Below are 55722 nucleotides of genomic sequence, written 5' to 3'. Positions count from 1 at the left end.
TTCAGCCGGTGCCGCGCGCGTACCGCGTCTTCGCCTATGCGCTGAGCGGCACGGGGCGTTACGGCGACGAGCAACGCGAGATCGGGGCGCAACGCATGGTGATGTTCGCCGACGACGGCGATGCGGTCACGCTGACGGCGGGCGCCGATCGGCTCGATGTGCTGCTCATCGGCGGCGCACCGCTCAACGAGCCGATCGTGCGGCACGGCCCGTTCGTGATGAATACCGAAGACGAAATTCGGCAAGCCATCGTCGACTATCAAGCAGGGCGAATGGGCGAGATTACGCACTGAAATCCGCAGCGGGACAGGGCCGCCCGCAAGCGTCACGCAGCCGCGACCGACGCGTGCCGATCCGAATTGCGTCACAATAGCCGCACGCGCCACACCTGTCCGCACCCCGCCGTTCGGCGTTCGCGGGCATACGGGCGCCCTAACTAGGAGGAAGGCATGAGCGAGCGCGTTGTCACGGCAACGATCGGTGCAACCAACTATCAAGTCACGTTCGACGACGGCGCCCATCATTTGTGGCATGCCGACGAACCGGAGTCGCTTGGCGGCGGGGACCGCGCCCCGACTCCGGTATCGCTTTTGCTCTCGGGTTTAGGCGCCTGCACGTCCATTACGTTGAAAATGTACGCGCAGCGAAAGGGATGGCCGCTGGAAGACGTGCATGTGGCGTTGTCGATGAAGACAAGCGACCAAGGCTCGACGATCGATCGCAAAATCGTCTTGCACGGCGAACTGACCGACGAGCAACGGGAACGCCTGCTGCAAGTCGCAAATGCCTGCCCGGTTCACAAGATCTTGACGCGTCCGATCGCGATCGAAACAGGGCTCGCCGCCACGTTGCCGGCCGCCCCCGACGAAGCGTGAACGGCGTCACCGTCGAAGCATTTGAAAGCTGAAGGAACGTACTCTTGAATTTCGAACACCTTGTACAGGTCAACGATCCGCTTAACCCGCTCGCGGAAACGCTGACACGCGATCAACTTTGGCAAGGCCTCGTCTTGCGGGCGGAACAGCCGCAACTGTTCGTGCTTGGCCTCGATAGCTGCACCATCCTCTCGCGCACGGCCGATACGCTCGAACGAGAATTGCATTACGGCCATGCGACGGTGCGGGACCGCGTGACGCTGACGACGAACGAAAGCGTGCGTTACGACATCTTGGCGACGGACGCGCATGTCGGCGGATCGCTGACGATGACGATCGAGCAGCCCGATGCATTGCAGCTGTTTCTGCGTTTCGAGTACGCCACGACACTGCCCGCGCCAGACACCGAAGACGACCGGCAAACGAGCGAGATCGTCAAATCGGCGTATCGCGAGGCCGATATCGACACGGTGCGGCTCATTCGGGAGTACGCGCGTCGGCCCGCACAGCGCGACGCGCTGCATTGACCCACGGTGCGGCGCGACATGGCGCCGCGCCTCTTCTCAGTCTCCCACACGATCGCTCGATTCGGCGTACGACGATGGTCGCGCCCTATCAGTGCCCTGTCTCAATGAATTTGTTTTTTACAATCGATAATGATTCTCATTTATACTTCACTTCATTGAATCGCACATCCGATGCCACGAGCATGAGTGAACCCACGCGCCAGCCTACGCTAACGTTGAGAACGTCCATGAGCAGTTCAAGCCGTGCTCGCCCGAGTGCCAAAGATGCACCCGCCGCCGCGCTCGTCACACCGCGCGGTGTTAAGCGGCTCGATGGGGCCCAGGGGGACACTTCGGCGGAGCGTACGCTGCAGAGCGATCACTTGTTACAAGGCCGCAGCCACGTCTTCATCGCTCATAACGGCGAACGGTATCAACTGCGTGCAACGCGCCTTGGAAAGCTCATTCTGACGAAGTAAGTACCGGGTATTGTGGGGACCACCTCCATGAGAGGTGTTAGGCAGTAGCCAGCGCAACGCTATGCACGTGAGTCTAGACCCCCTCGTGCCCCTTTTAGCGACGTTGCAGCCAGCCAAGCCGCTTTTTTCCGTCCCGCCGCCATAAGAAGTTGAATTCTGGGCCGATCCCGGCCAAGCGCTCGCCCAGTCAGGGCCCTACTTGGGCCAACCTAGGGCCAACTTCGGCCTAACTTTGATCCGGTTTCACCCACTCGCGCTATCGCGCAAAACCCCAGAACATCAACCACCATGCGCTGTCGGCCACGGCGAGCGCCGCGATGAAGAACACCATCGCTCCGAGGCGCACCGTCACGCTAGACGTGTATTTCGCTGTCACGCGCCAGGCCAGCCACGCACTCCACACATTCGCGATCGTCAGCACGCCCACCCGGACGGTGGACGCCCAATCCAACGGCACGTGCTCGGCGCGGAGCAACGACAGCGTCGTCGCCGACAACCCGAGAAACACACCCGTGCCGGCAACTGGAATGAGCGCTTGCGTCAGATGATGCAGCCGCGCGCGGTCGAACGGGCCCAGCACACGTGTGGCCGCCGCCACGAGGGCGAGTAGCGCGGTGCCATAGCAGAGCGCCGTCGCCAAGATGTAGCCGATCAGCAGCGTGCCGTCGAGCCAAGAAAACACGTCGTTTTGCTCGGGGTAATGCGTAAAGAGAAACCAAGGCGCGTTGGTGTCGAGCATCCACGTGAAATCATGATCGATCAGCCAGGTCGCGAGAAACTGCTTCAAATCGATGAACCACGGGCTGGCCGTCCAATGAAACGCACCGATCGCGATACCGAGCAAGCCGTACAGCACGAGTGCAGTGTCCCAGCCATTAGCCGCTTCGCGGCCCAACTCGACCACCTCGTGCGACGGCGAACGCCACGTCAGCTCAATCGCATCGCGATGGCCGCTGCAGCGCCCGCACATGTGGCACGACGACGCGCCCTTCATATTTCTCAACGGCACGAGCGGCGCGCAGTTGATTGGGATGACGCGATGACCGCGCTCGCCTCCGGTATAGGAGCGCCGCCAGGCGGCTTCGTCGACGCGATAGTGGAACGGCGCGAGGCGAGCCAACAGCGAAAACACGCCGTTGACGGGACACAAGTATCGGCACCAGACGCGTTTGTCGCGGCCGTAGAGGAAACCCACGACCATCGCGGCCAGCGTCGAGCCGCCCAATACGAGCAAAACGGCGAGCGGGTATTGATAAACGCTGACCATCTGGCCGTAGATCGTCGTCAGACCGAATGCGACGAAAGGCCAGCCACCCCAGCGCATCCATCGCGGGATCGCGCGCCCGCGGCCATGGCGACTGGCGAATTCGGCGAGCGCCCCTTCGGGACACAAGACCCCGCACCACACGCGGCCGAGCAACACCATCGAGAGCAGAACGAACGGCCACCAAATGCCCCAGAAGACGAACTGAGCGGCCAGCGTTAGATTGGTCCAGAGGTGGGCGGTCTGATCGGGCAGCGGCAGACAGGCCGGGACGATGATGAGAAAGGCGTAGACAGCGACGACGGCCCACTGGATGCCGCGAATCGCCCCGCCGTTGCGCTGCATCCATGCGCCGACGCGGGCGAGCCGCCCCGGACCGGTGAAGGCGAGCGCCGGCGAACTCATGCCGTACGCCCGGCTGCGGCGGCCGGCGCGCGGCTTGCGCGCCGAGCGAGCCAACCGACGACGAGCCAGTACAACGCGTAAGCGATGAGATTGGTCAACGCCGGATGGGCACGATAACCGGTGAGCGCGGCAACCAGCGAACCGACCGTGCTCGAATCGTCGAGGATGCGGGAGCTATCCCAGACCTGCGAGATGCCGAGCGGCAGCAGTTCCTTGTCGATGAGTTTATCGACGCCGGTTTGCATCAGACCCGCGCCGAGCAGTAGCAGCATGACCTCGGTCACGCGGAAAAAATGCCGCCAGGAGAACACGCGCCCGCCGAGTTGCAAGACATAAAAAGTCAGGAACGCGAGGCCGAGCCCAAGGACGATGGCGAGGACATCGTTATGACCCACGTGGCCCGACTGCCCGAACCCGAGGCCGTAGAGAAAAATGACCGTTTCGCTGCCTTCGCGAGCGATCGCGAGCGCGACCAGCACGGCCACGCCCCACCCGTTTCCGTCGCGCGTGCGCGCCTGCAGCGAACGCTCCATGTCGCGCTTGAGCGTGCGCCCGTGGCGCTTCATCCACAGGACCATCTGTACGATCAGCACGCAAGCGATCAGCACCATGCCGGTTTGGAAATAGTCGGCCGCGTCGCCCGACAGGAATTCGCTGAAGCCGACGAGCGCCGCGCCGAGCGCGATGGCCGCCAGCGCGCCGACACCCACGCCCGCCCATAGATACGGCAACCCGCGCCGCGCGTCGGCGTCGCCGTTCTTCAGCCATGCGTAAAGAATGCCCACGACGAGCAGAGCCTCGACGCTTTCCCGCCACACGACGAACAATACCTGGCCCATCTCAACCTCTCCCACGCGCACGACGTTCGATCGACCGACCTACGCAAAAACCGTTCGAACCGTTACTTCACCACGATGACGCCTTGCGCCGACTGATGGAAATCATCGAAGAACTTGTATTCCCCCGGCGACTGAGGCGCGATCACGACGACCGACTCGGTGCCCGGCGCGAGTACTTTCTCCTTGCGCAACTGAACGCTTTCGAATTCCGCCGCGCCCTTGCCGGTATTGCGCATTTCGATCCGAATACGCTTGCCCGCCGGCGCCTCGATGCGCGAAGGCGTGAGCTTGCCGTCGGCCATTTCCAGCTTGAACGTCACCGCATCGTCCGCGTGCGCGGCCATGCCGGCGAGGGCGAGTACACAAGCCAGCGCTGCTTTCGAACCGAATTTCATGCTTTTGCTTCCCAGTGCAGAGTCGAGTCGTGCGGCTTAGTAGCCGCCCTTCTTGCCGATGCCGGCGAACGTGAAGTCGTATTGCAGCGTGATGGGCTTGAACCACGGGCCCACGCCGGTTTCTTTGTCGACGTGGCGGCCGAAGGCCATATGGCCCGTTTGCATCGGCGGCTCGACGACGATGGTCAGGTGATACTTGCCCGGACCCGAAAGCTTGACGTTATCGCCGTAGTGCGGGCCATCGTCGGCCACCATCGGCATCAGGTCGCCTTTCTGCGATTGCGCGCCGCCCACCTTCTTCAGTTCGTAATGCACCTGCAGATACGGCATCCAGTCGCCTTCCGCGAAACCGGTCGGATTGTTCTTGACCGCGTGGATGTCGGCCTCGAGGTGGATGTCGGAGTCGGACGCCTTGCGCATCATGCCTTCGGGGTCCATCGTGACAGGCTGCAGATAAACCGCGCCGATTTCCATGCCGCCTTGCACCTGCGGCTTGCCGATCGGATACTCGGCCGCCGAAGCCGACACCGCGGTCAGAGCCGCCGCGGCTGCCAGGCCGCACAGGATTCGGGTGGAACGCTGCATCGAAAACTCCTCTTTTCTTTTACCGAGTCGAAAATTGAACGGCGCAGCGCAATGCACTTCGCCGAAAAACGCCCTAACCGGCCGCCATGGGTTGCTTCTCCAAGCGCCCCGACGGCGAGGCGACAACGCCAGCGCTCGTACCGCCAGGCCAAAGAGAACACGAACGCAAATGCGAACGATTATCAATCAGGCATAAGTGTACACGAACGGAACTTCGAAAACTAGGCGACCCCATGCCGCATAGGGTCGCCCTAGCGGCGGGCGAGTCGACGGCTCAGTTCGCCCCGGGCACCGAATCGCCCACGTTCGCCCCGAACACGCGCTCGCGCAGCACGGCCAGTTGATCGCGCGCGGCGGCCGCCTTCTCGAATTCGAGATTCTTGGCGTGCTCCATCATCTGCTTCTCGAGCCGCTTGAGTTCCTTGGCCAGATCCTTCTCGGACATGTCCTCGAACTTCGCGCGCTGCTGCAGTTCCTTGAGTTCGGCTCGCGCCTCGTCGGCGTTGTAGACGCCGTCGATGATGTCCTTGACGCGCTTGACCACGCCGCGCGGCGTAATGCCCATGCGTTCGTTGTAGGCGATCTGCTTGGCGCGCCTGCGCTCGGTTTCGTCGATCGCTCGACGCATCGAATCCGTGATGCGATCGGCGTAGAGGATCGCGGTGCCGTTTACGTTCCGCGCCGCCCGGCCGATCGTTTGGATCAGCGAGCGCTCGGCGCGCAAGAACCCTTCCTTGTCCGCGTCGAGGATCGCCACGAGCGACACCTCGGGAATATCGAGCCCCTCGCGCAGCAAGTTAATGCCGACGAGCACGTCGAACGCCCCAAGCCGCAGATCGCGGATGATTTCGACGCGCTCGACGGTGTCGATGTCGCTGTGCAGATAGCGGACCTTCACGCCGTGATCGGCGAGAAACTCCGTCAATTGCTCGGCCATGCGCTTGGTGAGCACCGTCACGAGCACGCGCTCGTTCACGGCCACGCGCGCGTTGATTTCGCTGAGCACGTCGTCGACCTGGCTCGTCGCGGGACGCACTTGCACGATCGGATCGACGAGGCCCGTCGGGCGCACCACCTGCTCGACGACTTGCCCCGTCTGCTTCTTTTCGTAGTCGGCCGGCGTGGCCGACACGAACACCGCCTGGCGCATTTTGCGTTCGAACTCGGGGAACTTGAGCGGCCGGTTATCGAGCGCGGACGGCAACCGAAAGCCGTACTGCACGAGGTTTTCCTTGCGCGAGCGGTCGCCGTTGTACATGGCGTTCAACTGCCCGATCAGCACGTGCGACTCGTCGAGCAGCATCACGGCGTCCGACGGCAGGTAATCGACGAGCGTGGGCGGCGGCTCGCCCGGGGCCGCGCCCGAGAAATGCCGAGAATAGTTTTCGATGCCTTTGCAGAAACCGAGCTCCTGCAGCATTTCGAGGTCGAAGCGCGTGCGCTGTTCGAGACGCTGCGCTTCGACGAGCTTCCCCTCCTGGTGGAAGAACTCGAGCCGTTCGCGCAACTCCGCCTTGATGGTCTCGACGGCGCGCATGACCGTCTCGCGCGGCGTGACGTAGTGCGAGGACGGATAGACCGTGAAGCGCGGGATCTTTTGACGCACGCGCCCGGTGAGCGGATCGAACAGCTGGAGCGATTCGACTTCGTCGTCGAAAAGCTCGATGCGCAACGCCATTTCCGCGTGTTCGGCCGGGAAGACGTCGATCGTGTCGCCTCGCACGCGGAAGGCGCCCCGCTGGAAATCGGCCTCGTTGCGGTTGTACTGCATGGCGATCAACCGAGCGATCACGTCGCGCTGCCCGATCTTGTCCCCCGTGCGCAGCGTGAGAATCATCTGGTGATACTCGCTCGGATTGCCGATACCGTAGATAGCAGACACCGTCGCCACGATCACCACGTCGCGCCGCTCCATCAAGCTCTTGGTGGCCGACAGCCGCATTTGCTCGATGTGCTCGTTGATCGACGAATCCTTCTCGATGAACAAATCGCGCTGCGGCACGTACGCTTCCGGCTGGTAGTAGTCGTAGTACGAAACGAAGTACTCGACGGCATTGCGCGGAAAGAACTCTCGAAACTCCGAGTAGAGCTGCGCCGCGAGGGTTTTGTTCGGCGCGAACACGATCGCCGGACGGCCGAGCCGCGCAATGACGTTCGCCATCGTGAAAGTCTTGCCCGAGCCCGTCACCCCGAGCAGCGTCTGATACGAAAGGCCGTCGTGGACGCCTTCGACGAGCTGGTCGATCGCGGTGGGCTGATCGCCGGCCGGCGGGTACGGCTGATAGAGATGGAACGGCGAGCCCTCGAACTCGACGAATTTCGATTCGTCGAGGGCTTCGGGGGCATGAGGCTGAGCTTCGGACATGGAAATGGCGCTTCCTTCGCCGACAAAAGGGGTATTTTAGCGTTTTGCGCCCGGTCAAGCAGCGCCGTGCCGCGCCCGTCCGCCCGGACCAACCCCCGCCGTCCATCAGCCCAGCGTCATCCCGTTCGCGCCGAAAACCAGCTTGGAAGTGCACGACCGTTCATGCGCATCGGCGCGTATTAAACGAACGCGCACCAAAACCGCGCGAACGCGCCCCCCGGATTCGTTACAATCACATATTCCGCGCCCGCCGAATCCCTATTGAGGGGCTTCGATCCGCCTTGTCTCATCGGCGAATCCGAGCGGCGCACGCACGAGATTGTCAGTTTTTTACTACCGCCGATAGACACCATGTCCCTGTTCTCCGCTGTCGAACTCGCCCCCCGCGATCCCATTCTCGGTCTCAACGAAGCCTTCAACGCCGATGCGCGCCCGACCAAGGTCAACCTTGGCGTCGGCGTCTACACGAACGAAGAAGGCAAGATTCCGCTGCTGCGCGCCGTTCGCGAAGCGGAACAAGCGCGTGTCGAGGCGGCGCTGCCGCGCGGCTATTTGCCTATCGAAGGCATCGCAGCCTATGACGCGGCCGTGCAGAAGCTGCTGCTCGGCGACGCTTCGCCGCTGATCGCAGCGGGCCGCGTCGTGACCGCTCAAGCACTAGGCGGCACGGGCGCGCTGAAGATCGGCGCCGACTTCTTGAAGCGCGTGAACCCGAACGCGAAGGTCGCCATCAGCGACCCGAGCTGGGAAAATCACCGCGCGCTGTTCGAGAGCGCCGGCTTCGAAGTGCTGACCTACCCGTACTACGACGCGCAAACGCACGGCGTCAATTTCGAAGCGATGCTGGCCGCCCTGAACAGCTACGCGGCCGGCACGGTCATCGTGCTGCACGCGTGCTGCCACAACCCGACGGGCGTCGACCTGAGCGACGCGCAATGGCAACAGATCGTCGAAGTGGTGAAGGCGCGCAACCTCGTGCCGTTCCTCGACATCGCCTACCAAGGCTTCGGCGACGGCATCGATGCCGACGCGGCAGCCGTGCGCCTGTTCGCGGCCGCCGAACTGAACGTGTTCGTGTCGTCGTCGTTCTCGAAGTCGTTCTCGCTCTACGGCGAGCGCGTGGGCGCCCTGTCGATCATCACGGACAGCAAGGACGAAGCAACGCGCGTGCTGTCGCAGCTCAAGCGCGTGATCCGCACGAACTACTCGAACCCGCCGACGCACGGCGGCGCGATCGTCGCAACGGTGCTCGGCACGCCGGCGCTGCGCGAAATGTGGGAACAAGAACTCGGCGAGATGCGCAACCGCATTCGCGCAATGCGCAACGGCCTCGTCGAACGCCTGAAGAGCGCCGGCGTGGCGCGCGATTTCAGCTTCGTCAACGCGCAGCGCGGCATGTTCTCGTACTCGGGCCTGACGGCGGCTCAAGTGGACCGCCTTCGCGACGAGTTCGGCATCTATGCGGTCAGCACGGGCCGCATCTGCGTGGCCGCGCTCAACATGCGCAACATCGACACGGTGGCCAACGCCGTCGCGCAAGTGCTGAAGTAATGCATTGAGCGGTGATTCGAGGCCGGCGCACCACATGCGCGGCCCGCCGGTCACGTCAATGGCGCCCCGCTCGTTGCGAGGGCGCCATTTTTTTGCCGAAGCTAACGCCGATCTCGATGGATATCGTGGGTGACGAATCCCGCATCGTTCTCGGGCATGTCGAGCCAGCCCGGCTGCGCCAGGCTGTCGCGTATATCGCGCAAGCCGCAATGCCAGTGCTCCTGCATGGCCGATGCGCCGAATTGATAGTCCTTGTAGTTGCCGTCGAATTCCTTGTCGCTATAAATCAACTGAAATACGTTGTAGCGATGCGAGGAGGCCATCTCTTCGGCAAGCTTGCACCAGGGATCGTTGCGATGCTCCGGCGCGACACGCTCCAAGACCTCGCGCAGCACGTGCCGAAAGCGCTGAGCGTGCTGCATCGTATCGGTCACGAGGCGGGTGCGGCTGGAATATTGAATGTCCTTCATGCGGCCTTGGACATCGGTGAGGTTCGTGGGTACAGGACCGCGGGCGCTCCATAGATCGACCTGGAACGCGAGCGTATCGCGGCGCGGCGATGCCTGGACCACTTCCGATAGCGGCGTGTTGGACATGAGCCCGCCGTCCCAGTAGTACTCGCCGTCGATTTCCGTGGCGGCGAAGCCCGGCGGCAGCGACCCCGACGCGATGAAATGCTCGGCCCGCAGCTTCGTGTGCTGCGTATCGAAGTAGGCGAAGTTGCCCGTGGCGACATTGACCGCCGCGACCGATACACGCGTTTCGCCCGAGTTGATCCGGTCGAAGTCGCATAGGTTTTCGAGCGTCGCCTTCAACGGTGCGGTGTCGTACCAACTAGCGGTGGCGGGCGTGCCGGGCACGAACGGCAGCGGCGGCGGCATGCGCGGCACGAAGAAGCCCTTTTGGCCGTCGACGAGCGCGCTCAGCGCCTGCATCGTCGTGAAGGCGGCGCGAACCGGTGCGGCCGATTCGAAAAACACGTTTTCCACGGCCGCGGGCAGCGGCAGACCATAAGCCGGCTGACACACCGTGTCCCAGAACGTCTTGAGTTTCGCGACGCGGTGCTCGGGCGCGTTGCCGGCGATGATCGCCGTGTTGATCGCCCCGATCGAAATGCCCGTGATCCAATTGGGCACGATGCCGGCTTCGTGCAGGCCTTCGTAGACGCCGGCTTGATAAGCGCCCAGCGCCCCCCCGCCCTGCAGCACGAGTGCGACCGTTTGGTAGGGAGGCAAGACGAGCGAGCGCGTCTTGCCCGGCGCGACACCCGGCTTCGACTGCCCGCCCAGATCCCCCGTTGACGCTTCGCTTGCGCGAACACGCATGGCCTTGCGCTCCCCCATGTCGACTCCTTAGATCATGCACCAGCCGTGCGAGACGAGGAACGATTGCCCCGTCAGGGCGGCGCTCGGGAACGTGCAAAGGAACAGCACGGTTTGCGCGACATCTTCCACGGTGGTGAACACGCCGTCGACCGTCTGGCCGAGCATGACGCGCTTCACGACTTCTTCCTCGGTGATGCCGAGTTCCTTCGCTTGCTCGGGAATCTGCTTGTCGACGAGCGGCGTGCGCACGAAGCCCGGACAAACGACGTGCGAGCGCACGTTGTGCGCGGCGCCTTCCTTCGCCAGAACGCGCGACAAGCCGAGCAACGCGTGCTTGGCCGCGACGTAGGCCGATTTGAGCGGCGACGCTTCGTGCGAATGCACCGAGCCCATGTAGATCACCACGCCGCCGCGGTCGCCCTTGTACATGTGCTTGAGCGCGGCCTTCGTGGTCAAGAACGCACCGTCGACGTGGATGGCCTGCATCTTCTTCCAATCGGCAAAGCTGTATTGCTCGATCGGGTTGACGATCTGTATGCCAGCGTTCGACACGAGGATATCGATCGAACCGAACTTGGCGGCGACGTCATCGATGCCCTGATTGACAGCCTCTTCGTTCGTCACGTCCATGGCCACGCCGAGCGCCTTGCCGCCCGTGCCGCGGATTTGCTCGGCCACCGCTTCGGCGCCGGCTAGGTTCAAATCGGCGATCGCCACGGCCGCGCCCTGCGCGGCCAGCGTCAGGGCGATTTCCTTGCCGATGCCGCTCGCGGCGCCCGTGACCACGGCGGTCTTCCCGTTCAGACTCGTATTCAACGACGACATTCCTCACCTCTCTCGCATACATGGACAATGACATCATGGCGCACGGCGCGGGACAAGCTAGCCGAACGGTATATGACTTTCGGCCGAATTGGCGCGCCGCGACCGACTCCGCTATTGTGCCCCAACGCCCGACGTCGACGCGACTCGACGCAAATCGGATTAAGCTTTGTCTGTTCACGACCTTCGCATCAGGAGAAACGCATGACCATGAATTACCGGCGACTCGGCCGCTCAGGCCTGCAAGTCAGCGAGCTCTCGCTGGGCTCGTGGGTGACTTACGGCAATCAAGTGGATCGTCGCGCCGCGCGCGAATCGCTCGCCGCGGCGCGCGACGCCGGCGTGAACTTCTTCGACAATGCCGAAGTCTACGCGGGCGGCAAATCCGAAGAGATCATGGGCCATGCGCTCAAGGAGCTTGCCTGGCCGCGCGTCAGCTACGTCGTCTCGACCAAGTTCTTCTGGGGCTTGCGCGAAGCGCCGAATCAGTATCACACGCTCAATCGAAAATATCTGCACAACGCCATCGACGGCTCGCTCGCACGCCTACAGCTCGATTACGTCGATCTCGTGTTTTGCCACCGGGCCGATCCGGCCACGCCCATCGAGGAAACGGTGTGGGCGATGAGCGACATGATCACCCGCGGCAAGGCACTGTATTGGGGCACATCGGAATGGAGCGCCGACGAGATTCGCGCCGCGTACGAGATCGCCGAGCGCCATCACCTTCACAAGCCCGTGATGGAGCAGCCGCAGTACAACCTGTTTTGCCGCAAGCGCGTCGAGCAGGAATACAAGCGGCTCTACGAAGATATCGGGCTTGGTTTGACGACGTGGAGCCCGCTTGCGTCGGGGCTGCTGACCGGCAAGTACCGGGCCGGCGTGCCGTCCGGCAGCCGCGCCGAACTCGAAGGCTACGATTGGCTTCGCGCGCGGCTCGTGGATGCCGACAAGAACGAACGCGTGGCCAAGCTCGAGCAAGTCGCCAACGAACTTTCCTGCAGCGTCGGCCAATTGGCGATCGCCTGGATCCTGAAGAATCCGCGCGTCAGCACGGTGATCACCGGTGCGTCGCGGGTCGAGCAGATCACCGAAAACATGAAAGCGACGGACATCGCCGCACGCATCACCCCCGAGATCCTGAGCAAGATCGAGGAAATCATGGCCGGCGTCGAGCCGTAAATCGACCTACGGGCGGCAGCGTACGGGAATCGGTCAAGCGCTGCCGTACAATACGCGCCCCGTTCTCGCATTTGCGCGCGGGCCGGGCCGCACCGAAGTCCATGTGCGAACCGGCATGTTCGCGGCCACCCGCGCTGCTTCGATGCGTAAGCGCGCCGGGCCGTCGTTGCGATCATTGCCGTCTTGGCCGTATTAGCCGCGAGGCTTCCAACCGTTTCATCCGTATGCTCAGCTACCGTCACGCCTTTCATGCAGGCAACCATGCCGATGTTCTCAAGCACGCCGTCCTCGTGCAGTTGCTGCGCTATCTGAATCAGAAGGACAAGGCGTATTGGTACATCGACACGCACGCGGGCGCGGGTGTGTACTCGCTCGTCGAAGGCTATGCCACCAAAACGGCCGAATTCGAAACGGGCATCGCCAAGCTGTGGCAGCGCACCGATCTGCCGGCCGCCTTGGAAGAGTACGTCGCGCAAGTGAGCGCCCTCAACCCCGATGGGCAATTGCGCTACTACCCGGGCTCGCCCTATCTCGCCTGGCGCTTGATGCGCCAGCAAGACCGAATGCGGCTGTTCGAGATGCACACCACGGAAATCGACGTGCTGCGTCACAACTTCCGTGACGCCGGGCGGAGGGCCATGCTGTATGCGGGCGACGGTTTCGACGGCATCAAGGCGCTGCTGCCGCCGCCACCGCGGCGCGCCTTGACGCTCATCGATCCCTCGTTCGAAGACAAGCGCGATTACGCCCGCACGATCGGCTGCCTCGAAGAATGTCTGAAGCGGTTTGCAACCGGCATGTATGCCGTGTGGTACCCGCAAGTCACGCGCGCCGAATCGCAGCGCTTTCCCGAACAATTGAAACGGCTGCAGCCGACGAACTGGGTGCATCTCACGCTGACCGTGAGCCGCCCGCCAGTCGATGGATACGGGCTGTACGGCAGTGGGATGTTCATTTTGAATCCGCCCTATACGCTCGCCGGCACCATGAAGGAGGCGCTGCCCTATCTGGTTGACGCACTCGGGCAGGACGAGACGGCGCAGTTCACGGTCGAAGCGCGCGTCGATTAGCGCGGTTCGGCGGTCGAGCGGTTCGACCGTTGAGCGGTTTGAACGTGTAGCGCCCTTGAACTAGGCGAGGGGCTGGGGCAGAACGTAAGCGTCTGCGCGGCGGCGCAGCACGGCGGCAACGCTATTGCCGGCCCGCCGGCGGCATCCGATTGCCGTATCGGGAAGCGGGCGAGGCGCCGTTCGCGCCGGGCAACGCGATATACGGTGCGACGACGATCGGCGGATCTGAATTCGTCGCGTTCAACTCGGTTGGCGTCGGCAGTTGCTGTGCCGGCACCATGGGCGCGCGAGAGAGCGGCGCGTTTTGCAGGACGATGCCGCTTTGACCATCGTGAATGCCGGTTTGCGTGTCGAGCACCACCGGCGGCCCATCGGCCATGGCGTACGGCGAGACAGCCGCGAGAACGCAGCATGCCGCCGCACCGATGACAACGCGAGAGCGCAGGTAAAGCGAAAAGCCCATGGGGACCGCCCGTGAAAATGCGCCTGAGCGCATGACGAATGGTCGTACCTTAGCGCGGCGACGCACGTCGCGCTAGTCGCATCGCTCCGATCGCGGTCGTAACAGCCGGCCGTGCGTCACGCGGCGCCCGGGCGCCGGACGGCTTTACAGCGAGTAGCCGTTCGTTTCGAGCGAGCGCAGACGGCGCTCGAGGTCGACCACATCCGACGACGAAGCGAGGTAGTCTTCACGGCGGCTACGCTCGGCGGATTCGAACCAGTTGCTCAGTTTTTCGAGGATATAGGCAAACATGATGTGCTCCAAGGTCGGTGACGTCCCCGGCGGATCGCGCCTCAGGGATTTCCCGTAAAAGGGTTAACCCTGATTATAGTGACCTTGGCCCGAAATGCGAGTGAAATGCTCGAATACTGGGCATTCCGTTTTGGAATGGTGCAGAAATGCGGATGGGGCATCCGGAAATGCACAGCGATGGTGCAGGTCGTGGTATATCGCGGTCAGGCTTGCCGGCAATGGCTTTGCGGGAGGTGAGTGTCATCGAGGCCGCTGGCCAGACCCTCTAAAATCGGGCAGTCGGGACGCGTATCGCCATGGCAATGCTCGGCCAGATGAGTCAGTGTGTCGCGCATTTCAGACAGTTCTGCTATGCGCTGCTCCAACTCGACGACATGCTGAAGCGCGATCGCCTTGACTTCAGCACTGGCGCGCGAGCGGTCCTGCCAAAGCGCTAGAAGCTTTCGGATATCCTCGATGGAGAAACCCAGATGGCGCGCCTGGCGAATGAACCGCAACGTATGCACTTCCGGCGCGCCGTACACGCGGTAGCCAGCGTCCGTGCGCGCCTTGGGCGCGATCAGCGCGACGCTTTCGTAGTATCGAATCATCTTGGCCGTTACGCCCGAGGCGCGGGCCGCTTCCCCAATATTCATGGCGATCCTCGTTATCGGCCAAAAGCGTATACCTTCCCACGACGGGAAGGTATACGCTTCATTGAAGTTTAAGCGAGCGCCCCTTGTTGAGCACGATCGGGCCGGTATAGGTATAGGGAAACCGATGCGCTCAACGGGATGTTCATCTCCGCGTCTTTTCTCGAGGAACGTTGCAATGATCGAATTTCAGGTCGAAGGCATGAGCTGTCAGCACTGCGTCGGTGCGGTAACGAAGGCGATTCGCGGGCTGGATGCGGCGGCTCAAGTCGAGGTGAATCTAGACGACGCTCGCGTGCGCGTGCACTCGAGCGCGAGTACCGAGCAGCTCGGCAGCGCGATCGCCGAAGCGGGCTACGCGGTAACCGGCAGCCGAACGATCGTCGACGCCTGACCCGCCGGCGTCGCCTAGTTCAGTGGAAGTTTCGGCTTTCCGATTGCAGGCCACCGAGAAGATGCGACAAATCCACGAGCCGCTTGGCCACGAGATGCCGCACTTCTCCTTGGCATTGCCACACGCCATATACCGCGAGCAGCGAGGCGCCGAGCACCTCCTTGCGCTGCTTTTCGAGCAAGCTCGGCCAGATGATGACGTTGACGTTGCCTGTTTCGTCCTCGATCGTCACGAAGATCACCCCCTTGGCCGTACCCGGCCGCTGGCGAACGGTCACGATGCCGCAGCCGCGCGCGGGCTGGCCGTTTCGATAGCCGCTTAGCGTCGAGGCCGGCATCAGCCGCATGTCGAGCAGGCGCGCGCGCAACAACGCAAGCGGATGTCGCCGCAGCGTCAATCCCGCCGAGCGGTAGTCGGCCACGATGTTTTGCCCTTCCGTCGGCGCGCCGAGCACGGGCGTATCGTCCGCGCCGAGCGCCGCGGCCAGCATATCCTTCTCCGGCACCGCGGCCACCGAGTGCCACAACGCTTCGCGCCGGTTGCCGACGATCGCCGACAAGGCATTCGCGTCGGCCAGCACATGTAAATCGTGCCGGTCGAGCTGCGCGCGGTGCGCGAGATCGTGCACGCTCTCGAACGCCCTGACGGCCCGCGCGTTTTCGATGCGCTCGGCCACCTCCTCCTTCATACCGCGCAAGAGCGACAGGCCGAGACGTACGGCCGGCCGCGCCGCCCCGTCGAGCGGCTCGAGCACGGCATCCCATCCGCTGACGGTCACGTCGGCCGGCAGCACTTTGACGCCATGACGCCGCGCATCCTGCACGAGCTGAGACGGCGAATAAAAACCCATCGGCTGGCTGTTCAGCATCGCGGCGAGAAACGCCTCGGGTTCATGGCACTTGAGCCAACTGCTCGTGTAGACGAGCAACGCGAAACTTGCCGCATGGCTTTCGGGAAAACCGTATTCGCCGAAGCCTTTGATCTGTTCGAAGATCGCATCGGCGAAGCTGCGCTCATACCCACGCTCGAGCATGCCGCTCACGATCCGATCGTAGTACCGCTGCAAATCGCCCTTGCGCTTCCATGCCGCCATCGCGCGCCGCAATTGATCGGCCTCGCCCGCGCTGAAGCCGGCCGCGAGAATCGCGACCTGCATCACCTGTTCTTGAAAGATCGGTACGCCGAGCGTGCGTCCCAGCGCGGCCTTCAAGGCGTCGCTGGGATACGTGACGGGCTCGAGCCCTTGGCGCCGGCGCAAATAAGGATGGACAGCCCCGCCTTGGATCGGCCCCGGACGCACGATCGCCACTTCGATCACGAGATCGTAGAACGCCTTCGGCCGCAGGCGCGGCAGCATGCTCATCTGCGCCCGCGATTCGATCTGGAAAACACCGACCGTATCGGCGCGTGAAATCATCGCGTAGGTCTTTTCGTCTTCGGGCGGCACATCCTGCATCTCGAAGCGCTCGCCGCGCCGCTCGGAAACGAGATCGAGCGCGCGCCGGATCGCCGACAGCATGCCGAGCGCCAACACGTCGACCTTCAGCAGTCCTAATGATTCGAGGTCGTCCTTGTCCCACTGAATGACGGAGCGGTCGGCCATCGCCGCGTTTTCCACCGGCACGAGCCGCGTCAGCTTGCCGCGGCTGATGACGAATCCGCCCGAATGCTGCGACAAATGACGTGGAAAATTGAGCAACTGAGCGGCCAGCCGCGCCCACGCCTGAATCAGCGGCTTATCGGGATCGAGCCCCGACTCGGCGAAGCGTGCGAGCAAATCGCGGCTCGTATCGAACCAGTGGTGCGACTTCGCGACGGCGTCGACGATCTGCGGATCGACGCCCAGCGCCTTGCCCGTTTCGCGCAGCGCCCCGCGCGGGCGGTAAGTGGACACAGCCGCCGCGATCGCCGCGCGATGCCGGCCATATTTGCTGTAGATGTACTGCACGACGATCTCGCGCCGTTGATGCTCGAAATCGACGTCGATATCGGGCGGCTCTCCCCGCTCCTTGCTGATGAAGCGTTCGAACAGCATGTTGCCGCGCGCCGGGTCGACTTCCGTGATGCCCAGGCAATAGCAGACGGCCGAATTGGCGGCCGATCCGCGCCCTTGACACAAGATGTTTTGGCTGCGCGCATAACGCACGATGTCGTAGACCGTCAGGAAGTACGGCTCGTAACGCAATTCGGCGATCAATCCGAGCTCGTGCTCGATCTGCTGCTGGACGGCATGGGGAATGCCGGCGGGAAACCGCCGCAACGCACCCGCATAAGTCTCCTTACGCAAATAGGCGGTAGGCGTGAACCCCTCCGGCACGAGTTCGTCGGGATACTCGTAGCGCAGCTCGTCGAGCGAGAACGTGCATCGGGACAAGATGTTGATCGTTTCGCGCAGGGTCTCGTCAGGGTAGAGGTTGACGAGACGCAAACGCGAGCGCATATGCTGCTCGGCGTTGGGCGCGAGCGCGTAGCCGCACTCGTGAACGCTCTTGCCGACGCGAATGGCCGTCATCGTGTCTTGCAGCGGTTTGCGCGAGCGCACATGCATGACGACATGGCCCAGCGCGACGACCGGTACACCCTGACGATGCGCCGTATATTCGACCGCGCCGCGATGGATGTCGTCCATGGCCCGCTGATGAAGCACCAGCCCCGCCCACGCGCGCCCCGGAAACGTCCCGTCGAGCCATTCGAGCTGGGCGGCGAGCGCCTCCTCCTTGGCCGGGAAATCGGGCACGAGAATCGCCAGGCAATCGGGCATGCCGCGTAGATGCGCGTATTCCGTTTCGGGCCGCGAAAGGTCGTGCGGCGTCAACCGGTACTCCCCCTTCGGCGAACGTGTGCGCGCAAGCGTGATGAGCTCCGAAAGATTGCCGTACCCCTCCCGGTTTTGCGCGAGCAGGATGAGCCCGAACGACGGCGTGCCGTCCGCCTGGCGCAAGCGAAAATACGAACCGATGACGAGCGGCAGCCCAACCTCTTTCGCGGCGTCGTGCGCGCGTACGACGCCCGCCAGCGAACATTCGTCGGTGATCGCGAGGCCCGCATAGCCGAGCTGCGCCGCGCGCTCGACAAGCTCTTGCGCGTGCGACGCCCCTTCTAGGAACGTGAAGTTGGAAAAGCAAAACAGCTCGGCGTACGCCGGCAGCCCAGTCAGACCCGGAACCATCGCATGTCATCCGAACAAGCCGTGGAGGAACCAGCGCGGGCCTTCCTCGGCATCGCGGCTGCTGACCCGTTCGCGGTAAATCCAGTAGTAGCTTTTGTCGTCGGCCTCGGCGACGAAGTAGTCGCGCGTGACGAGTTCGCCGTCGAACCAGCCCGACTCGATCCGCTCGGCCGGGGAAACGACACGCAGCGGCGACCCGTAAAAAGGACGATGGCGCCGGGTCAGCAAGCGGACCGGCGTGGCCAGCATCCATGTTGGCCGCGGCAACCCTTCCGGCAACGCGCTCTTCATATCGGACGCGCTAAGCGGCGCCCAGCGATTGGCCACCTCGGGCCGATAATCGGCCGTGGGCGCGGGACGCAGCACGTTGTCTTCACCGAGCCGCGCCACCAGTAGCTCGAGCAAGCGCGCATGACTTTGCGCCGAGCCGCCGGGCTCGGGAAAAAGCTGCTCGGCCGGCGGCACGGCCGCTTCCACTTTCGACGCGTCGAGCCGCACCGCGATCATGGGCGCCGCCAGTTCGATGCGATGCAGCCGCTCCTTGAGCAGACGCAGCAGATGCGCTTCCTGCCAGGCGGGCTCGCCAAGCGCGATCTCGATGACCGTGGGCGCCACCGCCTGTCGCCCGCGCTCGTGTTCGAGCGACAACGTGACGCCCGTCACGGCCAATTGCTTGGCGCAAAGCCAACCGCACAACTGCACGATCAAGCGATGCGCGGCGTGCAAGGCGCCATCCGCATGCTCGATGCGGTCGGGTAATTCGGTGCGGGCGGAAAACGTGGGCGGAAGCAGCAGCCAATCGAAGAGCTCGGGCGCCGTGCCGAAGGCGCGATCGAGCGAATCGAGCACGCGCTCGCCGCAACGGCGCTGCAATCCGGCACGCGGCAAGCGCCGGATATCGGCGATCGTCGCGCATCCTAGACCGGCGAACCAGTCGGCGAACGGCCGAGCTTCCGGCACGGCGACCATCGGCAACGTGGACAGAATGCGCTCGAGCGAGGCGAGCCGCGTCACGCGACGATTGCCGTATCGGGCCAGCAGCCAGGCGCCCTGGCCAGTGGGCGCCACGCCGATGCGCGCCGTGAAACCGAGCGTGTCGAGCACCGCGCGCGCCTGCCGGCACACAGCCCTCACCCCGCCGAACAGCTTGAGACTCGCGCCGATTTCGACGATGACCGTCGCTTCCTCGGCGAGCGCGACATCGGGCGAGAACCGCATCAGCGCCACGCCGACTTCGTGCTGCGCCGCGGCCTCGCGCGACGCATCGCGCTCGATCATGAGCACATCTGCCGACAACGTGAGCACGCCGCCGCGCTTCATGCCGAGACGGATACCCGCCGCACGCGCCGGCGCATCCGCGATGACGACCTTGTCTTTCTCGAGCGCGACGCTGCCGGCCTCGGGATCAGGCAGCCACTTCGGCCGGAAGACTTCGAGCGGCAGTTTCGGTAAATGGACGGCGAGAAAGACGCGCATGGCGAGACAACAAAACAGGGGTAGGTTGAAGAGGAATCGACAAAGGCTCCGTGCGCGCGGGCCCTCGTCGCTTCACGATATCGACCATCAACCCTCCAGCCGATGGCCTCAGCGCCAACCGCAACAGCGCCGGCGACGCGTCTTGCGCCACCGTGAGCGGCCGCACCATGACGAACAGCGTTTCCCCCGACTGCGCCGCCAGATGCAGACGCCGCAGCGACGAGGACTGCGCGTGCGACGCCCAGAAAATCAGCGCCCCGCAACTGCCGGAGCGCAGGATCTGCTCGGCCGACCACAGCGCATCGGCCGTCTTGGGCGCCTTGACGTGCAGCAGCCGATCGAGCGACAGCCCGAGATAGCCGAAGCCCAACCCATTGGGCACCTGAGGCGGCTGCAGCAGAGCGATGGGCCGCTCGCCCAACGCGCTGAGCGCGGGCTGCAACAGGCGCATTTCTCCGATCCCCGCCTGCTGAACGAGCAAATCGACCAAGGCGCCGAGCGGCCAGCCGCCGCCGGGCAACTCGCCCGATAGCACCGGATACCCCGTTTCCACGACGCGAGCACGACCGCGCGCAAGCTGCGAGGCCCGCCATAGCGACGGATGGATGTCTTCGGCACGAATGGGAGCGATGGGAGCGGCAAGCATTGACGGCTCAAAACCCTGTATATCCATACAGCATCTTACACGCAATCGTCAGCCGATGAACTGGAACTTTTTATGCCTTTTATAGGAGCGCCCTGAGCGCCGTCGGGCCACGATATTTCGTAAATTAGCCCTACTCTCGTGCACCCACGCCCCCCCTCACTACGAAAGGCCAACCGGCACGGACTAAACGGCCTCAATAAAATCGTCAGCAGATACGGCCGGTGCCACCCGCAGGTTCGTAAGGGTGCAACCCTACTCCGCCGCCGTCTCGATCGCGCCTCTCGCAAACCGTTTCGGCGCCGTGAATGTGTTCCAGAAAACAACGCCGGTTCGCCGGCCGATAGATAAACAGGAATCCCCATGTCCTACATCGACGTGGTCGACGAACGCGAAGATCTGCAGCGCGCATGGGCCCCGGTTTCCCCACCGGCGCCGCCTCTGAAGCCGCGCACGCACTGCGAGATTCGCTATATCGACGAAATGGACGTACCCCCGCTCGCGCGCGCCGAGGAGACCGGCGACGCGACCTTCATCGCCGCCGAGCTCGCCGCCGCGCGCTCCGCCGACGAGCGCATCCGCATGATCCGCGGCATCTTGAACATCATCGGCTTCAGCGGTCTCGGCTATGCCGCGCTCAAGCTCGACGAGTACAAACAGCCCGAGTACGCCTATCTGCTGCGCGATTACTTGTCGACGGATCTGCTGCCGCGCTCGCTGGAAGGCGGCTATCTGCTGCGCGATCCGCACATGCGCCGCGCCTTCGAGTCGAGCCGGCCGCACGTGTGGGACATGCGTTCGCTCGTCAACGCCTCGCGCAAGACCGGCATCGATCCGCCGCTGCGGCGCTTTTTCGACGGCATGCTCGAAAGCGGGCTGGCGAGCGGGCTGGCGTTCAGTCTGCCGATCGCTCGCACGCCGCTGCGCGCGCTCATTCTCTTTGCCGGCCCGCCCGAGCATTGCGAATGGATCACCGACAGCGTCATCGCGCAAGCGCTCGGGCTCGGGCTCTCGCTGCATCAGCGCTGCGCGGCGCATGTCCAGGCGATCTGTCGTCAAGACTGCGCGGGCGGCCTGTCGCAATTGCAGCAGCGCATCTTGGGCGCCGTCGTCGTCGGCATGTCGGATAAGGCGATCGCCGCGCGGCTCAATACGACCGTGCACAACGTGGACTATCACCTGCGTCAGTTGCGCGAGAAGTTCGGCGCGCGCAACCGTAGTCAGCTCGCCTATCTCGCAGGAAAGATGCAAGCGGTTTGACGATGCGGAGCATGAAGCGCCGCCTTCGATCACGGAAGGCGCTTCGCTTCGTGCCGTCTCGCCGTCTCGCCGTCTCGCCGTCTCGCCGCCTCGCCGCGACGTCGTCACGACGTCGTCTCTTCCCCCTCGGCCCATCGCAACACCGTCGCCACGCGGCCGTAGAGCGACTGATCGATGTACTGGTACTCGCGCGCGCTTTCGTAAAGCGTGTCGGTCAGCGGGCCGTTCGCCACGGTCGGTATGAGAAATTCTCCGGCCCATTCGACGATGCGCCGCGCCGTTTCGCCTTCGCCGCGCGCGGCAACCCACGGCACCTTGCCTTTGCCCGCGTAGCAAAGCGCGACCGCCGCGTTCGACGAATGAAGCACGGCCGAGGCCATCTTCACGCGATCCTGCAGCGAATTGAAGACCATCTCGTGCGCCATGCTGCGGCGACGCGAGTTCAAATGCGGATCGCCCTCCATCTCGCGATATTCGCGCCGCACTTCGTCGATCGACATGCGGTTCCGCTTCATGAATTCGTATTGCTGGTACGCGTAGTCGAGCGCCGCGAATGCGACGAAGATGAGCGCGGCCCACCCGGCGAGCGTCAGCAACAACTTGCCCGTGACGGCCAGAATCGCGTCGGGACGCAAGTAGCCGGCCTGCAGCGGCGCGTCGAGCGAGCCGCGCAGCAGCACCCATAGCGTCACGCACAGAATGACCGTCTTCACGCCCGTCTTGAGCAGGTTGACGACGCTTTTCATCGAAAACAGCCGCTTCATCCCCGCAGCCGGGTTGAGCCGCTCGAAGCTCGGCGCGATGCGCGAGAAAGCGACGAGTCCCCCTGCTTGCGCGAGCGACACCGCCGCGCCCGCCACGCCGGCAAGCGCCACGATGCCGATGCCGAGCGTCATCCATCCGTGTATGGCAAGCGAGAGCACGGTCGAAATCGACGCTTGCGGATCGCGCGAGGACAACGCCGCGAAGATTTCGTCGAACAACGCATGCAGCGTATCGAGCACACGCGGCGCCTGTGAGCCGAGCGCGGCGAGCACGACGAGAAAAACCAGCGCCGAGCTGACCTCGGTGCTGAACACGATCTCGCCTTTCTTGCGCGCGTCGCGCAGGCGTTTCTCGGTAGGGGCTTGGTCTTTTTCGCTCATCGCGTCGTGCGCCGCTACAGCATCGATTTCAGCAAATCGAGCAGCGTATTGTCAGGACCCATGTAGGCGTGAAGCGTCGAATAGACGAACGGCAGGAACAGCGCCATCATCAGCACGGCCACCGCGCTTTTGACCGCTTGCGACATCAAGAACACGTTCAATTGCGGCATCGCGCGGCTCACGAGGCCGAACCCGAGTTCGACGAGCACGAGCACCATCACCACGGGGGCCGCCAGCTTCACGGTCCACATCATGATGCTCGTCGCGCCGCGCGCGATGAACGGCAGCAGCGCGGGGCCGAAATGCGGCGCGAACGAGGCGACCGGCCACAGCCGATACGAAGCGAACAGCGCCGAGAGCATCAAGTTCAACCCGCCGCTCGTCACGAACAGCGTGATCGCCAGCAGATTCAAGAACCCCGCGCACGGCCCGGCTTGATACTGTGCGATCGGATCGAAGAACGACTGATTGCTCGCGCCCGTTTGAAAATCGATGAGCGATCCGGCCGTCGCGATGGCCCACATCACCGCGCCGAACGCGTAGGCGAGCAAGATGCCGATCAGCGCCTCCTTCGCGACGAGGCCGACCCACATCAGCGGCGCGATATCGTGCAGCGTGCTGATATCGAGCGCCGGACCGATGAACAAGATGATGACGGCCATGAACCCGTTGCGCACGAGCCCCGTCAACACCGTCGAGCTGAACGCCGGCACGATCATCATGATCGGCATGACGCGCGGCAGCACGATGATGGCCGGCCGCGCAGCGTTGTAGGCGGCGTCGAAGACGTCGGTCGAGAGCACCGCTACGTCTCCCGCTCGCCGAACGGCGCGATCGCGATACGCAGCGCCGCCTCTTCGGCGCGCGCTTCGTCGGCCGCTTCGGCGCGCTGCGCCGCGGCGCGCGTCAAGCGCTCGGCCGTGCGCTCCGCCTGGTCGCGCTTGGCGTCGGCTTGCCGCAGCAGCTCGCGCAGCGCTTCGAGACGCTCGCTTTCCTCGCGCACACGCGCTTGCGCGGGCAGCGTGCGCTCGCGTGCCGCTTCGATCCGATCGTCGAAGAGCTTCCAGTCGATGCCGGCCCCGACGAGCTCTCGCGCCGAACGCGGCCCGGCCATCATCTGCGCGCCGAGCGAACGCCCCGCGTCCAGCTTGGCCGCGATCAACTGCATCACTTCGCCCTCGGCGCGCCGCAATGCGTCGCGCGCCGTCTCGAGCACGGCCTCCTGACGCCGCACCTGCGCGAGCACGACATCGCGCCGCAGCTCACGTACGCGCGTAAGCTTCGCGATGATTTTGTCCATACTCTCCCTCGAGGGCGACGAGCCTCGCCATCGTATCGTCGAAACGCTCCAGCACCGCCGGCGATTGGCACGCGAACTCGCGCAGCGCGCCGCGCGCGGCGATCGCGGCGTCGGCCAGCGCATCGCTGCCCGCGCGATATTCGCCGATCTGCACGAGCAATTCGATCTCCTGATATTTAGCGAGCAGCTCTCGCGCCCATGACGCGCGGCGCACGTGCGCGTCGTCGACGACGCGCGTCATCACACGCGAGGCGCTCGCGAGCACGTCGATCGCGGGATGATGCCCCGCCTGCGCGAGCTTGCGCGAAAGAATGATGTGCCCGTCCAAGATCGAGCGGACTTCCTCGGCGATCGGATCGCTCTCGTCGTCGCCTTCGACGAGCACGGTATAAAACGCCGTAATGGATCCGCGCGCACCTTGTCCCGCCCGTTCGAGCAATTGCGGCAGCACCGAGAACGTCGACGGCGGAAAGCTGCGCCGCGTGGGCGGCTCGCCCGACGCCAAGCCGACCTCGCGCTGCGCACGTGCGAAACGCGTCAGCGAATCGACGAGCAACAAGACACGCAGTCCCTTGTCGCGAAAGTATTCGGCCACCGCCGTCGCCACATAGGCGGATTTCACGCGCTCCATCGCGGGACGATCGGAGGTCGACACGACGAGCACCGTGCGCGCGAGCGCTTCGGGCGACAAGTTGTGTTCGATGAACTCGCGCACTTCTCGTCCGCGCTCGCCGATCAGCCCCACGACTGCGACGTCGCAACCCGCGCCGCGCGCGATCATGCCGAGCAGCGTGCTCTTGCCGACGCCGGCCGGCGCAAAGATGCCCACGCGCTGACCGATGCCGGTCGTGAGAAATGCATCGATGGCGCGCACGCCCGTCGGCAGCGGCTCGTCGATGAGCGTGCGCTCGAGCGCACCCACCGGCTCGGCGAATGCGCTCACGCGCGTGCCGCCCTTGATGGGGCCGAGGTTGTCCAGCGGCTCGCCAAGACCATTCAGCACGCGCCCGAGCAGGGCGTCGCCCACTTCGAACGCATGCGCATGGCCGGTGGGCAAGACCTCCGTCGCGCTCGACAAGCCAGCCAGGCTGCCGAGCGGCGTGAGCACGGCCGTCTGCCGAGAGAACCCCACGACCTCCGCGAACATCGGCGCGAGCCCCGGCGTGTGCAGCTCGCATACTTCGCCTAGCTTCGCGTGAATACCCGATGCGTGGATCAGAAGCCCGGCCGTTTGCGTGACGCGACCGCGCATGCGCAGCGGATTGACCCCCTCCAACGCCTTGGCGAATCCGTCGTCGTCCGCATCGCCGTGAAGTTGCGCGAACAAGGCGTCGCGCCAGTCGATGTCCGATCCGCTCATGCGCCCCTCCGCGCTTCCATGGCCGTCCGTATTGCATCGATTTGCGTCGAAAGCCGTGCATCGATGCTGCCGGCCGGCGTTTCGACGACGCAATCGTCGTTGCCTAGCGATGCGTCGGCCACGACGCGAATCGCTTGCGCGCGCAGCGCCGCTGCATCGGCATGGGCATGGGACTCGTTCTCCATGGCCTGCCGGCGGTTGGCGACGGCCTGCTTCATCACGTCGACGGAATCCGGCGCGACGCGCACGACGAGAAACGCTTCGTCGCGCACGAATGCGTCGATGCGTTTGAGCGCCAGCTCGAAGATACGCTCGCGTTCGAACTCGCCCACGAGTTCTCGCAGCCCGCGCACGACCATGTCGGCCATCTTGCGCCGCGACAGCGCCAGCGCATGGGCGGTGTCGAGCGCCGCGGCGTACGCGCGCGCGGCGCCCTCCCGCTCGCCGCGCTCGAATCCTTCCGCGTACCCTTGGCGCAGCATCTCCTCTTTGCGGCGCTCGGCATCGGCGACGATGCGCTCCGCTTCTTTCTTGGCCGTCGTAACGATCGAATTTGCGTCGAGCAGCGCCGAGTATTCGTGCTCCTTCAGCACGCGGCGCTCGGACAGCATCTGCAAATTCTCGCCGGTGATCAGAAAAGCCAGTCCCATGCTCGCAACCTCTCGGGAATAAGGCAGAGAAACAGCAGCTCGGCCACTTCGGCGCGTTGCGCATCATTGAGCCGATAAGCGGGCTGCACGTCCGCGATGCGCGGCAGCTTCAGCCGCGTTCGGGCAAAGACCGGCATCCCGGCGGGCGCAATGAAATCGAGCAGCAGCCGTGCGCCGCGCGCGCCGATCTTTTGCACGACAAGCTTCGGGTAGCGGCGCATCGGCTCGAGCGTTTCGCTCACAGCGTCGAACGGCGGCGTCTCCTTGCGCACGAACGACAGGGTCTGCGGACCGAAACCGAGCTGCAGCGCTTTTTCGACGCCGCGCGTCACTTCGTCGCTCGAAAGCCACGATTTGTGCAGGCACAGTCCGCACAACTGAGCGAGATGCTCGAAGGCGTCGCGAGGCAGCAAGGCCAGACGCTTGTCGCGTTCGGCGAAATCGTAGTCGGCCGGCAGCGCCCCCGCCGCGTCCTCGCGCAATCCGACCTTGTCGAACAGCGCGCGTGCAAGCACACGCTTGCCGCGCTCGCCGAAGCGCGAGAGCTCGTTCCATGGCGCGGGCCAAATCCCCAACGGCCAGCTCGGATCGACGTATTGGTCGGGCCGTAGATTGAACTCGGCCACGAGCCGAGCGAAACGCCCGCGATTCGCGGGGGCCCGCCACAGCTCGTGCGCGCCCTCGTGCGCATCGAAGCCTTCGTTCTCGTCAGCCGGCATGCGTGTGCTCTTGCGTCATGCCGCCGGCCGAACCGCGGCCCATGAGCTTGAATTGCCCGCGCCGCAAGAAGAACACCGCCAGAGCGACGATGGTCGACAGCACGAGCATCAGCGCGATCAACGACAGGGCCCCGCCGAACGGTCCCACTTGAATACCCTGCGGACGATCGTTTTCCTTGGGCGGCGCGGCCTGCAAGAACAGCGAGACGTTGTCGTACGAGAGCCCTTCGATACTGTGCGCGACGAGATCCTTGACCATCGGCGCCATCATTTTCAAATCGATGCCCGGACGGTATTTGATGTAGACCGAGGCCGAGGACGGCTTGATCTTGTCCGACAGCGGATCGTTCTCGGGAATCACGACGTGCACGTGCGCGACGATCACGCCGTTCACGTCGAGCAGCGTCCGCTCGAGCTCCTGCTCCGCACCATAGATATAGCGGATGCGCTCCTCGGCCGGCGTGGAGACGAGCCCTTGCTTGCGGAAGATCTCGCCGAGGTTTTGCGTCGGCTGACGCGGCAAACCGACGGCCTTCAACGCGTTCAACGCGGCCGGCACGGACGACCCTTCGACGAGCAGTTGCCAACCGTGATCGGGCACCTCCGACTTCGAGGCGCTGATGCCGGCGTTCGCCAGCGCGGCGATCATTTCGTTGGCCGACGCTTCCGTCAGGTCCATGTAGAGTTCCTGCTGACAGCCAGCCAGCAGCAGGGCGCACGCGAGCACAACGCATGCGCGCAGCAGCGTTTTCATAGGCAGTTCCCGTTGCGCACCGCATGGCGACAAGCACAAGCGTTGCGCGTTTCACCCGCTATTCGGCGTTGTTCTTCAGCAGCGAATGCGTCACTCCATTGGAGGCGTCGGCCATGGTCATGCTGAACTGATACTGCTGCATGGTCACCGTGGTCGTCAGTGTGAAATCGGTTAGGCGCACCATCGACATCATCGGATCGCTCGGATCGAGCAGCGAACCCGGATGCTCCATCTGCTGCACCGCGGCCTGATAGCGCGTATCGAGCGCGGCCGTTTCCGATCGCACGTGCGCGACGAGTGCATCGAGGCTGCGCGTTTCGTGCGCGCGATGCATGTGAATCGTGCCGGCCGGCGCGGGTTCGGCCGATGCAACGCCCATCTGCTGATCGAACTCCTTCGCGTGTGCGCTCTCCGCCTCCTTGTTGGGCGCGGCGGGCATCGCCTCGTTCGCGGCCTGCGTCGCGCTCACGCCCTTCGATCCTTTCACGTCCGACAGCTCTACGCTCGGAACGGCTGGAACGGTCATGTGAACCTCACTGATGATCGAAAAAAGTCTGTCGCGCCGGCCGGGCGCCGCTCGCGCAGCGCCCGGACACCGCGTACTGCCCGGCGGTTACGGCATTACGACGTGCGCACGCCGCGTTGCATCGTCTGGCACGCCGTGTCGACGGCGCTGCTTTCGCCTTGACGTGCGGACATCACGGTCTTGCACTCGTCTTGCACGTTGCTGTTTTGCATCGACCACAGTTGGAAGTTCATTTCCATCTTCTGCATGTCGAGCATCTCTTTCTGCATGTCGCCAGCATTGATGCTGGTGGAACCTGAAACTGCCATCGCAGCTCTCCTTAACGGTGAAGTTATGTCATTGCCCCCCGGTTACCCGAGAGCCTGACGAAACGCGTTGCCGCGCTTGCTTGCTCAAACGAAGCGCTTCGCGCCTCGCATGAACCCTGCCATGCCGCGCGGCGCCCGTCCGGCGTCGCGCGGCAAACGCTAACCCGGCGGCGGCGTGACGTACTCGCGCACCGCCGCCGAGCCGACATCCATGAAGAACCGGTCCGCGCCGCGAGCGAAAATCACGCGGTTCGAGCTGATCTGCCGCACCTCCAACCCGCCGGGCAGGCGCGACCCTTCGAAATAGCGCGCGCCGTCGGAGGTTTCGACGAACCGCGTGCCCAGGCCGTCGTCGTACACGCCGACGATGTCCGGCACGTCTCCCGCGGTGGGCGGCGCGCTCTTCTTCGTCGCCGCCGACGGCGCACCGGCATACGCCACGTGATCGACGACTTGCAGCGCGGGCCGCGCGTCTTTCGCGTAATTGGCCACGCGCTGCTGCAGCGAGCGGCTGCCCGAGCCGCCCACGAGCAGCGTGCCGTGGCCGCCGTATGTCACTGTCAGCGGCGTATCGCTGAAATAGAGCCGCGCCGAGCCGAGCAATTCGTCGATCACGTAGACATCGCCCAACGTCGTCTGCGGAAACGTCTGCACGATCCGTTGCAGACGATCGCGATCGGACAGGGTGTTGACGTAGCCGCTCACGATGAAACCCGTGCTCGTCGGTTTGACGTTCAATTCCGGATAGTCGTGCAGCGCCGCTCCGACTTGCTGCATGCGCTCGGTCGCGCTCGCGTGAATCCAAAACGGATCGGTCGCGCCGATCGCGAAATACGCGCCGCCCGCCAGGACGAGCACGCCCCAGAGCACGCCGAGGCCGACGACGAAGCGCCGGCTCGCCATCCATGCCGCCCACGGCGCCGCCGCCCAGCGGGCCAGCCTGCTGGCGCTCGGTTGCGGCTGCGATGCGCCTGTCGATGCGCGCGGTTCGGCCGACGGCACGATGCCGAGCTTGAGCGCGCCGATCTCGACGACATCGCCATGCCGCAACGCGCGGCGCGTCGTGTCGAGCGCGACGCCGTTCAGCGTGACGTCACCTTCGCCGACGTTCTGCACCGACACCGCGATCTGGCCCACCGACAACCGCAGTTGCCGTGGCGCAATCTCTCGATCCGGCACGATCACGTCACACTGCGCGGCCGACCCCACCCAGTTCTCGCCGAGCTTGAGCGCCAGCGTGCGACCGTAGAGCGGTCCGCTCAAGAACGAAAGACTCCACGGCGCCTTCGCCGAAGATGCCGTCGTATGCTTGAGTGCGGACGTCGCTTCGTCGCTCATTCAATGCTCCCACGGGCCCGCCGGCGAAGCCGAGGACACGACTTGCGTGGCCGCGCCCGCTGGCGGCTTCGGCTTGTCCGCGACGGGCGCGCGATCTTGAGCCGGCGCGTTCGCGGGCGCTTTACCCGGCAGGGCCGAGATGCTGCCCTGCTGCGAGCCGCCCGCCGGCGCCGTGCCCGCCGGCGCCGCGCCCGAAGGCGCCGGCATCGGGTGCACAGACGCCGGCGGCGTACCCGGCACGGCACTTGGCGGAACGACGAGCGGCGCGCTCGGTCCGCCCGGCATCGGTGCGCCGGAATTGAGCGGCTGCCCGGGCAGCGGCGGCGCGTCGCCCAGCGGCGCACCGCCTGGTTCGAACGCGCTGGCGGTCTGCACGACGCGCGGCGTCAGCAGATAGAACCGGTCCGTGCGCGAGCCGTCCTTCTTCGTGTACTTGAACAAGTTGCCGATCCAGGGGATGTCGGAAATCCACGGGATGCCGGTCTTACTCGTCGTCAGCGCATCGTTGTTGAAGCCGGCGATCAACAGACTCTTGCCCTCGTCCACCATCGCCTTCGTGACGATGTTGCGCTCGATGACGGCCGGTACCTGCGACACCACCAACGTATTGCTGAGCTGGCCGTCGTCGATATCGATCGACATCATCACGCTGGGCTTGCCGGCGTCGTCGACGATGCGCGGCGTGACCTTCACGCTCGTGCCCGTCGTGATGCCGTAGAGCGACGAGTCCTGATAGCCGGCCACCTGAACGTAGAACTCGGTCAGGTTTTCGAGGATCGCTTCGTTGTTGTCGAGCGTGAGAATCAGCGGCTTGGACAGCGTTTGCGCACGCCCGGTCTGCTGCAGCAGGTTGATGCGCGAGAGCAGATAGTTGCGCATCGCACCGCCGATCGAGGCGGTCAGCGCCAAGCCGATCGGCGTCGTCGCGCCGGTTTGACCGGCCTCGGAGTTGCCCGCATCGAACGTGAGCGGCGGGTTGGCTCCGTTGCCGAATTGGAAATCGCCGTTCGGCGTATGCAGCCGCCAATCGACGCCGAACGAATCGAGCGCGCTCTCGTCGATGTCGATGATCGTCAGCCCCACCTCGATCAGGCGCGGACGGGCATCGAGCGCCGAAATCAGCTGCGAATACTGCGGCATGTGTTCCGGCACGTCGCGCACGATCACCGAATTCGTGCCCGCGTCCGCCACGATCTGCGGCAGCGAGATGGCTTGCCCGCCGCCCATCAGCGAATCGAGCCCGCCGCCCGCGCCGCCGGCGGCCGGTGCGTCGCCGCCGTTCGCCGCGCCGGCATTGAGCCTCGGCACGTTGATCGTATCGCCCGAGGACAGCTTCACTTGCCGCGTGGCTCCGCCGAGCCGCGCGCCGTAGCCCGGCGAGCCGCGGTTGTCTTCGTTCTTGCCGAACAGACGCCCCAGCGTGGAGGCGACGCCCGGAATCATGACTTCCTTGCCGGCGCGATTGACTTGGAAGTCCGTCGCATAGGCATAACGCAGCGGGAACGCGCGAATCTCGGCGCGATCGAGCCCGCGGCTCGGATCGGTGATCGTCGAAATCGCCTGATGCACGAGTTCGACGTAGCGCTGCGGGCCGGACACGTAGATCGTGTTTTCCCGATCGCTGATGATGAGCGGAAAGCGCTTGTCGGGAATCTGCATCGCCTCGAGCGTGCGCGACAATTCGCCGGCGCTGCCCTTCGGAATCGGGTAGACCTGCGTCTGCCCGTCCTCGGCGCGATCGATGTAAAGCAGCGACCCGTCGAAGTAATACGTGAGCCCGTAGGTCGCGCACACACTGCGCAGCGTGGCGAGCGGCGAGCCGGAGAAATGACCGCTGATCGTACCGTCGACTTTCGGATCGATCACGGCGGTAATACCCTGCGCGGACGCGAGCTCGCGAATGAAGTCGGAGACCTTCTTACCATCGGCAACGATCGTATAGGGACGATCGCGCCACTGCAGCTCGGCCGCATGCGCGAGGCGCGGCCCGCTAAGCAGGCCGCCCAGCGAGAGCGAAAGCGCCAGCGCGCCGAGCGCAAGCTGAGAAACGTACGACGCGCCGCGGCGCCGCGCGGCAAAGTCGCGACAGGCGCGACGAGAGAGCGAAGGCTTCCGGATGCTCAAAACAACCTCGCGAAGGACTGCTGGCCGAACAACAAAACCGAGCGGCCGATCCAGCCGCCCGTCACGATGATCGCCACCATCACCGCGATCATGCGCGCGGCGAGGCCGATCGTTTGGTCTTGCAATTGCGTCACGGCTTGCGCCAGCGCGACGAAAAGCGCCGTGCCCGCCGCGACGAGCACGATCGGCAGCGACAGCATCAGCACCAGCAGCAACGCCTGCCGCGTAATGTCCAATATCGTGTCCGTAGTCATTGAATGAGCCTTTGCTTCGGGATGGAGCGAATCTTCACTAAGCGATCGCCGGGTTCGTCACCCAGCCGATCGTGCGCAGCTCGACGTCCTCTTCGAGCTCTTGATACGAGAGCACCGGCAGGTCCGGCAGCGCGCCGGCCAGCGTCGTACGCACATAGCGCCGCGCGTTGAGCGAGACGACGACGGCCGTGCGCACCGACGTCGCGCGCTTCTTCGGCATGCTCGCGCCCGCCGAGGTTTGATGGCCGTCGAAGACCTTGCGAACCTGCTCGCAGACGTCGTCCTTGACCTCGCGCGCCAGGCCGAGAATGTTGCCCTGCTTGGTGCGCAGCACAGCTTGCTCGAAGCGCTCCTGCAGCGCGGGCTCGAACAGGATCACGTCGAGTTTGCGGGCGTTGCCCACATGACGATCGGTGATCATGCGGCGCAGATCGACGCGCACGAGTTCGACGAGCGCGATCGTGTCTTCCGGCTCCTTCGGCGCCCAAGTGATCATGCTTTCGAAGATGATCCGCAGGTTGCGAATGGGAATGTCTTCCATCAAGAGCCGCCGCAGCACCTCGGTGATGCGCTGAAGCGGAACGAGGCGCATCAGCTCCGCCACGAGTTCGGCGTAGTCGCGACGCACTAGCCGAATCAGATGCTGCGCTTCCTGAATCCCGATCAGCGCGGCCCCATGCTTGCGCACTTCGCTCTCCACATGGCGCGCGAGGACATCCTCGGGACGCAAGCCGACGGCGCGCACCGCCTTCGTTTCGAGGCCCCAGCCGTTCTTGACGGTGACGCTCGCCGCTTCCTTGTTCTCCGGCTCGGCGGCCCGCGCATCGAGCGGCAGCCAGACTGGCTGGAAGAACGGGCCGAACGGCTCGCCGGGCATACGCTCGACGCCTTCCTCGAGCGGCGTGACGCCGTCCCACAGCAGGCGATCGGGCCGCAACTGCCCTTCCGACGCGAGCACGTCCTGAACGAACACCTGGTAGCTGCCTTCGGGCAAGGTCGAATCGAAGGCGATGTGCACGCGCGGGAAGATCGGACCTACATCGGCATCGACATTCGATTTCGCGGCGCTCAACGCCTCCTGCAGTCGCACGAGATTCAGATGCGGCGAAAGCACGCGCGATAGCGTTACGGCCACGGGCGAGGTCACGCCCGACGTATGCGGGCCGACTTCCGTCTCGCGTTCGCCCGAAATGGGCTCGGCCAGCGTAATGAGCTTGAGCGGCGGCATCGTCTTGCGCCGCCGCAGCAGCAGCGCGCCGCCGCCGCCCGTCACGAGCGCGAGCAGCGCGAACGACCACGCCGGAAAACCGGGCACGAACGCGAAGGCGAGCAACACGACCGAGGCAATCAGCAACGCGCGCGGGTGCGCCGTGACTTGTTTGCCGATCTGTTCGCCGAGCTGGCTGTCGTTCGCGTCGCGCGTGGCCACGCGCGTGGTGACCACCCCCGCCGCGATCGACACGAGCAGCGACGGGATCTGCGCGGACATGCCATCGCCCACCGTCAGAATCGCGTAGCGATGCAGCGCGTCGGATACGCTCATGTCTTTCATGATCGTGCCGACAGCGATACCGGCCAAGATATTCACGAACGCGATGACCGTGCCGGCGATCGCATCGCCCTTGACGAATTTCATCGCGCCGTCCATGGCGCCGTGCAGCTGAGATTCCTGTTCGAGCCGCTCGCGCCGATGCTTCGCCTCCTCGGAGCTGATGATGCCGGCGCGCAGGTCGGCGTCGATGCTCATCTGCTTGCCGGGCATCGCATCGAGCGAAAACCGCGCGCCGACTTCGGCGACGCGCTCGGAGCCTTTGGCGATGACGATGAACTGCACGATCGCGATGACGAGAAACACCACGCCGCCGACAACGAAGTTGTTGCCCACGACGAGCCGCCCGAACGCGTCGATGATGTGCCCCGCGTTCGCGTTGAGCAAAATGAGCTTGCACGAGGCGATGTTCAGCGACAGACGCAGCAGCGTCGTGAACAGCAGCATGGCGGGGAACGACGAAAAGCTCAGCGCCGACGGCAGATAGGTGGAAACCGTGAGCAGCACGATGCTGATCGCGAGGTTCAGCGAGATGAGGCCGTCCATGACCGCGGTGGGCAAGGGCAGCACGAACAGCGAGACGACGATCGCCATGAAGCCGGCCAACGCAAGATCGTAGGGCGCGACCGGTCGGCGTGCGTCGTCGGCGCCGCTTCTGCCGCCCGGCCACCAGCCCTTCATCTGCTTTCTCAGCGCCGCCACAGACATGCAAGCCCTCGTCGAATAACACCATGCGTAAACGGGATTGTCGCGACGGAAAGTGTAAGAGCGAGGGGATAGGCGCCTCAATCGTGAGATTCGTAGTAATTCGCGAATCGGGCGCGACACAACGCCGAAACACTACTGAACAGTGCAGTTCCTCGGGCCATGGGCCCGCGGCTATAGTCGAAAACCATGAAACGGCGCACGAATACGCGTAGCGCCGCTCACGAGATGGAGGACTGCATGACGAACCCCGAGGCGCGCAAGCGCCTGCCGAAAGGAAGCAACGAGCGACATCCGCGCCACGCGATCGACTTCATCGAAGTGGCCGACTGTCAGCTCGTGGTGAGCAAGAGCGTCGGGCGATCCGGCGAATCGAACGGCAGCGACCGCGTCTCCGAAATCGCGACCGACCTCGCCGCCGCGCACTCCGCGCACGAACGCAAGCAACTGCTGCGGATCGCGCTGCGCACGATCGGATTCGATTGGTTTTGCTACTGCCGCCTGACCAGGCTCGGCGAGATGGTCAATCGCGCACGCTATTTCGATCTATGTTCGCCGCCCGGCTGGGCGCAGCGCTACGTGGATCAGCGCTACTTCGATGTCGATCCGCGCATGGCTTTTGCTTGCCGTCACGACTGGCCGCTCGTCTGGGATCACGACAGCCTAGCTGCGGACCGTGCGATCACAGCCGAATCAAACGAGCGTATGCGTCGCTTTCTGGAAGACGCGGATAGTTGCGGCACGCGCAGCGGCATTGCGTTTGGGCTCGTCGATCCGGGCAGCCTCGAGCATAGCGTCATGATCTTCAGTTCCGTGAACCCCACGAGCGAGTGGATCAACGACCGCGTGGTGGGTCAAGCCTACGCGCTCGGTCTCGGCGTCCATGCGTTCTTGGCCGAGCAGATGGCTTCGATGGCGCAAACGCCGATGCTCTCCGATCTACAGCGACGCATTCTGAACTTCACCGCGAGCGGCCTCAGCGATCGGGAAATCGCCGAACAATTGAACATGTCGCGTAGCAACGTCGACTACCACATGCGACAGATCCGCAAGAAGTACGGCGTGCTCAACCGCGTGCAGCTCGCGTATCTCGCGGGCCGGCTGTACGTCGTCTGACAGTCATGTCCGCCACTCTGGCGAGCGCGCCGCGCGAGGCGCATGCGCCCTCGCCCGCGTCGCAACCGGGCCAGCCGCTCGGCAACGCGCCGGCGCTGCCGCGCGTCAGCCCGCTCGCGGCGCACGCGCTCAATCGCGCCTACGCGTGGCCAACGCCGTTCTCGCTCGCCCTCGCGCGCGGCGCCTACGAATTGCGCTGGGACGCCGACGCCGAACTCGGCGCGCCCGGTCACGTCTATACGTTTCGCTTCGGCCCGGCCGAGGGCCGCTTCATGCTCGACCCTATCGGCGAACAGGAATTGATCGGCGATGCGGCCAGCGACACCGTGCCCGGGGAAATCCGCTGCGCGCTGATCGCGGACGCCCTCTCGCCGCTCATCGACGCGCTGGAAGCCAAAACGCGCCAGCGGATCGAACTCGGCGTCGTGCCGGGCGACACCCCCGCGCACAGGGATAACCTCACGCGCGAGCGCGACGCCCTGCGCTTTTGCGTGACGAAGCCCGGCAGCGAATGGCGCTGCCACGGCGCGCTGCGCTTCACCGACGAGCGATACCTCGGTCTCGCCTGCCCCGCGGAGCCGCCGCCCGCCAAGCTCGAGGCGACCGACTTCGACACGCTGCCCATCGTGCTGCGCTTCGTCGTCGGCTCGACCTTGCTAAACATCGCGGAGCTTCGCTCGATCGCGCCCGGAGACATCATCGGGATCGAACGCTGGCAGTCTTTCGGATCGGCATTGCGCTGCGTGGCGACGACGAGCGACGGGCACGTGGTCGTATCCGCCAAGGCCGTCGGAACGCGCATTGTCATCGACCAAATCGAGGAGATTTCCGTGACCTCACCCACGCGGCCCGACGCGCCGCCGTTCAGCGCATCGAGCGGGCCGGGCACGCCGGGCGCACGCGATGCGGCGGCCGGCAACGCGGCGCCCAGCGAGCCGAAACTCGCGCATCTCGACGCGCTCGAAGTCAGAGTCACGTTCGAACTAGACGAACGCTCGATGCCGCTCGCCGAATTGAAAGCGCTCAAAAGCGGCTACGTGATCGAACTCGATCAGCCGCTCAATCAAAGCACCGTGCTCATCCGCGCCAACGGCGCGCTCGTCGGCCAAGGCCACTTAATCGCCGTCGGCAACAAGCTCGGCGTACGCGTATCGCGGTTCTCGGAGAACGGCAATGAGTAGCATGCCGAGTCCGGTCACGATGATCTTCTTGATCGTCGCGCTCGGCACGATTCCTTTCGCCGCGCTGATGGTCACGAGTTACACGAAGCTGGTCGTCGTCCTCGGTCTATTGCGCACCGCGCTCGGCGTACAGCAAGTGCCGCCGAACATCGTCCTGAACGGCATCGCGCTCATCTTGACGATCTACATCATGGCGCCCGTCGGCGGCAGCATCGTCGACAAGATGCAGGAAGACCACATTTCGATCGGCGGCTCGCTGAGCGTCGACGACGTCTTATCGATCGGGCAGGCGATCTCGCCACCGCTCAAGAAGTTTCTAGAGCAGCACACGGTGCCGGGCGAGCGTAACTTTTTCATGCGTTCCGCCACGGCGATCTGGCCGGCGGAGCGCGTGCAAACGCTCAAGTCCGACGACTTGATGGTCCTCGTACCGAGCTTCATGCTGTCGGAGCTGACACGGGCGTTTCAAATCGGTTTCGTCATCTATGTGGTATTCGTCGTCACCGATCTCATCGTCGCCAACGTCCTGCTCGCGCTCGGGATGCAGATGATCTCGCCCACGACGATTTCGATCCCGTTCAAGCTCTTGCTGTTCGTCATGCTCGACGGTTGGTCGCTGCTCGTGCACGGCCTCGTGCTCTCGTATCGTTGACCGGAGGCCACGCCATGCGTCGCGCGCTCGCTGCCCTCTTCGTCGCATTGCTTCTGGGCGGGGGCGCCGGCGCCGCGCGCGCGGGCGATTTTCTGGCGCTCGCGACGCAATGCGCGCCTAAGGTCGAAGCGCATACGCTCGCCGCGCTCGTCAGTGTCGAGTCGGGTTACAACCCGTACGCGATCGGCGTGGTCGGCGCGCACCTCGTGCGACAGCCCACTTCGCTCGACGAAGCGCTCGCCACCGTGGCGAACCTGACGCGGCTCGGCTACAACTTCAGCCTTGGGCTTGGCCAAGTCAACCGCTACAACCTCGCACGCTTTGGCGAAACGACGACATCCATCTTCGATGCGTGCACCAACTTGCGGGTCGCCGCATCGATTCTCGCCGAGTGCTTCGCGCGCGCGACACGCCTCGAAGCCGACGAGCAATATGCGCTGCGTAAAGCGCTCTCGTGCTACTACAGCGGTAATTTCTCGACGGGGTTCACAGCCGGCTACGTCGAGCGCGTCGTTGCGCACGCAACGGAAGACGGACACCATGAGGTCGAGCCGATTCCGCTCGCACCCGGCGGCGCCGCGCCAAGCCCTTCTCGCACCCCGAGCGCACCGCCCTCGGCGACGTACCGCAACGCCGCGGCTGGCGCTCGGCCCACTGCCGCCCCTACCGCTAGGGGGCACGCAATCGCCGCCGCCAAGCCGGGCGCGCATCCGTCGCGCTGCGCGCCCGGCATCGTCGTCATCTCCGATTGCATGAGCGACGGCTTGCCGCATAGCGGCGCCGTCAAGATACTGCGCTAGCGCGCCTCTTATTCGAGCGCGAGCCCTCCGACGAGAAACGCGAGATGCGTGCGATTGGCCGCACCGTAACGGCGCCGCAGCAATCTCAAGTGATAGTCGACGTTATGCGGCGTCGTCTGCAAGCGTGCGGCGATTTGCTTATCCGATAGCCCGCCGACCACGCACGCCAGAATGCGCACCTGCATGTCCGACAACGTGGCTTGCGCCTCGGTCTCGCGCGCGGCCTCGCCTTCCGCTGCGATTGCATGCCTCGGATCGGAAGCGAATCGATGCAACGACAGGCCGAATGTCAGCGCCTGTACGAGCACGTTCTCGACGATCCAGTCGGCGTTGCTCCGGCTCGCCGCGAGGCTGACAAGCGCGCGCACGTTGCCCCGCACGGTCGGGATGCCGAACATGACGCCGCTTCCGATTCCCTCGCGCTCCAGCGCCGGAAACAAGCCACGCATCGCCTCGGGTGCGCCGTCGCGACGCCACGCGCGCAGCAGCCATTCCATGTCCCATACGAGCGGAACGTTCGATGTGCGCACGGCGCCAAGACGCGGATCGTGCGCCCAATAGCCGGCTTCGAAATAACTGCCGCCGAAGTGATGCGGCGTCGTATCGTCGAGCGCCCACGCTTGCGCATGCACGCATCCTTTTCCGCGCGCGCCCACGGTCGCGTAGGCCAGCGAATGAAAGCCCATGACGTGCATCAACGCGCTCAGCATGCGCGTGCGCTCGCCCGGGTCCTCGATCGACATCAGTTGCGCCGCGACGTTCATATCGGCGCCCCATGCGCTCGCGAGCCGCGAGCCGGCGCGTGCCGGGCCGAGCCGCGCCGCTTCCGCCGCGGCCTCGCGCACGCACACGCGTAGCGCATCCGACTTCTTGTTCGCACCGCCGCGCGAGCGCGCCGCGGCACGAGTCTGTCTCTCCTGTACGAGCGGACGCTCGCTGCTCCTGCTTATCGTTCTGGTAGTCATTTTCCGGGCCGATGATACTTTCGAAACCGCGCAGATCGACCGCCTAGGGTGGCCCTCCGGCGCGGTCGAGCGAATGTAATGGCCTTCAAAATACGCCGATATTCCAATTCGTCTCGCCGGTATAGCAAAGAGACATAAATCGATGCCGTCGCTACGATCGAACGTAGGAGCGACGTTTACGCAAACGTGCTTCGCGATCGATCAGTCGGGTCAGACGTGAATCGAACGACCGTCATGAAAGAACGACTCTATGCTCGCCGATCATCGCACCGAGCGCCTCGCGCAATTCGCCTGCCGCCGACACCACACTTCGCATCAGTGATTCGGCGAACGGGCCGCCAAGCGTCTTGCTCGTGCCGAGCAGCTTCACCTCGAATTCGAGTTCGGGCGAAAGCAGATACGCGTGCAGTTCGCCGGGCCCGCCCGCCACGGCCGTAAACGTGTCGAGCAAGGCATAGCCGACGCCTTGCGTGACGAGCGCGCGTGCGATCGCATAGGTCTGCACGACGATGTTGGCGTGCAGCCCCAAGGTCGCATGTTCGAGCCGCTGACCAATTATCGAGCCGAGCGGCGTGCCGTCATCCAAGCGAATGAAGGGACGCTCGGCGAGATAGCCAAGCTCGCTCAGCGGTGCGTTCTGGCGCAGCAGACGAGGCCAGGACGTGGGCGTGGCCAAGACCATCTGCCCGGTGGCAAGCAGATGCGCCTCGATGCCAGGCACGGCCGGCGGCGACAAGCAAATCCCGAGATCGACCGTGCCCGCACGCAGCGCGGCGACGACTTCGTTCGTGTGCAGCGTGGCCAATTCGAACGACGCGTCGGGATGGGTCTCGAGCATGCCCTCGATCGCGCGCGGCAGCACGCTGTTCGCGAGGCTGGGCGTCACCGCCAAACGAAGCGGCGCACCGCCTTGACGCCGCACCGATGCCGACGAATAGCGCAGTTTTTCGATCGCCGCGAACACTTGCTCGACGTCCGGGTAGATCGCCAGCAGTTCGTTGGTCGGCACGAGCCTGCCTCGCATGCGCTCGAAAAACTTGAATCCGGCTTGCTGCTCCGCATGCTGCAACGTGCGCGATACGACGGGCTGGGACACATGCAGCAGGTCGCCGGCGCCGCTGATCGAGCCGGTAACCATGATCGCTCGCAACACTTCGATATGGCGGAGCCGCATGTGAGGAAACGTCGTCTGGCGAGACACTGGAAGGTGCATCTTACCTGTCCCGCAGCGCATCAGGCGCAGCTTTTACCGGAGACGTTTGATTTCGGCGACAGCCATGTGGGGACATTCCTCATTCTCGTAGTCTCCCCGCATTGGACCACGCAAAACCCTAGGTCGACTACTGGTTCGAAGTTCTCACGGAGCGCTCTCCCGCTGGGATACTGTTGCCTCTCACGGCGTGCGGGGGTGCGCCAATCGCGGAGCAAGAAAGATGAATCAGTACGGCACGAACGATGCAGATACCGACGCTTCGAACTTCCTCGTTTTCGGCGACGCCGATCTCGACAGCATCGCCGATCTTCCCCTCGACTACGATGCGCCGGACGGTCAGCGCCTGGCCGGCATCGCTCACGATCTAGCGAAAGTCGACACCGCGCAGGCGCGCCAGGCGCTTTTACGTCCCGCCCTGCGCGCCGCCGGCTTCGAATCGCTGTGCTACATGCGCGTTTCGCGCATTGGCGACACGATCAATCGGCTCGTCTACTTCAACGCTTTTTCACCCGTGGGCTGGGCACAGCGTTACTTGCGCGAGCGTTTCTACGAGATCGATGCGCGCCTGGCCTACTCGTGCCGGCACGAATGGCCCATGCTGTGGGACCTGACGACCATCGCGTCGCCCGCCCCGCTGACGGGAATGGGCCAGCCGGCGGCCGGCGTCACGGCCGCGGCGCCCGGCCAGAGCACGAGTGCGGCCGCCCGCGCGGAGCGTTTCGCGACCGCCGCGCGCGATGCGGGCATGATGTCCGGCGTGTCGTTCGGTCTCGGCACGCCCGACGCGCTCGACACGTGCGTCGTCATGTTCGCGAGCGCGCAGCCGTCGAAGGCCCGCCTGCCCGACATGGCGATCGGCCACGCATACGCGCTTGCCGTCGGCCTACACGAGTTTCTCGCCTTGCGCGCGCCGCAGATTCACCGGCCGACGTACGTCACCGAATTGAGCGACATTCAGCGCTCGATTCTCGAACTCGTCACGCTCGGCATGAACGACAAGGACATCGCGGAACGGCTCGGCACCTCGCATCACAACGTCGACTACTATCTGCGCCAGCTCAAAAAGCTCTATCACGCGACCAACCGTGTGCAGCTTGCGTATATCGCCGGGCGCGTACTCGGCGCACCCGAGGCGCTGCACGGCGTAAGTTCGTAGTCCTACGCGAAATGCCGGCCCCCCGAAACACCGCAAAAGAGACGTAACCGGCGGCTCGAAGCGGGGTCCGGCGCTCGTTCTCGTTTCCGCCCCCGCTCGCGATCGCCACTCGCTCTCGCGCCACGGCCGCCGCTCGAGCCACTAGCCGCGCTTCGGCTTTGGAATCGACTTCGTTCGCTCCGGCAATCGCTTCCTTCAAGGACTTACCGGATTGCCGCGATGCTGCGCTTACGACCGGCCCCACCCCCAACGCGCAGCGAGGTAGGCCAGTTGGGCTCGATTCTCGACGTTGAACATCTTTTGGAGCGTCTTGACGTGATGGGTAATGCGATGCAGCGAAGACGAAAGCTCGGCGGCAATTTCGTGGTCGGACAGACCTCTCACGAGTCGTTCCAGCACACCGGCTTGCTCTTCCGTCAATGAAACCACCCGTGCGCGGCGGGCGCAGTGGTCGATAAAAGGTTGCACCAGCCGGCTCACCGTCAAGCTGGTGGCCAGTATCCCACCCATGACGCGGTCGTCGATCCAATGCGTGTCCGACGCCGGCGAAGTCAGGCTGACCGCCACGCGCAATTCGGCTCGGGGCGCCGGTAAACCGAGTATTAATCCACTGTGCATTCCATGTGCACGTAAAGTCGATAAAAGGCTGCGCACGCGCGGTTCGGAAATATTGGCGCGCGCCTCCAATTGATCGATATGCCAGGTCACAGGCAAACCGCTTTCGCGCAGCGCAACGAGCCGGGGATCGGTTTCATAAAGGCGATTCTTAAGATAGGCCGTCGTAAACGGCACATTTCCCATCTCGCGCATCGTATAGGCACGCAAAATGCGCCGTCCTATGGTTTCCAGCGCCATATACGAGAACGTCGAAAAGCCGGCTTGCTGCAGGCGTTCGCGGCACTCGCGCAGCTCGAATTCGTGGCGCGCGACGTCCAGGCTCGCATCGAATTCGCGCAAGTGAGCCAGCGCATCGGCTTGCGAAAACCATACGAGCGCCGGAAATTCGTCATCAGTTGTCATCAGAAGAGAACCTCGCCTGCCGGTATCGTTTTTTTACGTTTATTATTACGCGATGTTACGCGGGCCCACACGGTTACATCAAACTTTGCTTCGCGCCGCGACATGAATCTCGATCGGAGGCTCATCGATGCACTACCCTGCATTACGCAAAGACGAGTCGGCGCTCGCGCCCCTCTCGCAGACGTGTGGCGCCGAACCGGCCACGACGGGGCGCGCCCGGCCGATCGAAGTCGTTTGGTGCAACGACCCGCACCAGCCCTGCGCTACTCTGCGCCATGTGCCGCGGCTCGGCATCGCAACGGCGCTCGCAGCCGCGCAGAATGCGTGCGAGCGCAGCCGCATGGTCAACGGCCTGCTGCACCTGATCGGATTTTCCACGTTCGCCTACTTCGCCCTCGAGATCACCCGCGAGCGCATCGAGCGGCTGTTTCTGCACGAAGCCTTTATTCCGGGCACCTACCGCGGCGAATACGTGCGCGAACGCTATCACGAGGTGGATCCGCGCACGGTGGCCGCCCGCCGTGGAAGCTTACCGCTCGTGTGGGATTTACAACAGTTGCGCGCACAACCAATTGACTTACTGCAAAACGATCGGGCGCAAGAAGGACTGGAATCGTTCATCCGCACCATGCGCGAGGACGGCATGCGTAGCGGCCTGATGTTCGCCATGTCGATCCCAGGCACGCGGCTGCACGCCTTCATGAGCTTTACCGCTCAGCGGCGCAACTGCGATTGGATTACCTCGACCACGCTCGAGCAGGCGTTGTCGATCGGCATGTCTGTCCACACCATCGCGTCGCAGCAACTGACGACGGTGGCGCGGGAACGCACCTCGGATGGCCTCACGGCATTCGAGCGGGAACTGCTGCTGGGCATCGCCGAAGGCGCATCCGACAAGGAAATCGGCCGCCGCCTCGACACGAGCGCTCATAACGTCGACTACCACCTGCGCAAGTTACGCAAGCGCTTCGGGGTAGCGAACCGCACGGAGCTGACCTACCTGACCTCGAAGCTCGAGCTCATATAGTGGGACGAACCAGCGCGACGCGAGCGTTCGTCAATCGTCGATATTGCCATGCGCCACCGCCCGCCGTGCGCGCGCGTCGACCTTCAACTCGAACACGTCCGGCCGCGCATAGTGGCCCGTAACATCGAGATCGAACTTGCCGCGCACGATATCGTCCAGATCGATGTCCGCGGTCAGAATGACTTCCCGGTCGTACACGGGGCCGGCCAACACATCGCCCAATGGGCCGACGATCACGCTGCCGCCGCGTATCAGCGTCGTATCGGGTGCGTTGCCTTGAATGCAGTCGTAGTCCTCGGGACACGCGTCACGCTTTAGATATTGGCAAGCGGCCAGCACGAAGCATCGGCCCTCGTAAGCAATGTGCCTCATCGTGCTCTGCCAAATGTCGCGATCGTCTACCGTGGGTGCGCACCAGAGCCCGATGCCTTTGCCGTACATCGTCATGCGCAGAGCGGGCATGTAGTTCTCCCAGCAGATCGCCGCCCCGATCTTGCCAAATGGGGGCGCATCAAGCACCGGCAGCGTGGAGCCGTCGCCCATGCCCCAGATCAGCCGTTCGCTCCCCGTCGGCATCAACTTGCGACGACAATCGACCAAGGCGCCGTCGGGCGCGAAAAAAAGCACCGAGCAGTAAAGCGTGCCGCCTTCGCGCTCGATGACGCCCACGACGAGCCAAGCCGCCGCTTGCCGCGCCATAGCGCCGATGCGAGCCACGTCGGGGCCTGGTACGTCGATCGCCGCGCGCCAGTAGCGCAAGTAATCATCTCGGCCCGCCGCTGAACGCGACCCCACGCGCGCACCGAAATCAAGCCCTTTTGGATAGCCGCCGACAAAGGCTTCCGGAAATACAATCAGCCGCGCGCCCTGATGGGCGGCTTGCTCCGTGAGCTGCGCCATGTGCTCGAGCGTCCGCTCGGTATCGAACAAGCAACTGCCCGCTTGAACAACGGCCACACGTTGTGTCGTCATGACTGCTCCCTTTGGTCTGGTGGATCATGCGTTGGGCGCAGTTTGCTATGCTCGTTCACATCGATCAAACAAATTTTATCGAAGATGACAATCAATGTACTCGATATTAAGCGGCTCGATCTGAACCTGGCCGTCGTATTCATCGCGCTATGGCAGGAGCGCAGCGTGACAAAAGCCGCCTCACGGCTAGCATTGAGTCAAGCCGCCGCGAGCGCCGCACTCGCTCGGCTGCGAGAGGCGTGCGGCGATCCGCTCTTCGTACGCGTGCGAGGCGGCATGACGCCGACGCCGCGGGCGCAAGCGATGGCCGAGCGGCTCGAAGCGGGCGTCGCCGATTTGTGGGAAGTCCTGACGCAGCAACATGCGTTCGATCCGGCAAGCGCATCGCGGCGCTTTTCCATCGGCATGTCCGACGACTTCGAGCTTGCCCTGGGCCCGCACCTGACGAAGCTCGTCCAACAGGACGCTACGGGGGTTTCCGTCATGTTCCGTCAGACCAACCGGCATGCCGTCGAGCAGATGCTGAACGATCGCGAGATTGAACTGGCCGTCGTGTCAGGGCCGATCAAGCGCGCGTGGATCGCGCAGGAGCAGATCGGCGAAAGCGGCTATGCCTGCGTCGTCGATGAAAAAGCCGTGCACGTGCCGTTGCCGCTCTCGCTCGAGGACTATCTCGCCCTGCCACACTTGCTCGTTTCGTTTTCAGGGCGAACAGGCATCGTCGATACGGCCTTGCGCGCACTGAAAAAAGAGCGTCACGTCTATGCGGCGCTGACGCACTTTTCCGCGGTCCCTGCGTTCTTGACCGGCACGCGGGCCGTCGTCACGCTACCCACGCACGCGGCCGCGGCGCTCGCACGCATGTCGCGCTTGGGCACTTGCGCCGCCCCGCTCGATCTCGGCGTCTATCCGGTGCACCTGCTGTGGCGGCGCGACAGCGACGGCGAAAGCGCCATCGACTGGATGAAAGAGCGCATCAAACTCGCGTTTTCGGCGGCGCTTGCCGACGCCGCGTCGATCGGGCGTCGCCGACGCACACGCTCCGCCGGAAAATCACATTAGGCGTTCGAGTCGACTGCAACATTGCGCGCGAACGAGATCGGCGGTCGGTTCGGGAGGGGCGGCCCCGCGCCGCGTCAACTTCGGCAGGAAGCTCACGGCGTGACCTATCGGGCACACGCCTTGCTGCCTTCATCGGCGCCAGCGCCGCTTTCGCGCCGCATTACCGTACACGAGGAACGCCGCCATGCGCCACGACGACGCGCCCACCACGCCGACCGATCCGCTTCAAACGGTGCCCGATTCGTCGAGCCCCGCCTTTGCGAATCGACATCCGATCACGCGCGCCTTCGACGCGTTCGCGAGCGCGGTCACGCGATGGGCCGGCTCGCCCGTGGCATTCGGCATGTCGGTGATCATCGTCGTGATATGGGGCCTGTGCGGCCCGCTTTTTCATTATTCCGAAGACTGGCAACTCGTCATCAACACGGGCACGACGATCATCACGTTCCTGATGGTCTTCGTCATTCAGCAAAGTCAGAATAAAGACAGCGTCGCCGTGCATCTGAAGCTCAACGAGTTGATCGCCGCCTATCGCACCGCCAACAACCAATTGATCGGCATCGAAGACGCTTCGGAGGACGATTTGCGTCGCATCGCGAACGCCTATCTCGAGCTCGCCAATAAAGCGCGAACGACGAAGGAGGACCGCGAGACGATCGAAAAATCCGTCAGCGAAGCGAAATGTCCGCCCAACGGTGGACACAAGCACTAATGCGAGCGCGACGACGAACGTGACGGCGTGCACGCACGGCGAGCCCTCGGCTAGCCGCGCGGCGGTGTCGGAAAGTGCACGCCTGCGCGCTGCGCGGCCGCCGTGATGTGCGCCTCGATACTGCGTCCGGCCGCTTCGCAATTGCGCGCTTTCAAGGCATCGAGGATCGCCCGGTGTTCGCGATACGTCGATTGCAGCAGTTCGCGCCGATAAAACGGCAGGCGCTGGCTTTCCTGCATGATTTCGCCGCTGCTGCGCAAGATGGCCTCGATCGCTCCATTGCCGGCCACCGCGACAATCGACATATGGAAATCGAAATCGAGCTGCGCCGCCGTATCGAGATCGCCCTCGGCCAGCGCTTCATGCAGTTTCACCATGTTCGCCTCGAGCGATTCGATCGTCTCGTCCGTCATGGCCTGCGCGGCCATGCGCGCGGCAAACCCTTCCAGCGCATAGCGCACCTGGTACGTATCGGGCAGGGAAGATTGCTCGGCGAAACGCCACGCTTGCCCATTCATCGCCTGCGCGCTTTGCACGTAGACGCCCTTGCCCGCGCGTATCGTCAACATCCCTAGCGCCTCGAGCGTCGATAGCGCCTCGCGCAACGCGGCGCGGCTGATGTCCAGCTCTTCCGAAAGCTGCCGTTGAGCCGGCAGCGCGCTGCCCACCGGATACTCGCCGCGCTCGATGCGCTCGCGAATCGTATCGGTCGCCGCTTCCGTCACCGTCCGTGTATTGCTTCTCATTGCGGGGAAGTCTCGCCTGGTCGGACCAGCATTGTAGCGCGCACCGACGCCGTGCCGCATGGCCCACGCAGGCGCGGCCGGCGCCGGCGGGGTATACCACTACGCACCTCGTGCTTGACGACACTATATCGGCTTCCTAATCTTCGTCATAAGTCGTCCGGTCTTACCAGTTCGACCAGACGAATTCTCGTCATCTCCCTTGGAGGAAGCCGTGCTCAGGTTCATCAATTCGCTGTTCGGGCGCGTCGTGATCGCGCTCGTGGCCGGCATCGTGCTCGGCGCGCTGTTCCCGCACTTCGCGCAATCGTTGCGGCCGTTCGGAGACGGCTTCCTGAAACTCATCAACATGGTCATCGCGCCGATCGTCTTTTGCGTCGTCGTCAGCGGCATCGCGGGCGCCGGCAACCTGAAGAAAGTCGGCCGCGTCGGCGGCAAGGCCATCGTCTACTTCGAAGTCATGACCTCGATCGCCCTCTTGATCGGCGCGGTGCTGGCCATCGTGCTGAAGCCGGGCGCCGGCATGAACGTCGATGTCCGATCGCTCGACGCGCAGGCGTTGACGACCTACACCGAGCATGCGAAGAGCTTGAAGGACGTCGCCGCCTTTTTGCTGAAGATCATTCCCACCACGGTGTTCGACGCGTTCGCCAAGGGCGACATATTGCAGGTGCTCGTCTTTGCCGTCCTGTTCGGCTCGGCCTTGTCGCTGCTCGGCGATAAAGCCAAGCGCGTGAACGGCCTGATCGATGAGCTCGCACAGGTGTTTTTCCGCGTCATGGGCTTCATCATCAAGCTTGCCCCGCTCGGCGTGCTCGGCGCGATCGCATTCACGACCGGCACTTACGGCGTGGCCTCGCTCAAGCAATTGAGCCTGCTCGTCCTCGTCTTCTATGCGAGCTGTGCGTTTTTCGTGGCGATCGTGCTCGGCGTGGTCATGCGCTTGGCCGGTTTCAACATCTTCAAGCTCGTACGCTATCTGCGCGAAGAACTGCTGATCGTGCTCGGCACGGCCTCCTCCGATGCGGTATTGCCGCAAGTCATGCGCAAGCTCGAATGGTTGGGCGTCAAGGATTCGACCGTCGGCCTCGTCATCCCGACCGGCTACTCCTTCAATCTCGACGGGTTCTCGATCTACTTGACGCTGGCCGTGCTGTTCATCGCTCAGGCCACCAATACGCCGCTCTCGGCTCACGACTTGATCGTCGTCGTGCTCGTATCGCTCATCACGTCCAAGGGCGCGCACGGCATCCCAGGCTCGGCGATCGTCATCTTGGCGGCGACGCTGTCGGCGATTCCCGCCATTCCCGTGCTCGGCCTCGTGCTGATCCTCCCCGTCGATTGGTTCGTCGGCATTGCACGCGCCATCACGAATCTGATCGGCAACTGCGTCGCGACGATGGTCGTCGCCGCATGGGAGCGCGACATCGATCACGTCCGAGCCCATCGCGTGCTCGATCGAGACCCGAGCCTGCGCTTCGTGCAAGACACCCCGGCGCCGCACGTCGACGCCCCCGCTCAGGGCGCCCCCGCCCTCTAAGCGAAGTTCCGGCGCGGCCGCCTTCACGGCCGCGCGCTGCGCCCTCCACTGCCCCTGACGAAAGAGGCCGCCCCCGCCTCTTTCTCCGTCAATCGACACCACTACCGATCAATCTCATCATGGCCATCCCGACCCTCGACCCCAATGCCCCCGATTTCACCCGTCGCTGCCTGAATCTGGCCGATCCGCGTCTGGGTGCGAAAGCGCTGGCCGCCAGCGACGAATTCTTCGCGCCGAAAGAACGCATGCTCGATCCGCAGCCGGCCGTATTCATCCCCGGCAAATACGACGACCACGGCAAATGGATGGACGGTTGGGAAACGCGCCGCACGCGCACGACCGGCCAAGATTGGTGCGTCGTCAAGCTCGCGCGCCGCGGCACGATCGAAGGCGTGGACATCGACACGAGCCACTTCACCGGCAACTATCCGCCCGCCGCTTCGATCGAAGCGTGCACCGTGGCCGGCGATCTGCCGCCGGACGACGTCCAATGGCGCATGCTCGTGCCGCCCACCGCCCTTCAGGGCAACCAGCACCACTACCTCGCCGTGCACCATACCGACGCGTTCACGCACATCCGCATTACCCTGTTCCCCGACGGCGGCGTGGCGCGACTACGCGTCTACGGCAGGCCGGCGCTCGATCTGCAACGTGAAGCGAATGCGGGCGGCGAATATGTCGACTTCGCCGCGGCCATCAACGGCGCGCATATCGTCGCGGCCAACAATCAGCACTTCGGCCTTGCCTCCAACATGCTCATGCCGGGCCGCGGCGTGAACATGGGCGACGGCTGGGAGACGCGCCGCCGCCGCGAACCCGGCAACGACTGGGCCATCGTCGCGCTCGCGCACCCGGGCGTGATCCGCAAGATCGAGGTCGATACGGCGTTCTTCAAGGGAAACTACCCGGATCGCTGCTCTGTGCAAGCCGCGTACGTCACGGGCGGCACCGACGAATCGCTCGTCACGCAATCGATGTTCTGGCCCACCCTGCTGCCCGAACAATCGCTGCGCATGGACAATCAGCACTTCTACGAGCGTGAAATCGCCGACCTCGGGGCGATTACGCACGTCCGGTTCAACATCTTCCCCGATGGCGGCGTCTCGCGGCTGCGCCTTCTCGGCGAGTTCGCGTGAGGACCGCGCCATGAGCCGCTTGCTTGCCGTCGAGCCCCTCACCCGCACCGCGTTCGCGCCGTTCGGCGATGTCGTATCGCTCGACGGTGCACGCCATTTTCCGATCAACGGCGGCACCACGGAACGCTTTCACGATCTGGCGACGATCGATGTCGCCGCCGCCGGCGGGCGGCCGCTCATCAACGTCTTTCGGGGGCAGCCGCGCGCGCTGCCGCTCCAAGTGACGATGATGGAGCGTCATCCGCTCGGCAGCCAGGCCTTCATTCCGCTCGCCGATATTCGTTATCTCGTCGTCGTTGCCCCCGCGGGCGATTTCGACATCGACCGGATGCGGGCCTTCAGCGTCCATGGACGAACGGGAGTCAACTACGCGCGCGGCGTGTGGCATCACCCGCTGATCGCGCTCGATACGGTCAGCGACTTCCTCGTCGTCGATCGCGGCGGCAACCAGCCCAATTGCGACGAAATCGCGCTAAGCGAGCCGTGCCTATTGTCCTTGGACGAGTTGGCGACGATCTGAATAGGCGGCCGCGTTGCCGCGGACGGCCGGAACGCGAGCCGCTTCAATGGTTTTGCAAGGCGCCCAATGGCTTTCGAGCGCTCCCCGCGCCGACAAGCGGCCCCGTTCCGTCACCGAAAAGGCTCGGCGAATGCCGGTAGAATGTCCGGCATGGACAAGTGCCGTTATTGCGGAAAAATCCGTGACGAATGGGAGTGCCATGGACAGGAGTGCCGCACGGCAATCTCCAAGGCGTTGCGTCGGCAGCGCTCCGGGTTGCCGATGGTGCCGAACATCATTCGCAACGAAGTGCCCGCGGGCGCGAGCACGCGCGAAGTGATCGTCGTGCTTTCGCGGCAACGGCTTCGTGCGCGGCGCGCCAATGAAGAGCGGCGCGAACGTCGAGAAGCCGAAGGCTACGACGACGAGTCATAGCGCGAACGCTCGCCGTCATCGATCGATTCCGGCTCCGCGTCCGCCTCCATCGCCGGGGTTTCAGTGGCCGGTATGGTGAACCAGAACGTCGCGCCAATCGTATTGCCCTGTGCATCAAGGCGGTTTTCCGCGCCGATCGCCCCGCCGTGCGCCTCGACGATTGCGCGGCAAATCGCTAGACCCAGCCCGATTCCAGGTTTCGCCGATTCCTTCTCGCCGCGCGTGAATTTCTCGAACAAGCGCGACTCCATCCCCGCCGGCAGACCGGGGCCGAGATCTTGCACCTCGACTTTGACATGGCGCTGCGCATCGCTGCCTTGCACGGCGGCGACGATCACGATCGGCGAGCCACCGGGCGTGTACTTCGCCGCATTCTCGAGCAAGTTGGCGAATAGCCGTTCGACGAGCACCGCGTCGAGCTGCACGAGCGGTAGATCCGCCGGCACGCGCGTTTCGATGGCGCGTCCGGCCAGCATGCGGCGGCACGCCGACAACGCGGCCCCGACGACCTCTTCGACCGACGACCATTGCCGGTTCAGTCTCATACTGCCTTCCTGCAGCCGGGCCATGTCGAGCAGATTCGTGACGAGCCCAGTCATGCGCAACGCCTCGTCGTGAATGGCTTCGGCCAGTTCCAGGGCCTGGGGTCCGGCCGGACCGCTCTTCCCGGGCGTCTCGGCCAGCATCGAGGCAAAACCGACGATCGACGTCAACGGCGTGCGCAGATCATGCGAGATCGCCGACAGCAGCGAATTGCGAAGACGCTCCGACTCCATGCTGACGAGCGCATCCTGTGCGATCTCCACGTAATGAACGCGCTCGAGCGCAAGCGCGATCTGCGCGGCAAACGTGTCGATCATGCGCCGCTGCTCGGGAATCGACAGATCTTCCATGCGCGGCGACAAGATCGCGATCACGCCCCTCGTGCGCATCGGTGCTTTCAAGGGTAGATAGAGCGCCGCCGAAGCCGGCAACGTATCGGTGCCGAAGCCGGCGCTCTTTTGCTGATCGTAGACCCACTGAGCGATATCGAAATCGACGGCCGACGCGTCGAGCGTCAATGCTTCGTCGGGGTTCTCGACCTTTTGTTTGACCTTCTCCGAACTGTCGGGCAACAGGATGGCCACCCGCGCCTGGAACACCTCGGCCACATGACGCGTACCCACTTCGATGATCTGAGCCGTCGTCAACGCCGCGCCGAGTTCGCGCGCCATCGCGAACATGGCCCCGGTGCGGCGCTCGCGCAGCGTTGCGATACGTGCTTGGCCACGCAGGCTCGCCGTCAGATTGCTGATCGTGAGCGAAGTCATCAGCATGACCGCGAACGTCAGCAGGTACTGCGTATCGGACACCGTGAACGACATGCGCGGCGGCACGAAAAAGAAGTCGAAAGCCGCCACGCCAAGGAACGAAAACATGACGCCCGGCCCCCGCCCGAGCCGAGCGGCGGAGAAGACCGCGCCCAGCAGGTACAGCATGACCAGATTGGCGAGCGAGATGCGGCCAGCGAAGATGCTCGAAACGATCGTGATCGCCGCGCAAAGCCCGAATGCATAGGAGTACGAAGCGAACGGCGAACGCCCGCTCGTCAGCCCCATGCCCGCAAAGCGCGCCACGACTTCGCGGCGCTCCGCCGTCTCGCGGACGGTGCCCGAATTGACGAGCGTCACGTCGATGTCGCGTGCCGCGCGAATCAAGCGCTCGCCCGTCGAGCGCCGCAGCCAAGCGCGCCAGTCCGATGCGGGAATCGCGCCCACCACGAGCTTCGACACATTGCGCATGCGCGCGTAGGCAATCAGCGTTTGCGTCGCCTCTTGGCCTTGCAGCGTCACCGTCTCGGCGCCGAGTTCGGACGCGAGCTTCAACGCGTCGAGCGTGCGCTTGCGAATCGCATCGGGTAGCCGCTGCAGCCGTGGCGTCTCGACGTAGACCGCGAGCCAATCGGCCTTCAGACTCGCCGCGAGCCGTGCGGCCGCACGCACGAGCGTCGCGCTTTCCGGGCCCGCGCCGACGCACACGATGATCCGCTCGCGGGCCTGCCAGATGCGTTCGATCGATTGATCGGCGCGATACTCGCGCATTTGCGCGTCCACGCGGTCGGCCGTGCGCCGAAGCGCGAGCTCGCGCAGCGCGATGAGATTGCCCTTCCGAAAGAAATTGCGAACAGCGTTTTCCGCTTGATGCGGCAGATAGACCTTGCCCTCGCGGAGACGGTCGAGCAATTCCTCGGCGGGCAAATCCACGAGCGTGACTTCGTCGGCCAAGTCGAAGACGCGATCCGGCACGGTCTCCCACACGCGAATGCCCGTGATCTGCCCGACGATGTCGTTCAAGCTTTCCAAATGCTGGACGTTGACGGTCGTATAGACGTCGATGCCGGCATCGAGCAGTTCCTGCACGTCTTGCCAGCGCTTGAGGTGACGCGAGCCCTGCACGTTCGAATGCGCGAGTTCGTCGACGAGCACAAGGCCGGGCTTGCGCGCGAGTGTGGCGTCGAGATCGAATTCGGCGAGCTGCCGCCCGCGGTATTCGATCATCGCGGGCGAGATCGTGTCGAGCCCTTCGATCAATGCCAACGTTTCCTTGCGCCCGTGAGTCTCGACGAGCCCGATGACGACGTCGACGCCCTCGTCACGTCTGCGACGCGCGGCTTGCAGCATGGCGAACGTCTTGCCGACACCGGCGGACGCGCCGAAAAACACCTTCAACCGGCCGCGTTGCCGCTTTTCTTCATCGCGCTGAATCTTGTCGAGCAGCGCGTCGGGATCGGGTCGTTCCATCGCTTGTCTTCATCATGGCCGGGGCGCTCCATGCGCCCACGGTGAAGCGCTCAGTGTAGCGGCTTCAGTTCGTCCACCGCGAGATTGAGCTCGAGCACATTGACGCGCGGCTCGCCCAGCACGCCCAGTTGCCGCGCCGACGTATGCTGATCGATCAACCCGTCGACTTGCTCGCGGGAAAGCCCTCTCGCCTTCGCCACGCGCGCCGCCTGATACGCGGCCGCCGCGGGCGTGATGTCGGGGTCCAGCCCGCTGCCCGAGGACGTCACGAGGTCGACCGGCGCCTGCGCCGTATTGGCCGGATCGGCCTCATGCAATGCATTTAAGCGCCCCTTGACCTCATCCGCAAGCGCCGGATTCGTCGGGCCGAGATTCGACCCGGACGAGGCCAGCGGGTCGTACGGATTCGGCGTCGTGGCCGACAAGCGGCCCCAGAAGTACCCTGGTGCGTCGAATTGCTGACCGAGCAGTTCCGAGCCCACTACCTTGCCGTTCTTTTCGATCAGGCTTCCGTTCGCTTGGTGCGGAAAGACCGCTTGCCCCACCGCCGTTACAACCACCGGATAAACCACACCCGTCACTATCGTTAGCGCGGCGAACAACACGAGCACGGGTCGCAAAAGACTTTTCATGAATGTTCTCTCTTTAAGCCCAGCCCATCATGGTGATGAGCATATCGATGAGCTTGATGAACGGAAACGGCAGCAAGATCCCGCCGAGCCCATAGACCAGCAGATTGCGTCGCAGCAGCGAAGCCGCGCCGAGCGCACGGTACTTCACACCCTTCAATGCGAGCGGAATCAGGAACACGATGATCAGCGCATTGAAAATCACAGCCGACAGAATGGCCGAGGCCGGCGACGTCAAATGCATGACGTCGAGCACGCGCAATTGCGGATAGGTCGTCGCGAAAGCAGCCGGGATAATGGCGAAGTATTTGGCCACGTCGTTGGCGATCGAAAAGGTGGTCAGCGAACCGCGCGTCATCAGCATTTGCTTGCCGATCTCGACGATTTCGATCAGCTTCGTCGGGTTCGAATCGAGGTCGACCATATTGCCGGCTTCCTTCGCCGCCTGCGTGCCCGTATTCATGGCCACGGCCACGTCGGCTTGCGCGAGCGCCGGCGCATCGTTCGTGCCGTCCCCGGTCATCGCCACCAGACGCCCTTCGCCCTGGTGCGTCCGAATCATCTTCAGCTTCAGTTCCGGCGTCGCTTCAGCCAGAAAATCGTCCACGCCGGCTTCCGCGGCGATCGCCGCGGCCGTGAGCCGATTGTCGCCGGTGATCATCACCGTCTTGATGCCCATCTTGCGCAGCTCGGCGAAGCGCTCCTTGATACCGCCCTTGACGATGTCCTTGAGTTCGATCACGCCAAGCACACGAGCCTGTCCTGCCACACCAGGCCCCGCCGCCTTTTCGGCCACCACGAGCGGCGTGCTGCCGCGTCGCGCCACGTCGTCGACGGCTTTTTGCACCTCTTGCGGGTAACGGCCGCCATTTTCCTCGACGTACTTTTTCACCGCGTCGGCCGCGCCTTTGCGGATCTCGCGGTTCGGCAAGTCAACGCCGCTCATGCGCGTCTGCGCCGTGAAGCCCAGGAACGTGGCGTGCAGCGCGGCCATGTCGCGCTCGCGAATGTTGAAGCGCTGCTTCGCCAGCACAACGATGCTGCGGCCTTCGGGCGTTTCGTCGGCCAACGACGACAGTTGCGCCGCATCGGCCAACGCTTCTTCCGTGACGCCGGGCGCCGGAATGAACGACGACGCTTGCCGATTGCCGAGCGTGATCGTGCCGGTCTTGTCGAGCAGCAGCACGTCCACGTCGCCGGCCGCTTCCACCGCACGCCCCGACGTAGCGATCACGTTCGCTTGCATCATCCGGCTCATGCCCGCCACGCCTATCGCCGATAGCAAGCCGCCGATCGTCGTCGGAATCAGGCAGACGAGCAGCGCGGCCAGCGCCGTTATCGTCACCACGTGGCCTGCCTTG

General features: G+C 64.2%; 55 protein-coding genes (1 of these 55 only partly in view). 21 read left to right on the top strand and 34 right to left on the bottom strand.

All coding sequences use genetic code 11. The annotated features are described in order from the left end of the window. From ACTHNR_RS06940 to hemP, 4 genes are all read left to right on the top strand, one after another. A protein-coding gene (locus ACTHNR_RS06940; RefSeq protein WP_440546831.1) for a pirin family protein crosses the window boundary here: on the top strand, window positions 1-293 show its end. It extends 580 nt beyond the left edge of the window; 293 of the gene's 873 nt are visible here — the last part of the coding sequence; the start codon falls outside the window, past its left edge; its stop codon occupies window positions 291-293. A gap of 156 nt (window positions 294-449) precedes the next feature. Then, window positions 450-875: an OsmC family protein gene (locus tag ACTHNR_RS06935; RefSeq protein ID WP_440546830.1), complete on the top strand. Its 426-nt coding sequence runs from the start codon at window positions 450-452 to the stop codon at window positions 873-875. Window positions 876-919: 44 nt separating this feature from the next. Continuing rightward, complete coding sequence (locus ACTHNR_RS06930) at window positions 920-1402, top strand: SRPBCC family protein (protein WP_440546829.1); 483 nt, start codon at window positions 920-922, stop codon at window positions 1400-1402. 182 nt (window positions 1403-1584) lie between these two features. After that, window positions 1585-1860 (top strand): hemin uptake protein HemP, encoded by a 276-nt coding sequence (hemP, locus tag ACTHNR_RS06925; RefSeq protein ID WP_440546828.1) that lies wholly within the window; start codon window positions 1585-1587, stop codon window positions 1858-1860. A gap of 256 nt (window positions 1861-2116) precedes the next feature. Here hemP and ACTHNR_RS06920 read toward each other — a convergent pair whose 3' ends face one another. From ACTHNR_RS06920 to uvrB, 5 genes are all read right to left on the bottom strand, one after another. Continuing rightward, window positions 2117-3529 carry a 4Fe-4S binding protein gene (locus tag ACTHNR_RS06920; RefSeq protein ID WP_440546827.1) on the bottom strand — a complete coding sequence of 471 codons (1413 nt, stop codon included), beginning with the start codon at window positions 3527-3529 and terminating at the stop codon, window positions 2117-2119. Further along, a complete protein-coding gene (locus tag ACTHNR_RS06915) occupies window positions 3526-4368 on the bottom strand; it encodes an FTR1 family iron permease (protein ID WP_440546826.1) in 843 nt (280 codons plus the stop codon). Before ACTHNR_RS06915 ends, ACTHNR_RS06920 begins: the two co-directional genes overlap by 4 nt. A gap of 62 nt (window positions 4369-4430) precedes the next feature. Then, a complete protein-coding gene (locus ACTHNR_RS06910; RefSeq protein ID WP_440546825.1) occupies window positions 4431-4763 on the bottom strand; it encodes a cupredoxin domain-containing protein in 333 nt (110 codons plus the stop codon). 36 nt (window positions 4764-4799) lie between these two features. Then, complete coding sequence (locus ACTHNR_RS06905; protein WP_440546824.1) at window positions 4800-5348, bottom strand: iron transporter; 549 nt, start codon at window positions 5346-5348, stop codon at window positions 4800-4802. Between the two features lie 274 nt (window positions 5349-5622). Then, complete coding sequence (uvrB, locus tag ACTHNR_RS06900; protein WP_440546823.1) at window positions 5623-7713, bottom strand: excinuclease ABC subunit UvrB; 2091 nt, start codon at window positions 7711-7713, stop codon at window positions 5623-5625. A 351-nt stretch (window positions 7714-8064) separates the two neighbouring features. Between uvrB and ACTHNR_RS06895 the strand changes: the two genes are divergently transcribed. Continuing rightward, on the top strand, window positions 8065-9264 hold the full coding sequence (locus tag ACTHNR_RS06895) for an amino acid aminotransferase (RefSeq protein WP_440546822.1): 1200 nt from the start codon (window positions 8065-8067) through the stop codon (window positions 9262-9264). A 101-nt stretch (window positions 9265-9365) separates the two neighbouring features. Here the strand turns inward: ACTHNR_RS06895 and ACTHNR_RS06890 are convergent, their stop codons facing one another. Beyond that, window positions 9366-10607 (bottom strand): patatin-like phospholipase family protein, encoded by a 1242-nt coding sequence (locus ACTHNR_RS06890; protein WP_440546821.1) that lies wholly within the window; start codon window positions 10605-10607, stop codon window positions 9366-9368. A 9-nt stretch (window positions 10608-10616) separates the two neighbouring features. Further along, window positions 10617-11414 carry a 3-hydroxybutyrate dehydrogenase gene (locus ACTHNR_RS06885; RefSeq protein WP_440546820.1) on the bottom strand — a complete coding sequence of 266 codons (798 nt, stop codon included), beginning with the start codon at window positions 11412-11414 and terminating at the stop codon, window positions 10617-10619. Window positions 11415-11621: 207 nt separating this feature from the next. On the opposite strand from ACTHNR_RS06885, the gene ACTHNR_RS06880 reads away from it, so the two are divergent. Together ACTHNR_RS06880 and ACTHNR_RS06875 are read left to right on the top strand one after the other, a co-directional pair. After that, on the top strand, window positions 11622-12593 hold the full coding sequence (locus ACTHNR_RS06880; protein ID WP_440546841.1) for a potassium channel beta subunit family protein: 972 nt from the start codon (window positions 11622-11624) through the stop codon (window positions 12591-12593). Window positions 12594-12817: 224 nt separating this feature from the next. Continuing rightward, window positions 12818-13663, top strand: a complete 846-nt coding sequence (locus tag ACTHNR_RS06875; protein ID WP_440546819.1) for a 23S rRNA (adenine(2030)-N(6))-methyltransferase RlmJ — start codon at window positions 12818-12820, stop codon at window positions 13661-13663. Between the two features lie 121 nt (window positions 13664-13784). Here the strand turns inward: ACTHNR_RS06875 and ACTHNR_RS06870 are convergent, their stop codons facing one another. The 3 genes from ACTHNR_RS06870 to cueR all read right to left on the bottom strand — a co-directional run bounded on the left by ACTHNR_RS06870 (window position 13785) and on the right by cueR (window position 15052). Then, window positions 13785-14126 carry a hypothetical protein gene (locus tag ACTHNR_RS06870; protein ID WP_440546818.1) on the bottom strand — a complete coding sequence of 114 codons (342 nt, stop codon included), beginning with the start codon at window positions 14124-14126 and terminating at the stop codon, window positions 13785-13787. A 144-nt stretch (window positions 14127-14270) separates the two neighbouring features. After that, a complete protein-coding gene (locus ACTHNR_RS06865; RefSeq protein WP_440546817.1) occupies window positions 14271-14417 on the bottom strand; it encodes a DUF3563 family protein in 147 nt (48 codons plus the stop codon). Window positions 14418-14620: 203 nt separating this feature from the next. Beyond that, entirely contained in the window at window positions 14621-15052 is a 432-nt protein-coding gene (gene cueR / locus ACTHNR_RS06860; RefSeq protein ID WP_440546816.1) for a Cu(I)-responsive transcriptional regulator, read from the bottom strand. A 175-nt stretch (window positions 15053-15227) separates the two neighbouring features. Here cueR and ACTHNR_RS06855 point away from each other — a divergent pair, with 175 nt between their 5' ends. Beyond that, the gene (locus ACTHNR_RS06855; RefSeq protein WP_440546815.1) at window positions 15228-15443 is read left to right on the top strand and encodes a heavy-metal-associated domain-containing protein; all 216 of its coding nucleotides are present in this window, start codon (window positions 15228-15230) and stop codon (window positions 15441-15443) included. Between the two features lie 19 nt (window positions 15444-15462). Here ACTHNR_RS06855 and ACTHNR_RS06850 read toward each other — a convergent pair whose 3' ends face one another. The 3 genes from ACTHNR_RS06850 to imuA are packed head-to-tail and all read right to left on the bottom strand — an operon-like array spanning window position 15463 to window position 20734. Then, entirely contained in the window at window positions 15463-18612 is a 3150-nt protein-coding gene (locus ACTHNR_RS06850; protein ID WP_440546814.1) for an error-prone DNA polymerase, read from the bottom strand. A gap of 6 nt (window positions 18613-18618) precedes the next feature. Continuing rightward, complete coding sequence (locus tag ACTHNR_RS06845) at window positions 18619-20088, bottom strand: Y-family DNA polymerase (RefSeq protein WP_440546813.1); 1470 nt, start codon at window positions 20086-20088, stop codon at window positions 18619-18621. Beyond that, window positions 20018-20734, bottom strand: a complete 717-nt coding sequence (gene imuA, locus ACTHNR_RS06840) for a translesion DNA synthesis-associated protein ImuA (protein WP_440546812.1) — start codon at window positions 20732-20734, stop codon at window positions 20018-20020. The genes ACTHNR_RS06845 and imuA overlap by 71 nt, the downstream gene beginning before the upstream one ends. A gap of 360 nt (window positions 20735-21094) precedes the next feature. On the opposite strand from imuA, the gene ACTHNR_RS06835 reads away from it, so the two are divergent. Continuing rightward, window positions 21095-21991 (top strand): helix-turn-helix transcriptional regulator, encoded by an 897-nt coding sequence (locus tag ACTHNR_RS06835; RefSeq protein ID WP_440546811.1) that lies wholly within the window; start codon window positions 21095-21097, stop codon window positions 21989-21991. Window positions 21992-22095: 104 nt separating this feature from the next. On the opposite strand, the gene ACTHNR_RS06830 is transcribed toward ACTHNR_RS06835, so the two are convergent. From ACTHNR_RS06830 to sctV, 13 genes are all read right to left on the bottom strand, one after another. Beyond that, complete coding sequence (locus tag ACTHNR_RS06830; protein ID WP_440546810.1) at window positions 22096-23136, bottom strand: EscU/YscU/HrcU family type III secretion system export apparatus switch protein; 1041 nt, start codon at window positions 23134-23136, stop codon at window positions 22096-22098. A 14-nt stretch (window positions 23137-23150) separates the two neighbouring features. Continuing rightward, complete coding sequence (gene sctT / locus ACTHNR_RS06825; protein WP_440546809.1) at window positions 23151-23939, bottom strand: type III secretion system export apparatus subunit SctT; 789 nt, start codon at window positions 23937-23939, stop codon at window positions 23151-23153. Window positions 23940-23941: 2 nt separating this feature from the next. Beyond that, entirely contained in the window at window positions 23942-24436 is a 495-nt protein-coding gene (locus tag ACTHNR_RS06820; protein WP_440546808.1) for a hypothetical protein, read from the bottom strand. Further along, window positions 24399-25796 carry a FliI/YscN family ATPase gene (locus ACTHNR_RS06815; RefSeq protein ID WP_440546807.1) on the bottom strand — a complete coding sequence of 466 codons (1398 nt, stop codon included), beginning with the start codon at window positions 25794-25796 and terminating at the stop codon, window positions 24399-24401. Before ACTHNR_RS06815 ends, ACTHNR_RS06820 begins: the two co-directional genes overlap by 38 nt. Next, a complete protein-coding gene (gene sctL / locus ACTHNR_RS06810) occupies window positions 25793-26446 on the bottom strand; it encodes a type III secretion system stator protein SctL (protein WP_440546806.1) in 654 nt (217 codons plus the stop codon). The genes ACTHNR_RS06815 and sctL overlap by 4 nt, the downstream gene beginning before the upstream one ends. After that, window positions 26428-27165, bottom strand: coding sequence for a SctK family type III secretion system sorting platform protein (locus tag ACTHNR_RS06805; protein ID WP_440546805.1), 738 nt, complete (start codon window positions 27163-27165; stop codon window positions 26428-26430). The genes sctL and ACTHNR_RS06805 overlap by 19 nt, the downstream gene beginning before the upstream one ends. Further along, window positions 27155-27919, bottom strand: coding sequence for a type III secretion system inner membrane ring lipoprotein SctJ (gene sctJ, locus ACTHNR_RS06800; protein WP_440546804.1), 765 nt, complete (start codon window positions 27917-27919; stop codon window positions 27155-27157). The genes ACTHNR_RS06805 and sctJ overlap by 11 nt, the downstream gene beginning before the upstream one ends. 58 nt (window positions 27920-27977) lie before the next feature. Next, window positions 27978-28445 (bottom strand): hypothetical protein, encoded by a 468-nt coding sequence (locus tag ACTHNR_RS06795; RefSeq protein ID WP_440546803.1) that lies wholly within the window; start codon window positions 28443-28445, stop codon window positions 27978-27980. A 95-nt stretch (window positions 28446-28540) separates the two neighbouring features. After that, window positions 28541-28753 (bottom strand): hypothetical protein, encoded by a 213-nt coding sequence (locus ACTHNR_RS06790; RefSeq protein WP_440546802.1) that lies wholly within the window; start codon window positions 28751-28753, stop codon window positions 28541-28543. A gap of 159 nt (window positions 28754-28912) precedes the next feature. Continuing rightward, entirely contained in the window at window positions 28913-30091 is a 1179-nt protein-coding gene (locus tag ACTHNR_RS06785) for an FHA domain-containing protein (RefSeq protein WP_440546801.1), read from the bottom strand. Then, window positions 30092-32215 (bottom strand): type III secretion system outer membrane ring subunit SctC, encoded by a 2124-nt coding sequence (sctC, locus tag ACTHNR_RS06780; protein ID WP_440546800.1) that lies wholly within the window; start codon window positions 32213-32215, stop codon window positions 30092-30094. It lies immediately after the preceding gene. Next, complete coding sequence (locus ACTHNR_RS06775; protein ID WP_440546799.1) at window positions 32212-32469, bottom strand: EscS/YscS/HrcS family type III secretion system export apparatus protein; 258 nt, start codon at window positions 32467-32469, stop codon at window positions 32212-32214. The genes sctC and ACTHNR_RS06775 overlap by 4 nt, the downstream gene beginning before the upstream one ends. Window positions 32470-32506: 37 nt before the next feature. Next, window positions 32507-34726, bottom strand: a complete 2220-nt coding sequence (sctV, locus tag ACTHNR_RS06770) for a type III secretion system export apparatus subunit SctV (RefSeq protein ID WP_440546798.1) — start codon at window positions 34724-34726, stop codon at window positions 32507-32509. Between the two features lie 237 nt (window positions 34727-34963). Here sctV and ACTHNR_RS06765 point away from each other — a divergent pair, with 237 nt between their 5' ends. The 4 genes from ACTHNR_RS06765 to ACTHNR_RS06750 are packed head-to-tail and all read left to right on the top strand — an operon-like array spanning window position 34964 to window position 38472. After that, window positions 34964-35839 carry a helix-turn-helix transcriptional regulator gene (locus tag ACTHNR_RS06765; protein ID WP_440546797.1) on the top strand — a complete coding sequence of 292 codons (876 nt, stop codon included), beginning with the start codon at window positions 34964-34966 and terminating at the stop codon, window positions 35837-35839. 5 nt (window positions 35840-35844) lie between these two features. After that, window positions 35845-37020, top strand: coding sequence for a type III secretion system cytoplasmic ring protein SctQ (sctQ, locus tag ACTHNR_RS06760; RefSeq protein ID WP_440546796.1), 1176 nt, complete (start codon window positions 35845-35847; stop codon window positions 37018-37020). Then, the gene (gene sctR / locus ACTHNR_RS06755; protein ID WP_440546795.1) at window positions 37013-37672 is read left to right on the top strand and encodes a type III secretion system export apparatus subunit SctR; all 660 of its coding nucleotides are present in this window, start codon (window positions 37013-37015) and stop codon (window positions 37670-37672) included. The genes sctQ and sctR overlap by 8 nt, the downstream gene beginning before the upstream one ends. 14 nt (window positions 37673-37686) lie before the next feature. After that, a complete protein-coding gene (locus tag ACTHNR_RS06750) occupies window positions 37687-38472 on the top strand; it encodes a lytic transglycosylase domain-containing protein (RefSeq protein WP_440546794.1) in 786 nt (261 codons plus the stop codon). A gap of 8 nt (window positions 38473-38480) precedes the next feature. Here ACTHNR_RS06750 and ACTHNR_RS06745 read toward each other — a convergent pair whose 3' ends face one another. Together ACTHNR_RS06745 and ACTHNR_RS06740 are read right to left on the bottom strand one after the other, a co-directional pair. Then, entirely contained in the window at window positions 38481-39437 is a 957-nt protein-coding gene (locus ACTHNR_RS06745) for a helix-turn-helix transcriptional regulator (protein ID WP_440546793.1), read from the bottom strand. Between the two features lie 232 nt (window positions 39438-39669). Continuing rightward, the gene (locus tag ACTHNR_RS06740; RefSeq protein ID WP_440546792.1) at window positions 39670-40611 is read right to left on the bottom strand and encodes a LysR family transcriptional regulator; all 942 of its coding nucleotides are present in this window, start codon (window positions 40609-40611) and stop codon (window positions 39670-39672) included. Between the two features lie 259 nt (window positions 40612-40870). On the opposite strand from ACTHNR_RS06740, the gene ACTHNR_RS06735 reads away from it, so the two are divergent. Next, window positions 40871-41806, top strand: a complete 936-nt coding sequence (locus ACTHNR_RS06735) for an autoinducer binding domain-containing protein (protein WP_440546791.1) — start codon at window positions 40871-40873, stop codon at window positions 41804-41806. Between the two features lie 228 nt (window positions 41807-42034). Here the strand turns inward: ACTHNR_RS06735 and ACTHNR_RS06730 are convergent, their stop codons facing one another. After that, window positions 42035-42826, bottom strand: a complete 792-nt coding sequence (locus ACTHNR_RS06730) for an autoinducer binding domain-containing protein (protein ID WP_440546790.1) — start codon at window positions 42824-42826, stop codon at window positions 42035-42037. Between the two features lie 127 nt (window positions 42827-42953). Between ACTHNR_RS06730 and ACTHNR_RS06725 the strand changes: the two genes are divergently transcribed. After that, the gene (locus ACTHNR_RS06725) at window positions 42954-43853 is read left to right on the top strand and encodes a LuxR family transcriptional regulator (protein WP_440546789.1); all 900 of its coding nucleotides are present in this window, start codon (window positions 42954-42956) and stop codon (window positions 43851-43853) included. A gap of 30 nt (window positions 43854-43883) precedes the next feature. Here the strand turns inward: ACTHNR_RS06725 and ACTHNR_RS06720 are convergent, their stop codons facing one another. Next, window positions 43884-44825, bottom strand: coding sequence for a carbon-nitrogen hydrolase family protein (locus tag ACTHNR_RS06720; RefSeq protein ID WP_440546788.1), 942 nt, complete (start codon window positions 44823-44825; stop codon window positions 43884-43886). Window positions 44826-44909: 84 nt separating this feature from the next. Between ACTHNR_RS06720 and ACTHNR_RS06715 the strand changes: the two genes are divergently transcribed. Together ACTHNR_RS06715 and ACTHNR_RS06710 are read left to right on the top strand one after the other, a co-directional pair. Next, window positions 44910-45887 (top strand): LysR substrate-binding domain-containing protein, encoded by a 978-nt coding sequence (locus ACTHNR_RS06715; RefSeq protein WP_440546787.1) that lies wholly within the window; start codon window positions 44910-44912, stop codon window positions 45885-45887. 184 nt (window positions 45888-46071) lie between these two features. Next, entirely contained in the window at window positions 46072-46599 is a 528-nt protein-coding gene (locus ACTHNR_RS06710) for a low affinity iron permease family protein (protein WP_440546786.1), read from the top strand. A gap of 50 nt (window positions 46600-46649) precedes the next feature. Here ACTHNR_RS06710 and ACTHNR_RS06705 read toward each other — a convergent pair whose 3' ends face one another. Continuing rightward, entirely contained in the window at window positions 46650-47345 is a 696-nt protein-coding gene (locus ACTHNR_RS06705) for a FadR/GntR family transcriptional regulator (RefSeq protein WP_440546785.1), read from the bottom strand. A 211-nt stretch (window positions 47346-47556) separates the two neighbouring features. On the opposite strand from ACTHNR_RS06705, the gene ACTHNR_RS06700 reads away from it, so the two are divergent. The 4 genes from ACTHNR_RS06700 (at window position 47557) to ACTHNR_RS06685 (ending at window position 50952) form a co-directional block, all read left to right on the top strand. Beyond that, the gene (locus ACTHNR_RS06700) at window positions 47557-48882 is read left to right on the top strand and encodes a C4-dicarboxylate transporter DctA (RefSeq protein WP_440546784.1); all 1326 of its coding nucleotides are present in this window, start codon (window positions 47557-47559) and stop codon (window positions 48880-48882) included. Window positions 48883-49001: 119 nt separating this feature from the next. After that, window positions 49002-50018: an allantoicase gene (gene alc, locus ACTHNR_RS06695; RefSeq protein WP_440546783.1), complete on the top strand. Its 1017-nt coding sequence runs from the start codon at window positions 49002-49004 to the stop codon at window positions 50016-50018. Window positions 50019-50028: 10 nt separating this feature from the next. Then, complete coding sequence (locus ACTHNR_RS06690; protein WP_440546782.1) at window positions 50029-50538, top strand: ureidoglycolate lyase; 510 nt, start codon at window positions 50029-50031, stop codon at window positions 50536-50538. 150 nt (window positions 50539-50688) lie between these two features. After that, window positions 50689-50952: a hypothetical protein gene (locus tag ACTHNR_RS06685; RefSeq protein WP_440546781.1), complete on the top strand. Its 264-nt coding sequence runs from the start codon at window positions 50689-50691 to the stop codon at window positions 50950-50952. On the opposite strand, the gene ACTHNR_RS06680 is transcribed toward ACTHNR_RS06685, so the two are convergent. The 3 genes from ACTHNR_RS06680 to kdpB form a co-directional block, all read right to left on the bottom strand. Further along, window positions 50934-53732 carry a DUF4118 domain-containing protein gene (locus ACTHNR_RS06680; protein WP_440546780.1) on the bottom strand — a complete coding sequence of 933 codons (2799 nt, stop codon included), beginning with the start codon at window positions 53730-53732 and terminating at the stop codon, window positions 50934-50936. The two genes, ACTHNR_RS06685 and ACTHNR_RS06680, sit on opposite strands and share 19 nt — an antisense overlap. Window positions 53733-53782: 50 nt before the next feature. Further along, complete coding sequence (gene kdpC / locus ACTHNR_RS06675) at window positions 53783-54364, bottom strand: potassium-transporting ATPase subunit KdpC (RefSeq protein WP_440546779.1); 582 nt, start codon at window positions 54362-54364, stop codon at window positions 53783-53785. A 13-nt stretch (window positions 54365-54377) separates the two neighbouring features. Further along, window positions 54378-55722, bottom strand: a 1345-nt coding sequence (gene kdpB / locus ACTHNR_RS06670) for a potassium-transporting ATPase subunit KdpB (protein ID WP_440546778.1), incomplete at its 5' end; no start/stop codon positions are given.

It is taken from the genome of Trinickia sp., assembly GCF_051954495.1.
Classification (GTDB): domain Bacteria; phylum Pseudomonadota; class Gammaproteobacteria; order Burkholderiales; family Burkholderiaceae; genus Trinickia.
This window is presented reverse-complemented; position numbering and strand designations above follow the sequence as displayed.

Excerpts from the sequence above, each read along its gene's own strand:
- ACTHNR_RS06815 (WP_440546807.1), bottom strand. The coding sequence starts at position 25,796 with ATGAGCGGATCGGACATCGACTGGCGCGACGCCTTGTTCGCGCAACTT.
- ACTHNR_RS06715 (WP_440546787.1), top strand. The coding sequence starts at position 44,910 with ATGACAATCAATGTACTCGATATTAAGCGGCTCGATCTGAACCTGGCC.
- ACTHNR_RS06905 (WP_440546824.1), bottom strand. The coding sequence starts at position 5,348 with ATGCAGCGTTCCACCCGAATCCTGTGCGGCCTGGCAGCCGCGGCGGCT.
- ACTHNR_RS06865 (WP_440546817.1), bottom strand. The coding sequence starts at position 14,417 with ATGTTTGCCTATATCCTCGAAAAACTGAGCAACTGGTTCGAATCCGCC.
- sctJ (WP_440546804.1), bottom strand. The coding sequence starts at position 27,919 with ATGAAAACGCTGCTGCGCGCATGCGTTGTGCTCGCGTGCGCCCTGCTG.
- ACTHNR_RS06745 (WP_440546793.1), bottom strand. The coding sequence starts at position 39,437 with ATGACTACCAGAACGATAAGCAGGAGCAGCGAGCGTCCGCTCGTACAG.
- ACTHNR_RS06870 (WP_440546818.1), bottom strand. The coding sequence starts at position 14,126 with ATGGGCTTTTCGCTTTACCTGCGCTCTCGCGTTGTCATCGGTGCGGCG.
- ACTHNR_RS06725 (WP_440546789.1), top strand. The coding sequence starts at position 42,954 with ATGCACTACCCTGCATTACGCAAAGACGAGTCGGCGCTCGCGCCCCTC.
- ACTHNR_RS06850 (WP_440546814.1), bottom strand. The coding sequence starts at position 18,612 with ATGGTTCCGGGTCTGACTGGGCTGCCGGCGTACGCCGAGCTGTTTTGC.
- ACTHNR_RS06705 (WP_440546785.1), bottom strand. The coding sequence starts at position 47,345 with ATGAGAAGCAATACACGGACGGTGACGGAAGCGGCGACCGATACGATT.
- ACTHNR_RS06805 (WP_440546805.1), bottom strand. The coding sequence starts at position 27,165 with ATGCCGGCTGACGAGAACGAAGGCTTCGATGCGCACGAGGGCGCGCAC.
- ACTHNR_RS06915 (WP_440546826.1), bottom strand. The coding sequence starts at position 4,368 with ATGGGCCAGGTATTGTTCGTCGTGTGGCGGGAAAGCGTCGAGGCTCTG.
- ACTHNR_RS06855 (WP_440546815.1), top strand. The coding sequence starts at position 15,228 with ATGATCGAATTTCAGGTCGAAGGCATGAGCTGTCAGCACTGCGTCGGT.
- kdpC (WP_440546779.1), bottom strand. The coding sequence starts at position 54,364 with ATGAAAAGTCTTTTGCGACCCGTGCTCGTGTTGTTCGCCGCGCTAACG.
- ACTHNR_RS06765 (WP_440546797.1), top strand. The coding sequence starts at position 34,964 with ATGACGAACCCCGAGGCGCGCAAGCGCCTGCCGAAAGGAAGCAACGAG.
- sctR (WP_440546795.1), top strand. The coding sequence starts at position 37,013 with ATGAGTAGCATGCCGAGTCCGGTCACGATGATCTTCTTGATCGTCGCG.
- ACTHNR_RS06720 (WP_440546788.1), bottom strand. The coding sequence starts at position 44,825 with ATGACGACACAACGTGTGGCCGTTGTTCAAGCGGGCAGTTGCTTGTTC.
- ACTHNR_RS06835 (WP_440546811.1), top strand. The coding sequence starts at position 21,095 with ATGTCCTACATCGACGTGGTCGACGAACGCGAAGATCTGCAGCGCGCA.
- sctQ (WP_440546796.1), top strand. The coding sequence starts at position 35,845 with ATGTCCGCCACTCTGGCGAGCGCGCCGCGCGAGGCGCATGCGCCCTCG.
- sctV (WP_440546798.1), bottom strand. The coding sequence starts at position 34,726 with ATGTCTGTGGCGGCGCTGAGAAAGCAGATGAAGGGCTGGTGGCCGGGC.
- hemP (WP_440546828.1), top strand. The coding sequence starts at position 1,585 with ATGAGTGAACCCACGCGCCAGCCTACGCTAACGTTGAGAACGTCCATG.
- imuA (WP_440546812.1), bottom strand. The coding sequence starts at position 20,734 with ATGCTTGCCGCTCCCATCGCTCCCATTCGTGCCGAAGACATCCATCCG.
- ACTHNR_RS06750 (WP_440546794.1), top strand. The coding sequence starts at position 37,687 with ATGCGTCGCGCGCTCGCTGCCCTCTTCGTCGCATTGCTTCTGGGCGGG.
- ACTHNR_RS06735 (WP_440546791.1), top strand. The coding sequence starts at position 40,871 with ATGAATCAGTACGGCACGAACGATGCAGATACCGACGCTTCGAACTTC.
- ACTHNR_RS06845 (WP_440546813.1), bottom strand. The coding sequence starts at position 20,088 with ATGCGCGTCTTTCTCGCCGTCCATTTACCGAAACTGCCGCTCGAAGTC.
- ACTHNR_RS06740 (WP_440546792.1), bottom strand. The coding sequence starts at position 40,611 with ATGCGGCTCCGCCATATCGAAGTGTTGCGAGCGATCATGGTTACCGGC.
- ACTHNR_RS06685 (WP_440546781.1), top strand. The coding sequence starts at position 50,689 with ATGGACAAGTGCCGTTATTGCGGAAAAATCCGTGACGAATGGGAGTGC.
- ACTHNR_RS06885 (WP_440546820.1), bottom strand. The coding sequence starts at position 11,414 with ATGTCGTCGTTGAATACGAGTCTGAACGGGAAGACCGCCGTGGTCACG.
- ACTHNR_RS06790 (WP_440546802.1), bottom strand. The coding sequence starts at position 28,753 with ATGGCAGTTTCAGGTTCCACCAGCATCAATGCTGGCGACATGCAGAAA.
- ACTHNR_RS06775 (WP_440546799.1), bottom strand. The coding sequence starts at position 32,469 with ATGACTACGGACACGATATTGGACATTACGCGGCAGGCGTTGCTGCTG.
- uvrB (WP_440546823.1), bottom strand. The coding sequence starts at position 7,713 with ATGTCCGAAGCTCAGCCTCATGCCCCCGAAGCCCTCGACGAATCGAAA.
- ACTHNR_RS06910 (WP_440546825.1), bottom strand. The coding sequence starts at position 4,763 with ATGAAATTCGGTTCGAAAGCAGCGCTGGCTTGTGTACTCGCCCTCGCC.
- sctL (WP_440546806.1), bottom strand. The coding sequence starts at position 26,446 with ATGGGACTGGCTTTTCTGATCACCGGCGAGAATTTGCAGATGCTGTCC.
- ACTHNR_RS06890 (WP_440546821.1), bottom strand. The coding sequence starts at position 10,607 with ATGGGGGAGCGCAAGGCCATGCGTGTTCGCGCAAGCGAAGCGTCAACG.
- ACTHNR_RS06795 (WP_440546803.1), bottom strand. The coding sequence starts at position 28,445 with ATGACCGTTCCAGCCGTTCCGAGCGTAGAGCTGTCGGACGTGAAAGGA.
- ACTHNR_RS06875 (WP_440546819.1), top strand. The coding sequence starts at position 12,818 with ATGCTCAGCTACCGTCACGCCTTTCATGCAGGCAACCATGCCGATGTT.
- cueR (WP_440546816.1), bottom strand. The coding sequence starts at position 15,052 with ATGAATATTGGGGAAGCGGCCCGCGCCTCGGGCGTAACGGCCAAGATG.
- ACTHNR_RS06690 (WP_440546782.1), top strand. The coding sequence starts at position 50,029 with ATGAGCCGCTTGCTTGCCGTCGAGCCCCTCACCCGCACCGCGTTCGCG.
- ACTHNR_RS06710 (WP_440546786.1), top strand. The coding sequence starts at position 46,072 with ATGCGCCACGACGACGCGCCCACCACGCCGACCGATCCGCTTCAAACG.
- alc (WP_440546783.1), top strand. The coding sequence starts at position 49,002 with ATGGCCATCCCGACCCTCGACCCCAATGCCCCCGATTTCACCCGTCGC.
- ACTHNR_RS06920 (WP_440546827.1), bottom strand. The coding sequence starts at position 3,529 with ATGAGTTCGCCGGCGCTCGCCTTCACCGGTCCGGGGCGGCTCGCCCGC.
- ACTHNR_RS06895 (WP_440546822.1), top strand. The coding sequence starts at position 8,065 with ATGTCCCTGTTCTCCGCTGTCGAACTCGCCCCCCGCGATCCCATTCTC.
- ACTHNR_RS06730 (WP_440546790.1), bottom strand. The coding sequence starts at position 42,826 with ATGACAACTGATGACGAATTTCCGGCGCTCGTATGGTTTTCGCAAGCC.
- ACTHNR_RS06935 (WP_440546830.1), top strand. The coding sequence starts at position 450 with ATGAGCGAGCGCGTTGTCACGGCAACGATCGGTGCAACCAACTATCAA.
- ACTHNR_RS06680 (WP_440546780.1), bottom strand. The coding sequence starts at position 53,732 with ATGGAACGACCCGATCCCGACGCGCTGCTCGACAAGATTCAGCGCGAT.
- ACTHNR_RS06880 (WP_440546841.1), top strand. The coding sequence starts at position 11,622 with ATGAATTACCGGCGACTCGGCCGCTCAGGCCTGCAAGTCAGCGAGCTC.
- ACTHNR_RS06820 (WP_440546808.1), bottom strand. The coding sequence starts at position 24,436 with ATGGACAAAATCATCGCGAAGCTTACGCGCGTACGTGAGCTGCGGCGC.
- ACTHNR_RS06785 (WP_440546801.1), bottom strand. The coding sequence starts at position 30,091 with ATGAGCGACGAAGCGACGTCCGCACTCAAGCATACGACGGCATCTTCG.
- ACTHNR_RS06830 (WP_440546810.1), bottom strand. The coding sequence starts at position 23,136 with ATGAGCGAAAAAGACCAAGCCCCTACCGAGAAACGCCTGCGCGACGCG.